At 72.2% G+C, this 53,751-nt stretch carries 59 protein-coding genes and 3 tRNA genes (1 of these 62 only partly in view); 33 read left to right on the top strand and 29 right to left on the bottom strand.

Annotated features, from left to right (window positions below; all coding sequences use genetic code 11):
* The 4 genes in view from K6T13_RS00305 to K6T13_RS00290 are tightly spaced (at most 11 nt apart) and all read right to left on the bottom strand, a layout consistent with a single transcriptional unit that may run on beyond the window.
* Positions 1-620, bottom strand: partial view of a 5-oxoprolinase subunit C family protein gene (locus K6T13_RS00305; protein WP_222895812.1) — the 5' portion only. The gene continues 229 nt to the left of window position 1, outside the view; the window shows 620 of its 849 coding nt (coding positions 1-620); its start codon is at positions 618-620; its stop codon lies off the left edge, out of view.
* On the bottom strand, positions 617-1,249 hold the full coding sequence (locus K6T13_RS00300) for a 5-oxoprolinase subunit B family protein (protein ID WP_222895810.1): 633 nt from the start codon (positions 1,247-1,249) through the stop codon (positions 617-619). The genes K6T13_RS00305 and K6T13_RS00300 overlap by 4 nt, the downstream gene beginning before the upstream one ends.
* 11 nt (positions 1,250-1,260) lie before the next feature.
* Positions 1,261-2,022: a LamB/YcsF family protein gene (locus tag K6T13_RS00295; protein ID WP_222895809.1), complete on the bottom strand. Its 762-nt coding sequence runs from the start codon at positions 2,020-2,022 to the stop codon at positions 1,261-1,263.
* Positions 2,023-2,031: 9 nt separating this feature from the next.
* Positions 2,032-3,291, bottom strand: a complete 1,260-nt coding sequence (locus K6T13_RS00290) for an NRAMP family divalent metal transporter (RefSeq protein ID WP_222895808.1) — start codon at positions 3,289-3,291, stop codon at positions 2,032-2,034.
* 79 nt (positions 3,292-3,370) lie between these two features.
* Here K6T13_RS00290 and K6T13_RS00285 point away from each other — a divergent pair, with 79 nt between their 5' ends.
* Complete coding sequence (locus K6T13_RS00285; RefSeq protein WP_222895807.1) at positions 3,371-4,093, top strand: GntR family transcriptional regulator; 723 nt, start codon at positions 3,371-3,373, stop codon at positions 4,091-4,093.
* Positions 4,094-4,133: 40 nt separating this feature from the next.
* Positions 4,134-4,913: a putative hydro-lyase gene (locus tag K6T13_RS00280; protein WP_222895805.1), complete on the top strand. Its 780-nt coding sequence runs from the start codon at positions 4,134-4,136 to the stop codon at positions 4,911-4,913.
* On the opposite strand, the gene K6T13_RS00275 is transcribed toward K6T13_RS00280, so the two are convergent.
* Entirely contained in the window at positions 4,907-6,295 is a 1,389-nt protein-coding gene (locus K6T13_RS00275) for an NAD-dependent malic enzyme (protein WP_222895804.1), read from the bottom strand. The two genes, K6T13_RS00280 and K6T13_RS00275, sit on opposite strands and share 7 nt — an antisense overlap.
* Before the next feature lie 54 nt (positions 6,296-6,349).
* Here K6T13_RS00275 and K6T13_RS00270 point away from each other — a divergent pair, with 54 nt between their 5' ends.
* Entirely contained in the window at positions 6,350-6,655 is a 306-nt protein-coding gene (locus K6T13_RS00270) for a GNAT family N-acetyltransferase (RefSeq protein ID WP_222895803.1), read from the top strand.
* Positions 6,656-6,721: 66 nt separating this feature from the next.
* Here the strand turns inward: K6T13_RS00270 and K6T13_RS00265 are convergent, their stop codons facing one another.
* The gene (locus tag K6T13_RS00265) at positions 6,722-7,207 is read right to left on the bottom strand and encodes a glutathione peroxidase (protein ID WP_222895801.1); all 486 of its coding nucleotides are present in this window, start codon (positions 7,205-7,207) and stop codon (positions 6,722-6,724) included.
* A gap of 100 nt (positions 7,208-7,307) precedes the next feature.
* Between K6T13_RS00265 and K6T13_RS00260 the strand changes: the two genes are divergently transcribed.
* The gene (locus tag K6T13_RS00260) at positions 7,308-8,639 is read left to right on the top strand and encodes an MFS transporter (protein WP_222895800.1); all 1,332 of its coding nucleotides are present in this window, start codon (positions 7,308-7,310) and stop codon (positions 8,637-8,639) included.
* Here the strand turns inward: K6T13_RS00260 and galK are convergent.
* From galK to K6T13_RS00235, 5 genes are all read right to left on the bottom strand, one after another.
* A complete protein-coding gene (gene galK, locus K6T13_RS00255; protein ID WP_222895799.1) occupies positions 8,632-9,753 on the bottom strand; it encodes a galactokinase in 1,122 nt (373 codons plus the stop codon). The two genes, K6T13_RS00260 and galK, sit on opposite strands and share 8 nt — an antisense overlap.
* 105 nt (positions 9,754-9,858) lie before the next feature.
* On the bottom strand, positions 9,859-12,012 hold the full coding sequence (locus K6T13_RS00250; RefSeq protein WP_222898064.1) for a heavy metal translocating P-type ATPase: 2,154 nt from the start codon (positions 12,010-12,012) through the stop codon (positions 9,859-9,861).
* Positions 12,013-12,038: 26 nt separating this feature from the next.
* Positions 12,039-12,182, bottom strand: coding sequence for a hypothetical protein (locus K6T13_RS00245; RefSeq protein WP_222895798.1), 144 nt, complete (start codon positions 12,180-12,182; stop codon positions 12,039-12,041).
* Positions 12,179-12,385: a heavy-metal-associated domain-containing protein gene (locus K6T13_RS00240; protein ID WP_222895797.1), complete on the bottom strand. Its 207-nt coding sequence runs from the start codon at positions 12,383-12,385 to the stop codon at positions 12,179-12,181. The genes K6T13_RS00245 and K6T13_RS00240 overlap by 4 nt, the downstream gene beginning before the upstream one ends.
* Before the next feature lie 26 nt (positions 12,386-12,411).
* Positions 12,412-12,726: a metal-sensitive transcriptional regulator gene (locus K6T13_RS00235; RefSeq protein WP_222895796.1), complete on the bottom strand. Its 315-nt coding sequence runs from the start codon at positions 12,724-12,726 to the stop codon at positions 12,412-12,414.
* A gap of 37 nt (positions 12,727-12,763) precedes the next feature.
* Here K6T13_RS00235 and K6T13_RS00230 point away from each other — a divergent pair, with 37 nt between their 5' ends.
* The 4 genes from K6T13_RS00230 (at position 12,764) to K6T13_RS00215 (ending at position 14,413) form a co-directional block, all read left to right on the top strand.
* The gene (locus tag K6T13_RS00230; protein ID WP_222895795.1) at positions 12,764-13,243 is read left to right on the top strand and encodes a DUF4396 domain-containing protein; all 480 of its coding nucleotides are present in this window, start codon (positions 12,764-12,766) and stop codon (positions 13,241-13,243) included.
* Complete coding sequence (locus K6T13_RS00225; protein ID WP_222895794.1) at positions 13,240-13,386, top strand: hypothetical protein; 147 nt, start codon at positions 13,240-13,242, stop codon at positions 13,384-13,386. Before K6T13_RS00230 ends, K6T13_RS00225 begins: the two co-directional genes overlap by 4 nt.
* A gap of 92 nt (positions 13,387-13,478) precedes the next feature.
* Positions 13,479-13,991, top strand: a complete 513-nt coding sequence (locus K6T13_RS00220) for a LysM peptidoglycan-binding domain-containing protein (protein WP_222895793.1) — start codon at positions 13,479-13,481, stop codon at positions 13,989-13,991.
* A 56-nt stretch (positions 13,992-14,047) separates the two neighbouring features.
* Positions 14,048-14,413: a VOC family protein gene (locus K6T13_RS00215; protein ID WP_222895792.1), complete on the top strand. Its 366-nt coding sequence runs from the start codon at positions 14,048-14,050 to the stop codon at positions 14,411-14,413.
* Here the strand turns inward: K6T13_RS00215 and K6T13_RS00210 are convergent.
* Positions 14,405-15,256: an arylamine N-acetyltransferase family protein gene (locus tag K6T13_RS00210; RefSeq protein ID WP_249423860.1), complete on the bottom strand. Its 852-nt coding sequence runs from the start codon at positions 15,254-15,256 to the stop codon at positions 14,405-14,407. The genes K6T13_RS00215 and K6T13_RS00210 overlap by 9 nt on opposite strands.
* A 109-nt stretch (positions 15,257-15,365) precedes the next feature.
* Between K6T13_RS00210 and K6T13_RS00205 the strand changes: the two genes are divergently transcribed.
* The 4 genes from K6T13_RS00205 to K6T13_RS00190 are packed head-to-tail and all read left to right on the top strand — an operon-like array spanning position 15,366 to position 17,378.
* Complete coding sequence (locus K6T13_RS00205; RefSeq protein ID WP_222895790.1) at positions 15,366-15,677, top strand: ArsR/SmtB family transcription factor; 312 nt, start codon at positions 15,366-15,368, stop codon at positions 15,675-15,677.
* Positions 15,677-16,666, top strand: a complete 990-nt coding sequence (locus tag K6T13_RS00200) for a TIGR03086 family metal-binding protein (protein WP_222895789.1) — start codon at positions 15,677-15,679, stop codon at positions 16,664-16,666. The genes K6T13_RS00205 and K6T13_RS00200 overlap by 1 nt, the downstream gene beginning before the upstream one ends.
* 30 nt (positions 16,667-16,696) lie before the next feature.
* Positions 16,697-17,032 (top strand): YciI family protein, encoded by a 336-nt coding sequence (locus K6T13_RS00195; RefSeq protein WP_222895788.1) that lies wholly within the window; start codon positions 16,697-16,699, stop codon positions 17,030-17,032.
* A 13-nt stretch (positions 17,033-17,045) separates the two neighbouring features.
* Positions 17,046-17,378 (top strand): TfoX/Sxy family protein, encoded by a 333-nt coding sequence (locus K6T13_RS00190; RefSeq protein ID WP_249424063.1) that lies wholly within the window; start codon positions 17,046-17,048, stop codon positions 17,376-17,378.
* A gap of 8 nt (positions 17,379-17,386) precedes the next feature.
* Here K6T13_RS00190 and K6T13_RS00185 read toward each other — a convergent pair whose 3' ends face one another.
* Entirely contained in the window at positions 17,387-19,684 is a 2,298-nt protein-coding gene (locus K6T13_RS00185) for an MMPL family transporter (RefSeq protein ID WP_222895786.1), read from the bottom strand.
* A 9-nt stretch (positions 19,685-19,693) separates the two neighbouring features.
* Entirely contained in the window at positions 19,694-20,245 is a 552-nt protein-coding gene (locus K6T13_RS00180) for a hypothetical protein (RefSeq protein ID WP_222895785.1), read from the bottom strand.
* Positions 20,246-20,386: 141 nt separating this feature from the next.
* On the opposite strand from K6T13_RS00180, the gene K6T13_RS00175 reads away from it, so the two are divergent.
* From K6T13_RS00175 to K6T13_RS00165, 4 genes are all read left to right on the top strand, one after another.
* Positions 20,387-20,821, top strand: a complete 435-nt coding sequence (locus tag K6T13_RS00175) for a hypothetical protein (RefSeq protein ID WP_222895784.1) — start codon at positions 20,387-20,389, stop codon at positions 20,819-20,821.
* Positions 20,822-20,905: 84 nt separating this feature from the next.
* The gene (locus K6T13_RS17335) at positions 20,906-21,112 is read left to right on the top strand and encodes a hypothetical protein (protein ID WP_249423859.1); all 207 of its coding nucleotides are present in this window, start codon (positions 20,906-20,908) and stop codon (positions 21,110-21,112) included.
* A 7-nt stretch (positions 21,113-21,119) separates the two neighbouring features.
* Complete coding sequence (locus K6T13_RS00170; RefSeq protein WP_249423858.1) at positions 21,120-22,175, top strand: LacI family DNA-binding transcriptional regulator; 1,056 nt, start codon at positions 21,120-21,122, stop codon at positions 22,173-22,175.
* An 86-nt stretch (positions 22,176-22,261) separates the two neighbouring features.
* The gene (locus tag K6T13_RS00165) at positions 22,262-22,690 is read left to right on the top strand and encodes a CBS domain-containing protein (RefSeq protein ID WP_222895781.1); all 429 of its coding nucleotides are present in this window, start codon (positions 22,262-22,264) and stop codon (positions 22,688-22,690) included.
* A gap of 98 nt (positions 22,691-22,788) precedes the next feature.
* Here K6T13_RS00165 and K6T13_RS00160 read toward each other — a convergent pair.
* Positions 22,789-22,872, bottom strand: a tRNA-Leu gene (locus K6T13_RS00160).
* Between the two features lie 156 nt (positions 22,873-23,028).
* On the opposite strand from K6T13_RS00160, the gene K6T13_RS00155 reads away from it, so the two are divergent.
* Genes K6T13_RS00155 through pknB form a run of 7 tightly spaced genes read left to right on the top strand, consistent with a single transcriptional unit; the run spans position 23,029 to position 31,540 of the window.
* Positions 23,029-23,742 carry an FHA domain-containing protein gene (locus K6T13_RS00155; RefSeq protein ID WP_222895780.1) on the top strand — a complete coding sequence of 238 codons (714 nt, stop codon included), beginning with the start codon at positions 23,029-23,031 and terminating at the stop codon, positions 23,740-23,742.
* A complete protein-coding gene (locus K6T13_RS00150; protein ID WP_222895779.1) occupies positions 23,735-24,217 on the top strand; it encodes an FHA domain-containing protein FhaB/FipA in 483 nt (160 codons plus the stop codon). The genes K6T13_RS00155 and K6T13_RS00150 overlap by 8 nt, the downstream gene beginning before the upstream one ends.
* A gap of 5 nt (positions 24,218-24,222) precedes the next feature.
* Positions 24,223-25,491, top strand: a complete 1,269-nt coding sequence (locus tag K6T13_RS00145) for a PP2C family protein-serine/threonine phosphatase (protein WP_222895778.1) — start codon at positions 24,223-24,225, stop codon at positions 25,489-25,491.
* A gap of 1 nt (position 25,492) precedes the next feature.
* Entirely contained in the window at positions 25,493-26,920 is a 1,428-nt protein-coding gene (locus K6T13_RS00140) for an FtsW/RodA/SpoVE family cell cycle protein (RefSeq protein WP_222895777.1), read from the top strand.
* Positions 26,917-28,392 carry a peptidoglycan D,D-transpeptidase FtsI family protein gene (locus tag K6T13_RS00135; RefSeq protein ID WP_222895776.1) on the top strand — a complete coding sequence of 492 codons (1,476 nt, stop codon included), beginning with the start codon at positions 26,917-26,919 and terminating at the stop codon, positions 28,390-28,392. Before K6T13_RS00140 ends, K6T13_RS00135 begins: the two co-directional genes overlap by 4 nt.
* Positions 28,389-29,783, top strand: coding sequence for a protein kinase domain-containing protein (locus K6T13_RS00130; RefSeq protein WP_222895774.1), 1,395 nt, complete (start codon positions 28,389-28,391; stop codon positions 29,781-29,783). Before K6T13_RS00135 ends, K6T13_RS00130 begins: the two co-directional genes overlap by 4 nt.
* A gap of 59 nt (positions 29,784-29,842) precedes the next feature.
* Complete coding sequence (pknB, locus tag K6T13_RS00125; protein ID WP_249424062.1) at positions 29,843-31,540, top strand: Stk1 family PASTA domain-containing Ser/Thr kinase; 1,698 nt, start codon at positions 29,843-29,845, stop codon at positions 31,538-31,540.
* Between the two features lie 35 nt (positions 31,541-31,575).
* On the opposite strand, the gene K6T13_RS00120 is transcribed toward pknB, so the two are convergent.
* The gene (locus tag K6T13_RS00120) at positions 31,576-32,337 is read right to left on the bottom strand and encodes a DUF881 domain-containing protein (RefSeq protein ID WP_222895772.1); all 762 of its coding nucleotides are present in this window, start codon (positions 32,335-32,337) and stop codon (positions 31,576-31,578) included.
* A 62-nt stretch (positions 32,338-32,399) separates the two neighbouring features.
* On the opposite strand from K6T13_RS00120, the gene K6T13_RS00115 reads away from it, so the two are divergent.
* Genes K6T13_RS00115 through K6T13_RS00095 form a run of 5 tightly spaced genes read left to right on the top strand, consistent with a single transcriptional unit; the run spans position 32,400 to position 35,781 of the window.
* Positions 32,400-32,855, top strand: a complete 456-nt coding sequence (locus tag K6T13_RS00115) for a cell division protein CrgA (RefSeq protein ID WP_249423857.1) — start codon at positions 32,400-32,402, stop codon at positions 32,853-32,855.
* Complete coding sequence (locus K6T13_RS00110; RefSeq protein ID WP_222895771.1) at positions 32,852-33,583, top strand: SURF1 family protein; 732 nt, start codon at positions 32,852-32,854, stop codon at positions 33,581-33,583. The genes K6T13_RS00115 and K6T13_RS00110 overlap by 4 nt, the downstream gene beginning before the upstream one ends.
* The gene (locus tag K6T13_RS00105) at positions 33,580-33,933 is read left to right on the top strand and encodes a DUF3817 domain-containing protein (protein WP_222895770.1); all 354 of its coding nucleotides are present in this window, start codon (positions 33,580-33,582) and stop codon (positions 33,931-33,933) included. The genes K6T13_RS00110 and K6T13_RS00105 overlap by 4 nt, the downstream gene beginning before the upstream one ends.
* A 7-nt stretch (positions 33,934-33,940) precedes the next feature.
* Positions 33,941-34,762, top strand: a complete 822-nt coding sequence (locus tag K6T13_RS00100; protein ID WP_222895769.1) for a patatin-like phospholipase family protein — start codon at positions 33,941-33,943, stop codon at positions 34,760-34,762.
* On the top strand, positions 34,759-35,781 hold the full coding sequence (locus tag K6T13_RS00095) for a 1-acyl-sn-glycerol-3-phosphate acyltransferase (protein WP_222895768.1): 1,023 nt from the start codon (positions 34,759-34,761) through the stop codon (positions 35,779-35,781). The genes K6T13_RS00100 and K6T13_RS00095 overlap by 4 nt, the downstream gene beginning before the upstream one ends.
* Positions 35,782-35,800: 19 nt before the next feature.
* Here K6T13_RS00095 and K6T13_RS00090 read toward each other — a convergent pair whose 3' ends face one another.
* A complete protein-coding gene (locus K6T13_RS00090; RefSeq protein WP_222895767.1) occupies positions 35,801-36,466 on the bottom strand; it encodes a hypothetical protein in 666 nt (221 codons plus the stop codon).
* Positions 36,467-36,611: 145 nt separating this feature from the next.
* Here K6T13_RS00090 and K6T13_RS00085 point away from each other — a divergent pair, with 145 nt between their 5' ends.
* The 5 genes from K6T13_RS00085 (at position 36,612) to K6T13_RS00065 (ending at position 40,603) form a co-directional block, all read left to right on the top strand.
* The gene (locus tag K6T13_RS00085) at positions 36,612-37,121 is read left to right on the top strand and encodes a peptidylprolyl isomerase (protein WP_222895766.1); all 510 of its coding nucleotides are present in this window, start codon (positions 36,612-36,614) and stop codon (positions 37,119-37,121) included.
* Positions 37,122-37,123: 2 nt separating this feature from the next.
* Complete coding sequence (locus K6T13_RS00080) at positions 37,124-38,050, top strand: rhomboid family intramembrane serine protease (RefSeq protein WP_249423856.1); 927 nt, start codon at positions 37,124-37,126, stop codon at positions 38,048-38,050.
* 237 nt (positions 38,051-38,287) lie between these two features.
* Complete coding sequence (locus K6T13_RS00075; protein ID WP_222895765.1) at positions 38,288-39,070, top strand: FadR/GntR family transcriptional regulator; 783 nt, start codon at positions 38,288-38,290, stop codon at positions 39,068-39,070.
* A complete protein-coding gene (locus K6T13_RS00070; RefSeq protein WP_222895764.1) occupies positions 39,067-39,795 on the top strand; it encodes a sterol desaturase family protein in 729 nt (242 codons plus the stop codon). The genes K6T13_RS00075 and K6T13_RS00070 overlap by 4 nt, the downstream gene beginning before the upstream one ends.
* A gap of 10 nt (positions 39,796-39,805) precedes the next feature.
* Entirely contained in the window at positions 39,806-40,603 is a 798-nt protein-coding gene (locus K6T13_RS00065) for an MBL fold metallo-hydrolase (RefSeq protein ID WP_222895763.1), read from the top strand.
* Here K6T13_RS00065 and K6T13_RS00060 read toward each other — a convergent pair.
* The 12 genes from K6T13_RS00060 to dnaA form a co-directional block, all read right to left on the bottom strand.
* Entirely contained in the window at positions 40,600-41,601 is a 1,002-nt protein-coding gene (locus K6T13_RS00060) for a hypothetical protein (RefSeq protein WP_222895762.1), read from the bottom strand. The two genes, K6T13_RS00065 and K6T13_RS00060, sit on opposite strands and share 4 nt — an antisense overlap.
* Before the next feature lie 17 nt (positions 41,602-41,618).
* Positions 41,619-41,691 (bottom strand) — tRNA-Ala (locus tag K6T13_RS00055).
* Between the two features lie 12 nt (positions 41,692-41,703).
* Positions 41,704-41,850 carry a DLW-39 family protein gene (locus K6T13_RS00050; RefSeq protein ID WP_222895761.1) on the bottom strand — a complete coding sequence of 49 codons (147 nt, stop codon included), beginning with the start codon at positions 41,848-41,850 and terminating at the stop codon, positions 41,704-41,706.
* Positions 41,851-41,877: 27 nt separating this feature from the next.
* A tRNA-Ile gene (locus K6T13_RS00045) sits at positions 41,878-41,954 on the bottom strand.
* A gap of 70 nt (positions 41,955-42,024) precedes the next feature.
* On the bottom strand, positions 42,025-42,579 hold the full coding sequence (locus K6T13_RS00040) for a DUF3566 domain-containing protein (protein WP_222895760.1): 555 nt from the start codon (positions 42,577-42,579) through the stop codon (positions 42,025-42,027).
* Positions 42,579-45,230: a DNA gyrase subunit A gene (gyrA, locus tag K6T13_RS00035; protein WP_222898060.1), complete on the bottom strand. Its 2,652-nt coding sequence runs from the start codon at positions 45,228-45,230 to the stop codon at positions 42,579-42,581. Before gyrA ends, K6T13_RS00040 begins: the two co-directional genes overlap by 1 nt.
* Before the next feature lie 78 nt (positions 45,231-45,308).
* Positions 45,309-47,417, bottom strand: a complete 2,109-nt coding sequence (gene gyrB / locus K6T13_RS00030) for a DNA topoisomerase (ATP-hydrolyzing) subunit B (protein ID WP_222895759.1) — start codon at positions 47,415-47,417, stop codon at positions 45,309-45,311.
* Between the two features lie 275 nt (positions 47,418-47,692).
* A complete protein-coding gene (locus K6T13_RS00025; RefSeq protein WP_222895758.1) occupies positions 47,693-48,286 on the bottom strand; it encodes a DciA family protein in 594 nt (197 codons plus the stop codon).
* Positions 48,279-49,421, bottom strand: coding sequence for a DNA replication/repair protein RecF (gene recF, locus K6T13_RS00020; protein ID WP_222895757.1), 1,143 nt, complete (start codon positions 49,419-49,421; stop codon positions 48,279-48,281). The genes K6T13_RS00025 and recF overlap by 8 nt, the downstream gene beginning before the upstream one ends.
* A 6-nt stretch (positions 49,422-49,427) precedes the next feature.
* On the bottom strand, positions 49,428-50,399 hold the full coding sequence (gene gnd / locus K6T13_RS00015) for a phosphogluconate dehydrogenase (NAD(+)-dependent, decarboxylating) (RefSeq protein ID WP_222895756.1): 972 nt from the start codon (positions 50,397-50,399) through the stop codon (positions 49,428-49,430).
* Positions 50,400-50,445: 46 nt separating this feature from the next.
* The gene (dnaN, locus tag K6T13_RS00010; RefSeq protein WP_222895755.1) at positions 50,446-51,588 is read right to left on the bottom strand and encodes a DNA polymerase III subunit beta; all 1,143 of its coding nucleotides are present in this window, start codon (positions 51,586-51,588) and stop codon (positions 50,446-50,448) included.
* A gap of 379 nt (positions 51,589-51,967) precedes the next feature.
* On the bottom strand, positions 51,968-53,497 hold the full coding sequence (dnaA, locus tag K6T13_RS00005) for a chromosomal replication initiator protein DnaA (RefSeq protein ID WP_222895754.1): 1,530 nt from the start codon (positions 53,495-53,497) through the stop codon (positions 51,968-51,970).
* Between the last annotated feature and the right edge of the window lie 254 nt (positions 53,498-53,751).

Below are 53,751 nucleotides of genomic sequence, written 5' to 3'. Positions count from 1 at the left end.
CGCACCCCCACGCGGTTGCTCTCCGCGCCCACGCCGTAGGACCCCGAGGTCAGCCGCGCCCATGCGTCGGGGGCGAACCAGTCGCGGCGGGGGCCGGGAACGACCCGGACCTCGAGCGCGCCACCGGTCGGCTCGGCCACCGCCGCCACGTCGACGGCCGGCGCTGCCGCGCGCGCATCACCCACCCGGAGCCGGTCGCCGGCCGTGAGGGCGGCGGGCCCCAGGTGACCGAGCACGTCGGTCGACCGGGAGCCGAGGACGGGGGGCACGTCGACCCCGCCCCGGACCGCGAGGTAGGTCCGCAGGCCCGTCTCCGGCACGCCGAGCCGCAGCACCTCGCCCGCGCGGAGCACAGTCGGCGCGTTGTGGGGGGCGCCCGGGCATCGGGCACCGGTGGTCACCACCTCGAGGTCGGCCTCCGCGCGCAGGACCAGCCCTCCGAACGTCACCTCCAGCGCCGCGGCCCCGTCCCGGTTGCCGACCAGCCGGTTGGCCAGGCGGTACGACGCGCGGTCGCAGGCCCCGGAGCGGCCCACCCCGATCCCGGCGAGCCCCGGCCGCCCCTCGTCCTGCACCGTGGTCAGCGGGCCGGGCTCCTCGACGAGCAGGTGGCGGCTCACGACGCCACCACGAAGCGGACCCGGCGTCGGGGCGCGAGGAGTGCGGGCGGGTCGCGGTCGAGGTCGAAGACGTCGAGGTCGGTCCGTCCGATCAGCTGCCAGCCACCCGGAGAGCTGCGCGGGTAGACCCCCGTGAACTCCCCGGCCAGCGCGACCGAGCCGCGCGGGACCTTGGTCCGCGGGCTCTCCCGGCGCGGGACGTCCCACGTGCCCTCGTCGGCGGTGAGGTAGCCGAAGCCCGGGGCGAACCCGCAGAAGGCCACGGTCCACAGCCCGTTCGTGTGACGCTCGACGACGTCGTCCGGACCGCAGCCCAGGATCCCGGCGACGTCGGCCAGGTCGTCCCCGTCGTAGTGGACCGGGACCTCGAGGACGTCCGCGTCCTCCTCATCTACGGCATCGGCGGTTCCCACGTCGAGCCGCTCCAGCGCACCCCCGACCTCCTCGGGTGTGCTGGTGCGGGGGTCGAGCACGACCAGCACGGTGCGGGCGGCCGGCACCACGTCCACCGCTCCCGGGACCAGGTCGCCGTCGACCGCCGCCCGCACGGCGGCGTACGTCGCCAGCACCCCGTCGAGGTCCTCGCACTCGACCAGCACCGCTGCGGTGCCGCTCGGTCGCAGGCGCATCCGCCCCTCCCTCAGCCCACGAACGGGGCGATCTCGACCCCCGCGTCGAGCAGGGCGGAACGGACGGCGCGGGCGATCTCGACCGCACCCGCGGTGTCGCCGTGGACGCAGATCGACTCCGCCAGCACGTGCAGGCTCCCGCCGGCCACGTCCTCGATCGGCTCGCCCGTGGCCATCGCGACGCAGCGGCGGGCCACGACGTCGGGGTCCTCGACCAGCGCGCCGGGCTCACGGCGGGGCACCAGCGTCCCCTCGGGTGTGTAGCCGCGGTCGGCGAAGGCCTCGCGCACGACCGTCAGGCCGGCCCCCTCGGCCAGACGCAGGAAGACCGACCCGGGCAGCCCGAGGACGGGCAGGGCGGGGTCATAGGCGCGGACCGCGTCCACGACCGCCGCCGCCTGCTCCTCGTGGTGGACGATCGCGTTGTAGAGGGCTCCGTGCGGCTTGACGTACCGCACGCGGGTGCCGGCGACGCGGGCCATCCCGTCGAGCGCCCCGAGCTGGTAGAGCACGTCGTCGGTCAGGGCCGCCGGCTCGACGTCGATGAAGCGGCGCCCGAAGCCCGCGAGGTCGCGGTAGCCCACCTGGGCGCCGATCGTCACGCCGTCCTCGGCGCACCGGGCTGTCACCCGGCGCATGATCACGGGGTCGCTCGCGTGGAAGCCGCAGGCCACGTTGGCGCTCGTGACGACCCCCAGCAGGGCGTCGTCGTCGCCGAGGGTCCAGCGCCCGAAGCCCTCCCCCAGGTCGGAGTTGAGGTCGATCCTGCTCATGCTCCCCCCTCAGCCGACCAGCTCGAGCACGGGCTCGATGGAGTTCACCGCGAGGTAGACCGTGAGCAGCCACGCCGCGGCACCCAGCCCCGCCAGCCAGCGCGGGTAGTCGTAGCCGTCGAGCAGGTCGCGCCGGAACCAAGCGACCCAGATCATCACGCCGATACCGATCGGGAGCAGCAGGCCGTTGAAGGCACCGGCGAAGATCAGCAGCGTCGTCGGCGCCGCCCCGACGACGACGAAGATCAGCGTCGTGAGGGCGATGAAGGCCACCACGAGCGCGGTGCGGGTCCGGTCGCTGGTGCCGGTGCGCGAGGTGACGAACGAGACGGTCGTGTAGGACGCCCCGATGACGCTGGTGATCGAGGCCGCCCACAGCACGATGCCGAAGACCCGCATGCCGACCTCGCCGGCCGCGGACTCGAAGGCGGCGGCGGCCTGGTTCTCGGGGTCGAGGTCGACGCCCTGGCTCACCACCCCGAGGATCGCCAGGAACAGGATCACCCGCATCACGCCGGTCACGAGGATCCCGGTCACCGAGCCGCGGGTGATCTCCCGGATCTTCTCCGGGCCGCTGACGCCGGAGTCCAGCAGCCGGTGCGCGCCGGCGTACACGATGTAGCCGCCGATGGTGCCGCCGATGAGGGTCGTGGTGGCGAGGAAGCTGATCTCCTCCGGCAGGACGACGTTGCGCAGCGCCTCGCCGACCGGTGGCCCCGAGGTGGCCGCGATGTAGGTCGTCAGCACGATCATCACGCCGCCGAGGACCAGGACCACCCGGTCCATGGCCAGCCCCGCCTTGTGGGACAGGAAGATGCCGATCGCGAGCGCGGCGGAGATCGGCGCACCGACCCGTGGGTCGAGGCCGAGCATCGCGTCGGTGCCGAGACCGGCCCCGCTGACGTTGCCGACGTTGAAGACGAAGCCCCCGAGCAGCAGCAGTCCCGCCATCGCCCAGCCGAGGCCGGGGAGGACGGCGTTGCCGAGCTCCTGGGCCCGCCGTCCGGAGACGCCGATGACCCGCCACACGTTCAGCTGGATCGCGATGTCGACCAGCACCGACACGGCGATGGCGAAGGCGAACGCCGCACCGAGCTCGACGGTGAAGCTGGTGGTCTGGGTGATGAAGCCGGGGCCGATGGCGGAGGTCGCCATCAGGAACACGGCGCCGATCAGGGTGCTGCGCGCACTCGAGCTCATCCGTCCCGGCTGCGGGCCGGTGGTCGTCGAGGTGTCGGCGGAGGGGCTGGACATGGGGGTGTCGGACATGGGGTCTCCCGAGGACGTGGGTGCCCTCACCCTGCGATTGTTCAACAATCTTGTCAAGGTTTCTGACAGCATGGGCCGTGTGACCGGCTCTTCCCGCGCGAACCGTGACGCGGCCCGCGATGAGGCGCTGCGGCGGCTCTCCGCCCGGTCCGGCATTCCCCGCCCCCCGGTCGTGAACGCCGCCGAGCACGTCTCCCACGTGCTGCGCCGGGCGATCATCGAGGGCCTGCTCGCCCCGGGCACCCAGCTCTCCGAGCAGCATCTCGGCGCCGCCCTCGGGGTCTCGCGCAACACCCTTCGTGAGGGCTTCCGCCTGCTCACCCACGACCGGTTGCTGGTCCACCACCGGAACCGTGGCGTCTTCGTGCCGCGACCCGACGCTGCCGACCTGGCCGACCTCTACCGCCTGCGCCAGGCCCTCGAGGGTGGCGCGCTGCGGGTGGCCGGTCCCGTGGCGCCGGAGCACCTGCGGACCCTCGCCGCTGACGTGGCGGCGGGCGATGCCGCGGCGTCGCGCCGCAGGTGGCGCCAGGTCGGCACCGCCAACATGGACTTCCACGAGCACCTGCTGATGCTCGCCGGCAGCCCGCGCATCGTGGAGATCGGTCGTCAGGTGCTCGCCGAGACCCGGCTGGCGTTCCTGCACCTGGACGCCCACGCGCTGCACGAGCCGTTCCTGGCCCGCAACAAGGGTCTGCTCGCACTGCTGCGGACCAACCGCCTGCAGCAGGCGGCCGAGGAGCTGCAGGCCTACCTGCGCGACTCCGAGCAGCAGGTCCTGGCCACGCTCACCGCCCGCTGACCCGGTTCCTCCCTGGTCGGCGACTGCCTAGGATCCGGCCATGTCCCGTGACCTGACCCCCGCCGAGGCGCGCGCGAAGTTCCGCGCCGGCCTCGTCTCGCCCACGGCGGGCTGGTGCGCCGGTCACACGCAGGTCAACCTCGTCGCCGTCCCGGTCGACTGGGCCTACGACATGCTGCTGTTCGGGCAGCGCAACCCCCGCCCTGTGCCCCTCCTCGACGTCACCGACCCGGGGTCGCGCAGCTCCCGGCTCGCACCCGACGCCGACCTCGCGACCGACCTCCCGCGCTACCGGGTCTGGCGCGGAGGAGAGCTGGTCGACGAGCCGTCCGACGCCTCAGAGGTGTGGCGCGAGGACCTCGTGTCCTTCCTGATCGGCTGCAGCTTCAGCTTCGAGACCGCCCTGCTGGAGGCGGGCGTCCCGTTGCGGCACGTCGAGCAGGGGCGCAACGTCTCCATGTACCTCACCGACGTGGCCTGCGAACCCGCGGGCCGGCTCGGCGGACCGCTCGTGGTCTCGATGCGTCCGGTTCCCGCTGCCCTGGTCCCCCTCGCGGTCCAGGTCACCGCACGCATGCCGCGGGTCCACGGCGCCCCCGTCCACGTCGGGGACCCGGGCCAGCTCGGCATCGGCGACCTCGACCGTCCGGACCACGGAGATGCCGTCGAGCACCACCCCGGCGACGTCCCCGTCTTCTGGGCGTGCGGCGTGACCCCGCAGGCCGCGCTGCTGTCCTCGCAGGTGCCGTTCGCGATCACGCACGCGCCGGGCCACATGCTCGTCACGGACGTCCCGGACCGGGCCTACCGCGACTACTGACCGTGGTGCTCCCTGCCGGAGATGGCGTCGGCCACCCGGCGCGGTACCTGCGTGTCGAAGACGCTCGGGATGATGAAGTTCGGGTTGAGCTCCTCGTCGGTGACGACCAAGGCGATCGCCTCGGCCGCGCGCAGCAGCATCTCCTCGGTGATCTCGGTCGCGCGCGCGTCGAGCAGGCCCCGGAAGACGCCGGGGAAGGCCAGGACGTTGTTGATCTGGTTCGGGTAGTCCGAGCGACCGCTGGCCACCACCGCGGCGTACTTCTCCGCCTCCGCGGGGTCGACCTCGGGGTCGGGGTTGGCGAGCGCGAAGACCACGGCGTCGTCGGCCATGTCGCGGATCCACTCGGGGTCGAGCACCTTCGGGGCGCTGACGCCGATGAACACGTCGGCGTCCCGTAGCCCGCTGTGGAGGTCACCGGTGAGCCCGCGCGGGTTGGTGCGTGCAGCCAGGTCGGCCTTGGCCGCCGAGAGGTCGTCCATCGACGCGGCGAGCAGGCCCTCGCGGTCCCAGACCACGACGTCACCGACGCCGGCGGCGAGGAGCAGCTGGACGATCGCGGACCCGGCGGCGCCGGCGCCGGCCACCACGACCCGTACCGCAGAAAGCTCCTTGCCGACCACCCGCAGGGCGTTGGTCAGGGCGGCGAGGACGACGATCGCGGTGCCGTGCTGGTCGTCGTGGAAGACGGGGATGTCGAGCGACTCCCGCAGTCGCCTCTCGATCTCGAAGCACCGGGGAGCCGCGATGTCCTCGAGGTTGATGCCGCCGAAGGTCGGGGCGATCATCTCGACGGCCCGGACGATCTCGTCGGTGTCCTGGCTCGCGAGGCAGATCGGCCAGGCGTCGATGCCGGCGAACCGCTTGAAGAGTGCCGCCTTGCCCTCCATCACCGGCAGCGCCGCACCCGGGCCGATGTTGCCCAGGCCCAGCACGGCCGAGCCGTCGGTCACGACGGCAACGCTGTTGCCCTTCACCGTCAGCCGTCGTACGTCCTCGGGGTTGCGGTGGAGCGCCATGCTCACCCGCCCCACGCCCGGCGTGTAGGCCATCGAGAGGTCGTCGCGCGTCTTCAGCGGCACCTTCGAGCCGACCTCGATCTTGCCGCCGATGTGGAGGAGGAACGTGCGGTCGCTGACCTTGTGCACCTCGACACCGTCGACCTCGCCGACGGCAGCGACCAGCTGGTCGGCGTGGTCGGCGTCGGCGGCGGAGCAGGTGACGTCGACCACGAGCCGGTCGTGCCGCGACTCGGCGACGTCGATGCCGGTCACGATGCCACCGCGCTCGGAGATCCGGGTCGCGACGTGGCCGACCACGCCGTGGTCGGGCGCGGTGTGCAGGCGCATGGTGATGGAGTACGACGACGCGGTGGCGGCCATGCCGCAACCCTCCTCTGCCCGGCGCGTTACCGGCAAGTCGCTAGCGTGGCCGGCATGGCTGCCGTCGTGACCGACAACCGTGACCGCGACCGTTTCGAGATCCACCTCGGCGACGAGCTGGTCGGCATCGCGCAGTACCGGCTGCGCGACGACACCATCGCCTTCACCCACGCCGAGGTCAGCGACGAGCACGAGGGGCAGGGGCTCGGCTCCACGCTGGCGGGAGAATCGCTGGCCGCGGCCCGGAAGGCCGGACTGGCCGTGCTCCCGGCCTGCCCCTTCTTCGCCGACTACCTGCAGCGCCACCCCGAGCACGTCGACCTCGTGCCGGCCGAGCGTCGCGAGGAGTTCGGCCTCTGACGGCACGCGCCGGGTCGCACCCGGTGCGCTCGGGACCCCGGCGGGATCATCGGGCGCACAGGATGACTAGGCGGCCAGCGCCTCCTCGATCTGGTCGGCCAACGAGGCCGGCTCGGCCGTCGGGGAGAACCGCTTGACCACCCGGCCGTCACGGCCGACCAGGAACTTGGTGAAGTTCCACTTGATCGCGGCCCCGAGCAGGCCCGACTTCTCCTGCTTGAGCCAGTCGAACAGTGGGTGGGCGTCGTCGCCGTTGACGTCGACCTTCGCGAACATCGGGAAGGTGACCCCGAAGCTGCGGTCGCAGAACGAGGCGATCTCGGCCTCGTCGCCGGGCTCCTGGCCGCCGAACTGGTTGCACGGGAACCCCAGCACACTGAAGCCGTGCTCGGTGAAGCTGTCGTGGAGCTCCTGCAGTCCGGCGTACTGGCTGGTGAACCCACAGTCCGAAGCGGTGTTGACCACCAGGACCACCTGTCCCTCGTAGGCGGAGAGGTCGGTCTCGGTGCCGTCGATCGCGGTGGCCGTGAAGTCGTGGAGGGTCGCCGTCATGCCCCAGAGTCTGGCAAGACGGGTGAAACCCGCTGGCACCGCGGGTCCCCCGCCCCGAGACTGAGGTCGCACACACGCCGGTGACCGAGGAGGGCGAGCGATGAGCGACCCGGTGGCCGACAACGTCGTCGACACCATCGGCGACCAGGCGACCGGTCGGGCGCTGCCGCGGGCACTGCGACCGTTCCGGGCGCCCGCCTACCGCCGACTCGCGGTGTCGCTCGTCGCGACCACCTTCGGGCAGGGCGTGTGGGTCGTGGCGCTGGTGTGGGAGGTGATCCGGCTCGGCGGCGGACCCACGCAGCTGTCGGTGGTCACGACCGCCAACGCGATCGGGGTGCTCCTGCCCGCCCTGCTCGCGGGCGTCCTCGCGGACCGGGTGCCGCAGAAGACGATCCTGCTCGGCGTCTGCGCCGTCGAGCTGTCGGCGATCTCCGCGGTGACCCTGCTCTCGCTCACCGGCACCACCGAGCTGTGGCACCTGACCGTGATCGCGTTCGTCATCGGCAGCGCCATGTCGTTCTACTACCCGGCGTACTCCGCCTGGCTCCCGGCTCTCGTCGCGGAGGCCGACCTGATGGCGGTCAACGGCTTCGAGGGGATGGTGCGCCCGGCGGTCGGCCAGGCGATCGGACCCGCCGTCGCCGGCGTCGTCGTCGGCGCCGCCTCACCCGGGGCAGCGTTGTCGATCGCCGCCGGCTCCTACGTCGTCGGTTTCCTGGTGCTGCTGGTGGTGCCCCGCACGCCCGTACGCCGCGACCTCACCGGGGCTGCCGCTGGCCACCCGGTGCGGACCGCGCTGGCCGACATGGCCGAGGGCTACCGCTACATGGTGCGGACGCCGTGGCTGCTGGCCACGCTGCTGTTCGCCTCGATCATGGTGCTCGCGGTGATCGGACCGCTGGAGGTGCTGATCCCGTTCCTCGTCAAGGACGTCCTCGACGGCGGGGCCGGCGACCACGCCCTCGTGCTGGCCGGCTTCGGCGTGGGGAGCGCCGTGGGGTCCTTCGCGATGGGCTCGCTGCGGATGCCCCGGCGCTACCTCACGGTGATGAACCTGACCTGGGGCGTCAGCTGCCTGCCCTTCCTGGTGATCGGAGCGGCGGGGCACATCTGGGTCGTCGTGGCCGCGGCCGTGGTCATCGGCGCCGGGTTCGCCGCACCGATGGTCATCTGGGGCACGCTGCTGCAGCGCCGAGTCCCGCCGGCGCTGCTGGGCCGGGTGGCGTCGCTGGACTTCTTCGTCTCCCTGGCGCTGATGCCCGTGTCGATGGCGCTCGCCGGGCCCCTGGCGGCCCTGGTCGGCCTGCGTGCTGCCTTCGTCGTCGCGGGGGTCGTGCCGGTGGTGGTCGCCGTCGTCGCGATCTGGTGGGCTCGCCTGCCGGACGACGAGCTGGCCCACCCGCTGCGCGACGACGAGCCCGTCAGCTGAGCCGACGCGCGCCAGCCGAGGCGGGGGCGTCGAGGACGTGCGGGGTGGGCCAACCCTTCGCGTCGAAGGCGGCCCGCACCCGGTCACCGACCTCGTCCGCCTCGGCCTCGCGGACCAGCGCGATGGCCGAGCCACCGAAGCCGCCGCCGGTCATCCGCGCCCCCAGCGCGCCCGCGGTGACTGCGGCGTCGACGGCCACGTCGAGCTCGGGGCAGGACACCTCGAAGTCGTCGCGGAGCGAGGCGTGCGACGCGGCGAGCAGCGCGCCCACCCGGAACCAGTCGCGGTCGGCCAGCGCCGCGACGGTCTCCACGACGCGGTCGATCTCGGTCACCACGTGCCGAGCCCGCCGCCGGAGCACCTCGTCGGTCAGGCCCTCGACGTCGTCGCGCGTCGCGAGCCGCAGGACATCGACGCCGAGCCGCTCGGCGGCCTCCTCGCACGCCGCCCGGCGCTCACCGTAGGCGCCGTCGCTGAGCTCGTGCGCGGCCCGGGTGTCGATGACCAGCAGCCGCAGACCGTCCGCCCCGGGATCCCACGGCACGTGTCGCGTGGTGTGGTCGGCGACGTCGATGAGGAGCGCGTGTCCGGGCCGGGCCAGCAGCGAGACGGTCTGGTCCATCCCCCCGGTGGGAGCACCGACCACCTCCGACTCCGCGCGCATCGTCGGCGCGACAAGGTCGGCCGGGGCCACCTCGATCCCCGAGACGGCACACAGCGCGAGCGCGCTCGAGCAGACGAGGGCGGCCGAGCTCGAGAGCCCGGCGCCCACCGGCACCTGGCTGTCGATCACGAGGTCGGCGCCCCGCAGGGCGTGGCCCTCCTGCCGAAGCGCCCAGGCCACCCCGGCGACGTACGCCGACCAGCCGGTGACCCGGCCGGGAGCGATGTCGTCGAGGTCGATCTCGAGGCGGCCGTCCTGCTGGCGACTGGTCGCGGTCAGCCGCCCGTCGTCGCGACCCGTGGCCGCGGCAGTGGTGACGTGGGGCAGCGCAATCGGCAGGCAGGTGCCGCCGTTGTAGTCGGTGTGCTCGCCGATCAGGTTCACCCGCCCGGGAGCCGCGAAGACGTGCTGGCCTTGCGGGGTGCGCGGGGTGTGCCGGTCGTCGACCACCCGGCGAAACTACCGGGGTCGGTCTGACGGGTGGTCCGGCACGGGCGGGTAGTCCCTCACGAAACGGCTCGCATCCGGCCCATTTCCGAACCGTTTCGTGAGGGACTATCCGGTCCCGGCAGCCTGGAACCCCCGCAGCCGCAGGCTGTTGGTCACCACGAACACCGAGCTGGCCGCCATCGCGGCCCCGGCGATCATCGGGTTGAGCAGCCCGGCTGCGGCCACCGGGATCGCGGCCACGTTGTAGGCGAAGGCCCAGAACAGGTTGCCGCGGATGGTGGCCAGCGTGCGACGGGCGAGCCGGATCGCGTCGGCGGCCACCCGGAGGTCACCCCGGACCAGGGTCAGGTCGCTCGCCTGGATGGCGACGTCGGTGCCGGTCCCCATGGCCAGCCCGAGGTCGGCCTGGGCGAGGGCGGCGGCGTCGTTGACGCCGTCGCCGACCATCGCGACCACCCGACCCTCGGCCTGCAGCCGCCTCACCACCTCGACCTTGTCGGCCGGGAGCACCTCGGCCACGACCGCCTCCGGCTCGATCCCCACCTCCGCCGCGACCGCGCGGGCGACCTCGGGGTGGTCGCCGGTCAGGAGCAACGGCCGGAGGCCGAGCTCGCGGAAGCGGCGTACGGCCTCGGCGGAGGTGTCCTTGACGCTGTCGGCCACGGAGAGCCAGCCGCGGACCTCGCCGTCCCAGGCGACCTCGACGACCGTGACGCCGGGCGCCGGCGCCTGCGTCGCGGTCGGGCGGCCGACGGTGGCGGCGCGACCCTCGACGGTCCCCCGCACCCCGTGGCCGGGATCGGCCACGAAGTCTTCGACGGGAGGCGGCTCCCCCAGCCGGTCCCGGGCGGCGGTCGCCACCGCGCGGGCGATGGGGTGCTCGCTCGCCGACTCGAGGGATCCGGCCACGCGGAGCACCTCGTCGGCGTCGGCCCCTGGCGCCGCCGCCACGTCCACCAACGTCATGACCCCGGTCGTGACGGTGCCGGTCTTGTCGAGGACGACGGTGTCGACGCGACGGGTCGACTCCAGCACCTCGGGCCCCTTGACCAGGATGCCGAGCTGCGCCCCCCGACCGGTGCCCACCATGAGGGCGGTCGGGGTGGCCAGTCCCAGGGCGCACGGGCAGGCGATGATCAGGACCGCGACGGCGGCGGTGACGGCCAGCGACAGCCCGGCGCCGGTGCCGACCCAGAAGCCGAGCGCTGCCGCGGCGACGCCGATCACCACCGGCACGAAGACGCCCGAGACGCGGTCGGCGAGCCGCTGCACCTCGGCCTTGCCGTGCTGCGCCTCCTCGACCAGCCGCGCCATCTGGGCCAGCTGCGTCTCGGCGCCCACCCCGGTCGCCCGCACCACCAGCCGGCCGCCGGCGTTGACGGTCGCACCCACCACCCGGTCACCCGGCCCCACCTCGACCGGGACCGGCTCGCCCGTGAGCATCGACTGGTCCACGGCGGACGCTCCCTGCTCCACCTCGCCGTCGGTGGCGATCTTCTCGCCGGGGCGTACGACGAACCGGTCGCCGACCACGAGGCGGTCGGTCGGGATGCGCACCTCGCTGCCGTCACGGAGCACGGCGACCTCGCGCGCACCCAGCTCCAGGAGCGCCCGGAGTGCAGCACCCGCCCGGCGCTTGGCCCGTGCCTCCAGCCAGCGACCGGCGAGGATGAACGTCGTGATGCCGGCGGCCGCCTCGAGGTAGATGTCGCCGCTGCCGTCGGTGCGGGCGACCGTGAAGGTGAAGGCGTGCGTCATCCCGGGCTCGCCCGCGGTGCCCCAGAACAGTGCGTAGAGCGACCACCCGAACGCGGCGAGCACGCCCATCGAGACCAGGGTGTCCATGGTCGAGGTGCCGTGGCGGAGGTTCTGCCAGGCGGCCCGGTGGAAGGGCCAGGCCCCCCAGACCACGACCGGCGTGGCCAGGGCGAGCGAGAGCCATTGCCAGCGGTCGACCTGGAGCGCGGGGACCATCGCCATCGCGACGACGGGGACGGTGAGCAGGGCCGAGACCACCAGCCGCCCGGCGCTGGGGTCGGTGACCTCGAGCCCTGCGGTCGGCTCGTCCGGCTCGCCGGCCCCGGCGGCGGGGACCACGCCGTACCCGGCCTCCTCGATGGTCGCGACCAGCAGCTCGCGCGTCACCGAGGAGGGGTGGCTGACCCGCGCCTTCTCGGTGGCGTAGTTGACCGTCGCCGCCACGCCCTCGAGCTTGTTCAGCTTGCGCTCGACGCGGTGGGCGCACGAGGCGCAGGTCATGCCGGTGATCGTCAGCTCGGCGTCGGTCACGAGGGCTGCTCCTGGTGTGCTGGCGGGGGTACGGCGGGGTCCTCGCCCACCGGACCCACCACCGAACCCAGGGCGCGCGCGGCGAGGAACACGATGACCAACGTCATCGCGAAGACGGCCATGCGCACCGGTGCGGTCATGCGAGCTGGTAGCCCGCCTCCTCGACGGCCGCCCGGACGTCGGCCTCGTCGAGGGACTGGCGGCTCGTGACGGTCAGGGCGCCGGTCTCGAGGGAGACGTCGACGTGCTCCACGCCGGCGATCTCCGAGACCTCCTCGGTGACCGAGGCGACGCAGTGGCCGCAGGTCATGCCGGTGACGGCGAAGGTGGCGGTCTGGCTCATGGACAGGTCCTCTCCGGGGAACGTGGTCAGGAACGGACGAGGCGGGCGATGGCGTCGGAGGCCTCGCGCACCTTGGCGTCGGCCTCGGCGCCACCCTCACGGGCTGCGTCGACGACGCAGTGGGTGAGGTGGTCGTGGAGCAGGGTCAGGGCCACCGACTCCAGCGCCTTCGTCGCGGCCGAGACCTGGGTGAGGACGTCGATGCAGTACTGCTCGTCCTCCACCATCCGCTGCAGGCCACGCACCTGGCCCTCGATCCGACGGAGCCGCTGGAGCACCCGCTCCTTGTCGCCGTGGGCGAGGTAGCCGTGGACGTGCGCACCGGTCTGGGTCTCGGTCATGGGAATACCATACCCCCCTACCGTATGTTGGGACACCATGGACGCACGCAACAGCATGGCCGCCAACGCGACCCTCCACTGCCTGACCGGCTGTGCCCTCGGCGAGATCACCGGACTGATGATCGGGACGGCGCTCGGCCTCGGCACCGCCGTCACGATCGCCCTCGCGGTCGGCCTGGCCTTCCTCTTCGGCTACAGCCTGTCCACCCTGCCGCTGGTGCAGGCGGGGCTGGGCTTCTTCGCCGCGCTCAGTGTCGTGCTGGCGGCCGACACTCTCTCGATCGTCACCATGGAGGTCGTCGACAACCTGGTGATGGCCGTCATCCCCGGGGCCATGGACGGCGGTCTGGTCAACCCCATCTTCTGGGTCGCCATGATCATTGCCCTCGCCGCGGCCTTCGCCGCCGCCTTCCCCGTCAACCGCTACCTCATCGACAAGGGCAAGGGCCACGCCCTCACCATGCAGTTCCACGAGGGCCACGACCACACCTCGCACGGAAAGGAGCACGACGCATGAGCACGACCACGCTCGCCGCCGCCATCATCGGCTTCCTGCTGGGCGGCCTCACCGTCTCGGTGGCCGCCGAGCTCGAGTCCGACGACGCCCCCCGCCACGGGTCGGGGCACGAGTCGAGCAGCCTGGTCGACGACCGGGACTGAGCCGGTGGACGGCGTCGACAACCGTCGTACGCCGGGAGCACCATGGAGAGGTGGCCACGACGCGTGGCGACCATCGCATCGGGGGGGTGCTCATGGGAATCATCACGGACGTGCGGGTGCGTCAGCCCCGCACCAACGACGTCGTCGGGGACCGGTTCGTGGTCGCCGGCATCGGCGCCGGGTTCGAGGGGACGATCGGGATCCGGGTGCTCGGGCCGCGGGGCCGGGTGCTGGCCCGCGACTCCGCTCAGTCCAGTGCCGGGGGCATCGGCATCGGCGACTTCTCGACCCGCGTGCGGGTACCGGACCCGCCGCGCGCCGGGACCCGGCTGACGGTGCAGGTCTTCGGGGACAACCCGGGGCTGCCGGACGAGGGTCCCCGGCCGGGCTTCAACACCCGCGAGGTGGAGGTGATCTGCTTCCCGAAGTCGCGTGGCTTCCTGCTCTACCGCGTGCAGCGTGGCGACACGCTGACCGGCATCGTCCGATCGGTGCGCGACTTCACGCGGGTGACGGTCAACCAGGTCGTGCGCGCCAACCCCCGGATCGAGGACCCGGACCTGATCCACGTCGGGTGGCGGCTCCGGATCCCGATCCAGGGCTGACCCGACGGCTCTCGGAGCGGTCAGGACCTGACCGCAATCACTCCTAGCGTCGTGTCATGGACATGAGGCTGGAGCTGGTGATGGTGCCCGTCGTCGACGTCGACCGGGCCAAGGAGTTCTACCGCGCGGTCGGGTTCGTCGAGGACCACGACCACACCGTCAGCGACGAGGTGCGATTCGTGCAGATGACGCCGCCGGGGTCGGCGTGCTCCATCGCCTTCGGCCGCGGCCTGACCACCCTGCCGCCGGGCTCGCTGGACAACCTGCAGCTGGTCGTGGCCGACGCCGACGCCGTGCACGCCGAGCTCGTCGCGCGCGGGATCGAGGTCAGCGAGGTCGACGACCAGCCGTGGGGACGCTTCGTCCACCTGGCCGACCCCGACGGCAACACCTGGGCGATCCAGCAGCTGACCTCACGCTGAGAGCTCCCGCAACCTGCCGACGAGCCCCCGCAGCTCCTCGCGGGAGAGGCGGACGCCGAGGTCCTCGAGCAACGCAGGAAGCTCGGCCAGGTCGAGCGGCCGGTGCGTGGACGGCGTACCCGCGCGACGCTCGGTGACGCCCTCGAGCGTGACCGTCGTCTGGGTGGGGGTGCCGTCCGGGGCGACGCCGTGCCGGCCGACCAGGAAGGTACGCCGGAAGTGGGACGTCGGGGCGGTGCTGGTCCAGTGGTGCCCCATGGCTACGTCGACCGCGCGCACCGGCAGCTCGTCGGTGGTGTGCATGAGCTCCCACCCGGCCGCCCGCTCGCGCCACAGCTGCCAGCCCGGGCCGCTCGGCCCCTCGGCCACGCGCTGCACGCGGTGGGCCCAGATCCCGCCGTCGAGGCGGGCGCCGTCGGCGAGCGGGACGGGCGCCAGCGGCGGGATGCCGATGCCGGGGTCGGAGAGGTGCCGGACCCCGTCCACGGTCACGACGACGCCGAGGTGCGTGCGGGGCGCGACCGACGGGTCGCCCACCCGGGCCAGCCGCAGCTCCGCGTCGTACCCCAGCTCACGGACCACGGCGTGGAACAGCGTGGCGTGCTCGAAGCAGTAGCCGCCGCGCCCGCGGCGCAGGAACTTCTCCTGGATCGCCGCCAGGGTGACGCCCGGGTGCTGGTCGAGCAGCACGTCGACGTGCTCGAACGGGAAGGTGCGGACGTGGGCGGCCTGCAACCGCCCGAGGGCCGCGAGCGACGGCGGTTCCGCGGTCGCTCCGGTCCGCTCGAGGTAGCCGTGCAGGTCGAGCCCGGAGGTCGTGGTGGTGGTCATGGAGATCGTCACCCGAGCAGGGTGCCTGTTCAAGTTCACTTGAGGTCAAGGGACTTTCCAGGCGCCAATTCGGCCGGCCCGCGCTTGCCAGAATGCGTTAGTGACGACTAACGTATCTGGCATGACCGACGCGCTGTCCGCTGCCGCCGAGCCGAGTCGGCGACGCATGCTGCAGCTGCTCGCGTCGCGACCACGCACCGTCAGCGAGATCGCTGCGGAGTTCACCTCGACCCGGTCGGCCGTCTCGCAGCACCTCCTGCTGCTGGCATCGGTGGGCCTCGTCGAGGCGGAGAAGGTCGGCCGCAACCGGATCTACCGGGTGGTGCCCACCGGTCTCCAGGAGCTCCAGGCCGAGATCGACCGGTTCTGGACCAGCGAGCTCGACCAGCTCGTGGCCGACGCACACGCCCTCAACGCCCGCAAGGAAGCCTGATGTCACCCACCTTCACCAAGACCGTGACCCTGCCCGTCACCCCCGAGGAGGCCTTCGCCCTCGTCACCGAGCCCGAGCGGCTCCGGCGCTGGCACGCCATCTCCGCCCGCGTCGACCTCCGGGTGGGGGGCGACTACCGCTGGACGATCGTCCCCGGCCACACCGCCGTCGGCACCTTCCGTGAGATCGAGCCCGGCCAGCGGGTGGTCCTCGGCTGGGGCTGGGACGGCTCGGACGACCTGCCCGCCGACACCTCCACGGTGACGATCACCCTGACCCCCACCGACGGGGGCACCGAGCTGACCCTGAGCCACACCGGCTTCCTCACCGACGAGCAGGCGACCGCCCACGCCGAGGGCTGGCACCACTACCTCGGCCGCCTCGAGCAGGTCGCCGCCGACGGCGACGCCGGCGCCGACGAGTGGGCCGCAACCCCGCGCGAGTTCACCGAGGTCACGGCCGCCGACGCTGCGCTCGCGACGCTGCAGGGCGTGGCCGGCCGCCTCACCACGGACGACCGCGACAAGCAGACGCCCTGCGCCGACTTCACCTGCCACGACCTCGTGGAGCACCTCGCCGCCTCGCTGCAGCAGCTCGGCGCGATGGCCGGCGCCGAGCTCTCCGACACTCCCGACCGGGCCCCGGAACCGCGGCTCGCCGACCTCGGCATGCAGGCCGTCGACGCGTGGAAGGCCCGCGGCACCGAGGGGAGCGTGACCCTGCCCTCCGGCACGGAGCTGCCGGCGTCCTTCGCGGCCTCGATCCTCCCCGTGGAGCTGCTGCTCCACGCCTGGGACCTGGCCCAGGGCAGCGGCAAGGAGATCCACGCCTCCGACGAGCTGGTGGCCTACGTCGCCGGGCTCGCCGAGGGCGTCGTCCCGGGCGGTCGCGGCTCCTCGTTCGCCGACGAGGTGCTGCCCGACCACGACGCCGGTGCCCTCGACCGGCTGGCGGCGTACGCCGGCCGGACCCCGACCCCCGCCACCTGACGGAACCACACCGAGAGAAGGAGCAGCACCATGACGAAGTACGTGTTCATCTACCACGCCCCGATGACCCCTGCCGACGCGACGCCACCGAGCGAGGAGGAGATGCAGGCGGTGATGAAGGAGTGGAGCGACTGGGGCGACAAGGTCGGCAGCGGCATGGTCGACTTCGGGACCCCGCTGGCCCAGGGCACCCGCGTGACCCCCGACGGGACCTCGGCCAGCGACCGCGAGGTCGCGGGCTACACCATCATCGAGGCCGACGACCTCGAGGCCGCGGTCGAGCTGGCCAAGATCCACCCCCACCTGACCATGCCGGGCGGGTGCGAGATCGAGGTCCACGAGGCCCAGGCCGTGCCGGGGATGTGAGCGACCGGTGAAGATGCCGAAGGCGAGCGACGCCGACAAGGACCGGTTCCGGTCGCTGGTGACCCCGGTGCCGGGCGTCGAGGTCAAGCCGATGTTCGGCCAGCTCGGCGCGTTCGTCCACGGCAACATGTTCGCCGGCCTCTTCGGGTCGGCGGTGGGCGTCAAGCTCGACGAGACCGGAGCGGCGGAGCTCTCCGCCGTCCCCGGCACCGGGCCGTTCGGACCCGAGGAGCGACCGATGGGCGGCTACCTCTCGCTGCCCGAGGGCATGGCCGACACCGACGCCGTCGCCTGGGTCGACCGCGCGCGCGACCACGTGGCGACGTTCCCGCCCAAGGAGAAGTAGCCGGGACCTCAGGACGCCGCTGGTCGCGGCTCCGGGCCGTGCTCGCGCTGGCGTGACCCGAAGCGACCGCCCGGCCAGGCCGCCCACGGACCCAGCAGCGTCAGGAGCGCCGGCAGCACGAGCAGCCGGACGACGAGGATCTCGATCACGATCCCCAGACCGACGGCGAAGGCGAGCTGCCGGAACGGGGTCAAGGGCACCAGCGACAGCAGCGCGAAGCTGCCACCCAGGGCCAGGCCCGCCGTGAAGACGGCCCCGACCGCCGGCGGCAGCACCGTCCGGATCGCGGCGCGCATCGTGCGGCCACGGGCTCCGTTCCAGACGTGCCCGACGGTGAAGATGTTGTAGTCGGAGCCGAACGCCAGCAGCAGGACCGCCGCCGCGAAGGGCACGTAGAAGGTCAGCCCCTGGTCGGGAGCCACCCGCTCGAAGAGCGCGCCGGTGAGCCCCAGCGTCGCCCCGAGCGAGAGCAGCGTCGTGGCCAGCAGGCACACCGACGCCACGAGCGCGCGCAGGAACACCAGCAGCATCAGGAGGTTGGCCACCACGGCCGCCACCGCGATGCGCACCAGGTCGTCCTGGGTCTGCTCGACGACGAACGCCGCGGTGCCGCTGTCGCCGGCCAGGCTGGCCGAGACGCCACCGACCCCCGCCTGCGCCGTCAGCTCCGGGAGCTGGTCGCGGATCCGGTTGACCGTCCGGATCGAGGCCGCCCCGAGGGGGTCGTCGTCGAGGATGACCAGGTAGCGGGCTGCATCCCCGTCCGCCGTCGTCAGCACCCGGCGCTCGACCGGCCGCGGCTGCGAGCCCGGGCCGAGGACCCCGGCCACCCCCGGCACGGCCGACAGCGACTCGCCGAGCCGACGCAGGGCCCGACGCTCGTCGGCCACGTCCTCGCCCTCGAGGAGAAGCACGGTCGGCGACAGGATCCCGTCGGCGAAGCCCGCCTGGGCGCTGGCCGCCGTCGCGCGCACGGGCTCCTCGGGCGGCAGGGCGCCGACGAAGGAGACCCCCAGGTCGAGCCGCAGCACCAGGCTCGCCGCCGACGCGAGGCCCGCGATGGTGACCACGAGCACCACGGCGGCACCGCGACGGCTGGCGGTCACCCGTTCCACCACCGGGCGCGGCCACGCGGAGGGGACCACGCGCAGCAGTGCGCGCCACCGCGGCGCGCGAGCCGGCACCTCGCGGCGGCTGGGCCAGAAGACACGGTCGCCGAGGACGGCGAGCACCGCGGGCACGAGCGTGACCGCCACGACGAGACCGACGAGGACGGTGAAGGCCAGCGCCGGTCCGAGCGCGCGGAAGAACGGCGACTCGGCGGCCAGGAGGGTGGCCGTCCCGGCCGCGACCGCGAGCCCGGCGACCGCGACGATCGGCCCGGACCGCGCGATGGCCGCGACGGTGGCAGCGGTGGCCACCCGGTGGCCCTCCGCGGCCACACCCCGCGAGGTGGTCGTCGCCAGCTCGCGCATGGAGCTGCAGAAGAAGATGACGTAGTCGGTCACCACACCCAGCAGCAGTGCGACGACCACAGGTTCCAGCTCGTCGGGGCTGGCGAGGTCGAAGCGGTCGGCGAGGTACGCCGACAGCCGCAGGGTGATCACGAGCGACACCCCCGCCGTGCCGAGCGCGAGCAGCGGGGCGACGACGGACCGGAAGGCGACGCCCACGATCACGGCGATCGCGATCACCGTGATCGTCTCCACCGTGGGCAGGGCGTCCCGGATGATCGCTCCTTGCGAGCTCCGGGCCGGGGCAGACCCGGTCACCCCGACGACGTGGTCGCGCTCGGGGTCGAAGAACCGTTCGGCGTACCGCTGGGCCGCCCGCGTCCGCGCCCAGAAGGGGGTCTCCGCCGGGAAGAGCAGGTAGGTCAGGGACGTGGTGTCGGCCTCGCGGGCGCCGGGGAACAGGCCGAGGGTGTTGGTGAGCGGGAGAGCCCCGACGACGGGAGCGACATCGCCGGCCTGGCCCCGGTCCACGGCCACCGCACGGACCACGGTGCGGGCCTGCGCGTAGGGAGAGATGCCGTCCTCGTCGCGCTGCACCACCACGGTGCGCGAGATGAGCGGGAACCCGAACAGCTCGACGGAGCGCAGCTCGGTCGCGACCGCGGGCGAGTCACCGGACAGGAGGCCACGGAGCCCGCCACCACCCCCGGTCGGGGAGGGCAGGAAGACCAGGCAGCCCACGGTGATGACCGCCCACAGACCGATCACCACCCACCGTCCCGACACCAGGGCGCGGGCGATCCGCAGGCTCGGCGGCGGCCGTCGTACCGGGGTGGCCGCCGGGTCACTCATGGGCGTCGGTCAGCGTCGGCGCGCGAGGCCGAGGCGCGCGAGCTCGGCGTCGGCGAGCGCCCGGTCGGAGTCGAGCCGGGCCACCTCGTCGTAGGTCAGCACCAGCCTCGCCCGGTCGGCCAGGTGGCGGTCGAAGCCCGGGTCGTCACCGTGCTCCTCCAGCTGACGCCGCACGAGGGCGACCTCGCGGGCGCGGCGTACGCGCAGGGGGAGGTACAACCCGAGGACCGGCGTGACGGGGATCCCGACCACCGCGACGCCGATGAAGATCCCGAGCAGTCGCAGCTGCCCCTGCACCTCGGCCCCGCGATCGGTGATCTCGGCGCCGGTGCCGGCCACCTCGGCACCCACCTCCCCCGGCCCCTCGCCGATGACCGGGATGTCGGACAGTCCCTGCAGCCCTTCGCCGACCTTGGTCAGGGAGCGGCCCGAGGAGCTGATCGTCTCGCCGACGTCGGCGGCCTGCCACAACGTGACCCCGGTCCACACGCCCAGGACGCACCACAGCACGCACCAGAACAGCACTGCTCCGTCGAGCGTGCGCGCCGTCGTCTGGTTCACCTGCAAACGAGGGCTGGCGGCCACTCCCCGTTCCTACCAGAGGTGGCCGACCCGCGGTCCACCCTCTCGGGGTCGCGCTGGCGCGGAAGATGGGATGGACTGGGAGGAGCCGGACGCTGGGCTCGACACGAGGGAGGCGGCATGTCTGATCAGGACCCGGACGTCAGCAGCACTCGCACGCAGGACGGCGCATGGCGCCGCTATGGGCCGGTGGTCCTCCCGGCCCTCACGTTCCTGATCGGTATCGCCCTCGGTGCGGGGGCGGTGCTGGCCCTCGACACGGGTGCGGATCCCGTCGCCGAGCCGGACGACTCGTCGAGCTCCCCCGCAGGTCCCGAGGACAGCGGCGGCGACACCGTCGTGACGGTGCCCGGGGCGTGTGAGCGAGCGGCGGAGACGCTGCAGGAGGCGACGCGACTGCTCGACGACGTCGCGGTCTCGCTGCGCGACTTCCGTCCCCGCGAGCTCGTCGACCTGCTCAACCAGCTCGAGGAGCTCGACCGGGAGACCCGCGAGCTGGCCTCGCAGTGCTCCGAGGACGTGGAGATCACCGAGGAGCCCTCCCCCACCAGCTGACGCGCGCGGGACCCGCCGCACGTGGCCAGTTGACCGGTAAACCCCACCCTGCTAGTTTACCGGTACACCAATCAGGAGGTACCCATGAACTTCGAGCCCGTCGCCCTCGACCTCGCCACCCGGCTGACCCTCGCCGAGGTGACCAGCGCCCGTCCCGATGCCCCCGTCATCACGCCGGCGTCACGCACCCGTCCGCTCGACCGGAGCCGGACCGCCCTCGCCGGTGCCCTCCAGCGGGTCGCCGCCTGGGTCGAGCCCACCCCGGTCCCCGACGCCGCCTGCCGGGCATGATCGGGGTGTGCGCACCCCGGTGACCCTGCAGTCGATCGCGGACCGCGTCGGCGTCAGCCGGATGACGGTGTCCAACGCCTTCTCGCGTCCGGAGAAGCTGTCCGCGGAGCTGCGCCAGCGGATCCTGGCCGTCGCCGAGGAGCTCGGGTACGTCGGCCCGGACCCCTCCGCCCGGGCGCTGGCCCGCGGTCGCACCGGCACCGTGGGCCTGCTGCTGACCGACCGGCTCGGCGAGGCGTTCCGCGACGTCACCGCGACCGGCTTCCTCGCCGCGGTGGCCGACGAGCTGTCGGCGCGCAGCCTGTCGATGACCCTCATCACCGCCGGTGGCGAGGGTGATCTCGTCCCGGCGCGCGACGTCCCGGTGGACGGCGCCTTGGTCTACGTGTGCCAGAAGGACTCCCCGGACGTCGCCTGGCTGGTCAAGCGCGGGCTGCCGCTGGTGACCGTGGACCAGGAGACGATGGCAGGCACGCCGAGCGTCAACGTCGACGACCGGGCTGGGGCTCGCGCGGCGGCCCAGCACCTGGTCGACCTCGGCCACCAGCGCGTCGGCATCGTCAACCTGCAGCCCGACGCCGCCCCGGCAGCCGACCCGGAGCACCTCGAGGCGGTCTCGAACCCACCCGCCGCCGAGCGCAACCGCGGCTGGCGCGACGCCCTGGTCGCCGCGGGGGTCGAGCCGGTGACCGCGCTGGCGGCGTTCCGACCCGACGGTGCGGCGTACCAGGCCGCCCTCGGCCTGCTGGACCGACCCGACCGGCCCACCGGCCTGGTCTGCTTCTCCGACGGCTTCGCGGTGCAGGCGATCAGGGCCGGCGAGTCCCTGGGGCTCCGCGTGCCCGAGGACCTCTCGGTGGTCGGCTTCGACGACAGCCCGCTCGCCACCAGCATGCGGCCCGCTCTCACCACCGTGCGCCAGCCGATCGCCGAGAAGGGCCGGCTCGCCGTCCGGGCCCTGCTGTCCCTGATGGCAGAGGAGGCACCGTCGGAGGACCGGGTGGTGCTCCCCACCGAGCTCGTCGTCCGCGACAGCACCGCTCCCGCCCCCGCCCGGGCCTGAACGCCCCGCGGCCGTCTGCCGGGGTGTGCGGTGCCCGTTGTCGGGTACGGACGAGGTCTCGCACCCGACGACGGAAGGAGCACGACATGACCACAGCACGCGACGTGATGACCAAGGGGACCGAGTGCGCCGACGTGGGTGACACCGTCACCGAGGCAGCGCGCAGGATGCGGGAGCTCGGGGTCGGGGCACTGCCCATCTGCGGGGACGACAACCGGCTCAAGGGCATGATCACCGACCGCGACATCGTGCTGAAGTGCGTCGCCGAGGGCATGGACACCACCGAGATGAAGGTCGCGGACTACGCCGGTGACGAGGTCGTGACCATCGGTGCCGACGACAGCATCGAGGAGGCACTGGCCACCATGAGCAATGCCGGCGTACGCCGGCTGCCCGTGATCGACGGGCACGACCTCGTCGGGATGATCAGCCAGGCAGACATCGCCCGCAACCTCCCCGAGGAGAAGGTCGGCGACCTGGTCGAGGCCATCTCCTCGGCACCCAACAGCGACTGAGCCTCGACTCGCCCCTCGCCGCGCCCGACGGCAGGCGAGGGGTACAGGACGACGAAGGCCGGACCCGCAGGGGTCCGGCCTTCGTCGTTGCTGGTCGGTGCGCGAGGGGGGAGTTGAACCCCCACGTCCGTTAGGACACACGGACCTGAACCGTGCGCGTCTGCCTATTCCGCCACTCGCGCGAGAAGCGGGCTCAGGCTATCCCAGCGCCGAGATCATCCCCAAACCGAGGCGAGCGGGCGTCGGAGCGCGGGCGCGGCACCGATAGCATCACTTCCCGACAGGCTCGTCCGGCGTGGGGGTCCGGCGGCGACGGCACGCGGCGGAAGGAGGCATCCGTGGGCGCACTGCAGAACTTCGAGCGACGCCTCGAGCAGGCCATCTCCGGTGCCTTCGCCAAGGCGTTCCGCAGCGCGGTGCAGCCCGTGGAGATCGCGGCCGCGCTCCAGCGCGAGTGCGACAACAACGCCCAGATCCTCTCCCGCAACCGGCGGATGGTCCCCAACCGGTTCCACGTGGAGCTCTCCGAGCCCGACCTGCAGCGGCTGGCGCCGTACGACTCCGCGATGGAGGCCGAGCTGCGCACCCAGCTCCAGGAGCACGCCGACAACCAGGGCTACGTCTTCCCCGGCGAGATCAGCATCGGCTTCGAGTCCGCCGAGGACCTCACGACCGGCCGGTTCCGGATCCGCAGCGAGGCGCAGGCGCGGGTGCGGAGCAACGCCACCCACACCCAGGTACGCCGGGCCACGGCCCTCGTCGAGGTCAACGGCACCGAGCAGCCGCTCCACCCCGGCACCACCGTGGTCGGCCGCGGCACCGAGGCCGACATCCGCATCAACGACCCGGGTGTCAGCCGTCGTCACATCGAGTTCGAGGTCACCGGTACCGGCGAGCACCTGCAGCTGCGCGTCAGCGACCTCGGCTCCACCAACGGGATGCTGGTCGACGGCCACCGGATCACCACCACCGGCCTGCGGCACGGCTCCCAGGTCAAGATCGGCAACACCACCCTGACCGTCCGGATCGTCACCGAGGACGCCGATGTCTGAGCTGACCCTGTTCCTCATCCGCCTCGCCTACCTGGCGATCCTGTGGATCTTCGTGCTCTCCGCGATCTCCGTGGTGCGCTCGGACATGTTCGGTGCGCGGGTCCCCGACACGGGGCGCGGCGGTGGCGGCGGGCGGGCCCGCAAGCGCGCCAAGCCGGCCAAGGCGCCGCCCAAGCGCCGCGGCAGCCCCACCCACGTCCTGGTGGTGGAGGGCGCCAACGCCGGTGAGCGCGCCGACCTCGACCAGGCCCCGATCCTCATCGGCCGTGGCACCGATGCCGCCATCCGGCTCGACGACGACTACGTCTCGACCCGCCACGCCCGCATCGCCTCCTCCCACGACCAGTGGTTCGTCGAGGACCTCGGCTCCACCAACGGCACCTACGTCGGGAGCGCCCGCATCACCCAGCCGACCACGCTGACCCTCGGGACCCAGGTCCGGATCGGCAAGACCATCCTCGAGCTGAGGAAGTAACCGACGTGCGTCTCGACTACGCCGCGATCTCGGACGTCGGCAGGGTCCGCAAGGACAACCAGGACTCCGGGTACGCCGGACCCCACGTCCTGGCCGTCTGTGACGGCGTCGGCGGCGCCGCTCGCGGCGACATCGCCAGCAGCACCGCCATCAGCGCGCTGCGACGCCTCGACGACGGCCCCGCCGAGGGTGAGCACGAGGACGACCTGCTCGGCCAGGTCTCCGGTGCCCTCCACCGCGCCCACGTGCGGATCGGTGAGCTCGTCGACGACGAGCCCGCGCTCGCGGGCACCAGCACCACCGCCACGGTCGCGCTCTTCGACGGCAGCCGGTTGGCCATGGGCCACGTCGGCGACAGTCGTGCCTACCTGCTGCGGGACGGCGAGCTGTCCCAGCTCACCAAGGACCACACCTTCGTCCAGACCCTCATCGACGACGGCCAGATCACCGAGGAGGAGTCGCGGGTCCACCCCCACCGCAACCTCATCCTCAAGGCGATCGACGGCATCCACGACCTCGAGCCCGACCTCTTCCAGCTCGACGTGCAGCCCGGCGACCGGCTGCTGTTCTGCAGCGACGGCGCGAGCGGCGTCCTCGACGCGGACCGGCTGACCGACATCCTCGGCACCGGCAACGCCGACTTCGCGGCCGTCGAGCTCGTGCGCGCCAGCCTCGACGCCGGCAGCAACGACAACGTCACCTGCATCGTCGCCGACGTCTCCGACGGGGAGGTCGACCCCGCCGTCGAGCCGATGCTCGTCGGCGCCGCCGCCGAGCTGCCGCGCCGCGGGCGTGGCGGCGTGGTCGGCCTGTTCCGGGGTCACCGCTCCGGCGACACCGGCGAGATGGAGCCGGTGAAGGCGGAGATCCCCGACGACATCGGGTTCGCGATCCCCTCCGACCCCATCGACCCCGAGGAGGCGCGCTACGCGCCGCAGGCGCCGCGCCGCTTCGGGTGGGTCCGCCGGATCCTCGTGCTGATGGTGGTGGTCGGCCTGCTGTGGATGGCCGGTGCCGCCGCCTGGGCGTGGAGCCAGCGCCAGTACTACGTGAGCGAGTACGACGGCAAGGTCACCATCTTCCGCGGCCTCGACGCCGACCTCCCCGGGATCGAGCTGTCCTCGCCCTACGAGGTGACAGACCTGGAGATGGCTCGACTGAGCGAGTACGACCGCGGCCAGGTCGAGGAGGGCATCGGTGCCTCCGGCCTGGGCGCTGCCCGGCGTACGGTCGACAACCTGGTCTCCACCGACGACGGATCGGCCGGGGGCTGACATGTCGCAGCCCACCGGCACCATCCTGGGGTTCGTGCACCGCCGCCGGCGCGGTGCCGAGCTCTACCTGCTGGTGCTCGCCCTCGCGGTCGGGCTGGGGGCCTACGCGGCCGTCGGGCTGGGCGTCGAAGGCACCATCCCGGCCAACATGGTCGGCTACGGCGTCTGGCTGGCCGCGCTCACCGTCGCCGCCCACGTCACGGTCCGCTTCACCGCTCCCTACGCCGACCCGGTGCTGCTGCCGGTCGTCGCCGCCCTCAACGGGCTGGGGCTGGCCATGATCCACCGGCTCGACCTCGCCTACGAGGCAGCCGGCCGCGAGGCGGGGTTCGCCCCCCGACAGCTGACCTGGATGACCATCGGCGTCGTCCTGTTCGTCCTCACGCTCATCTTCCTGCGCGACCACCGGGTGCTGCAGCGCTTCACCTACACCTCGGGCCTGGTCGCGATCCTGCTGCTGCTGCTGCCGCTGGTGCCCGGGCTGGGCGCCACCATCAACGGCGCCCAGATCTGGATCCGGCTCTTCGGCTTCAGCTTCCAGCCCGGTGAGGTCGCCAAGGTGCTGCTGGTGATCACCTTCGCCGGCTACCTGGTGCTCCACCGCGACGCCCTCGCCCTCGCCGGCCGGCGGCTGCTCTTCGTCGACCTGCCGCGGGGCCGCGACCTCGGTCCGATCCTCGCCATGTGGCTGGTCAGCCTCGGCATCCTGGTCTTCCAGCGCGACCTCGGCTCCAGCCTGCTCTTCTTCGGGCTGTTCCTCGCGATGCTCTACGTCGCCACGGAGCGCCCGGGGTGGCTGGTCGTCGGCGGCACCATCTTCTTCGGCGGCGCCGGCATCCTCTACTGGGTCTCCTCCACCACCGGCAGGCTCAGCCACGTCGCCGACCGGGTCGACATCTGGCTCGACCCGTTCCGCTACTACGGCGAGGGCACCAGCGACCAGGCCTTCCAGCCGGTCGAGGCGATGTTCGGGATGGCCTGGGGAGGCCTGCTCGGCCGCGGTTTCGGCAACGGCAGCCCCGAACGCGTGCCGTTCGCGGAGTCCGACTTCATCGTGGCCTCGATCGGCGAGGAGCTGGGGCTCACGGGCATCATCGCGGTGGTGCTGCTCTACGGCTTCATCGTCGAGCGCGCGCTCCGGGCTGCCCTGGTGTGCCGCGACGGCTTCGGCAAGCTGGTGTGCGTCGGCCTCGCCGGCGTCATCGCCCTGCAGGTGTTCGTGGTCATCGGAGGCGTGACGGGCCTGATCCCGCTCACCGGCCTGACCACCCCGTTCCTCTCCTACGGCGGCTCGAGCCTGGTCGCCAACTGGGTGATCGTCGCGCTGCTGCTGCGGATCAGCGACCAGGCCCGGCGTCCCGTCCCGCAGCTCGGTGGCGAGGACGACGACGACGAGGCGACCCAGGTGGTCAAGGCGGTGCGCCCGTGAACAAGCCGATCCGCACCATCGCCGTCTTCTGCCTGCTGCTCTTCCTGGCGCTGATGCTCAACGCCACCTGGGTGCAGTACTGGCGCGCCGGGTCCCTCGAGGACGACCCCCGCAACCGTCGCGTGCAGATCGCCGCGTTCTCCAGCGAGCGCGGCTCGATCATCCTCGGCGACCGCACCCCCGTCGCCGAGAGCGACCCGTCCGACGACCGGTTCAAGTTCCAGCGGAAGTACCCCCAGCCCCTCAAGTACGCCCACACCACGGGCTGGTTCAACTTCTTCGGCGCGACCGGGGTCGAGCAGAGCCAGAACGGCGTCCTGTCCGGCGACGACTCCCGGCTCTTCGTCACCCGGCTCGTCGACCTGTTCAGCAACGCTTCCAGCAAGGGCGGCAGCGTCCAGCTGACGCTCGACCCGCGGGCCCAGACCGCCGCCTTCGAGGGGCTCTCCGCCCTCGGGGAGGGCATCGAGGGCTCCGTGGTGGCGATCGAGCCGAGCACCGGCAAGATCCTGGCGATGGTCTCGCTCCCGACCTTCGACCCCAACGACCTCGCGGGCCACGACCTCGAGACCGTCCAGCGCCGCTTCCAGGAGCTCGACCAGCGTGAGGACGAGCCCCTGCTCAACCGCGCGATCCAGAAGCGGCTCGCGCCCGGCTCGACGTTCAAGCTGGTGACGGCGGCCGCGGCGCTGGAGGAGCTCGACTACGACGCCAGCTCCCAGGTCCCCGGCGGTGACACCTACCAGCTGCCACTCACGAGGGACGACTCCGGTCTGATCGACAACGAGGGCCGCGACTGCGGGACCGACCGGATCCCGTTCGCCCAGGCGATGGCGCAGTCGTGCAACACCACCTTCGCGCGGCTCGCCGTCGACGTGGGCGCCGACGCCATGCTCGACCAGGCCGAGGCCTTCGGCTTCAACAGCGACTACCTCGAGGACATCGGCCCGCAGGCCGAGTCGAGCTTCCCCCGCGGCATGGACCAAGCCCAGCTCGGCCAGACCGGCATCGGCCAGTTCGAGGTGCAGGCCACCCCGCTGCAGATGGCGATGGTCTCGGCCGGCATCGCCAACGGCGGCACCGTGATGCGGCCCTACGTCGTCGACGCCGTGCTGACGCCCGAGCTCGAGGTGCTCCCGCGGACCGAGCCCACAGAGCTCTCGCGGGCGGTGTCCGCGCAGACCGCGGATGCCTTGACCGAGCTGATGGTCGCCACCGTCTCCGAGGGGACCGCGTTCGCCGCGGCCATCCCCGGCTATGACGTCGCCGGCAAGACCGGCACGGCGCAGAGCGGGCAGCCCGACGTCCCGCCGTTCGCCTGGTTCACCTCCTTCGCGCCGGCGCAGGACCCCCAGGTCGCGGTCGCGGTGATGATCGAGAGCGCACCCGGCACCGATCGCGGCGAGATCGCCGGTGGAGCCCTCGGCGGGCCGATCGCCAAGGCCGTCATGGAGGCGGTGATCAGGCCGTGAGCCAGCAGCAGGAGCCCCGCTTCGCCGACGACGCCCAGCGCTACCGGCTCGACTCCCGGATCGCCACCGGCGGCATGGGCGAGGTCTGGCGCGCCACCGACACCCGGCTGGGCCGCGACGTCGCCGTCAAGCTCCTCAAGACCGAGTACGCCGACGACGCCACCTTCCGCTCGCGCTTCTCCTCCGAGGCCCAGCACGCCGCGGCGCTCCACCACCCCGGGGTGGCCGCCGTCTACGACTTCGGCGAGGCGACCGCAGCGAGCGACGCGACCCCGCGCCCCTACCTCGTGATGGAGCTCGTCGACGGACAGCCGCTGTCCGCCCTGATCAGCCCGGGCCAGCCGCTCGACCCCGAGGTGACGCGCGACCTGATGGCGCAGGCGGCCGACGCGATCGGTGCCGCCCACGCCGCCGGGATCGTCCACCGCGACGTCAAGCCGGCCAACCTGCTGATCACCCGCGACCGGCGCGTGAAGATCACCGACTTCGGGATCGCACGGGCGACCGAGGGGATGGCGCTGACCCAGACCGGTCAGGTGATGGGCACCCCCCAGTACCTCTCCCCGGAACAGGCCTCCGGCGGCGCCGCGACGCCCGCCTCCGACGTCTACTCCCTGGGCGTCGTGGCCTTCGAGTGCCTCACCTCCCGGCGGCCGTTCGTCGGCGAGACCCCGGTCGCCACGGCCCTGGCACACCTGAGGGAGCCGGTGCCGCCGCTCCCCGACGACATCCCCGGCGACCTCGCCGCGGTGGTGACGCGGGCGATGGCCAAGGAACCGGGGGACCGCTACGTCGACGCCACCGCGTTCGCCGGTGCCCTGCGCGACCCGGCGACCGCGGTGATGCTGCCGCCCGCGGCGTCCTCCACGCAGGTCCTCCCGCCGCTGCCGCCCCCGCCCGCCACGCTCGGGACTCCCACCGACCCGCCGGGTCGGCGCCGCGACGTCCCGTGGGCCTGGATCGCCCTGGGCCTCGCCGCGCTCATCGCGGTCATCGCCCTCGTCGCCGTGGCGCTGGCGGCCGGGGACGACGAGGAGCCCGGCCAGGAGCCGCGGCAGCCACGCCGCACCCAGACCACCGAGCCCACCGAGGCGACGGAGCCCACCAGCGAGGCACCGCCGACCGAGACGGCGACCGAGCCCGAGACCTTCGACATCGACGAGTCCGACTACGTCGGACGTGACGTCAAGGACGTCGAGCAGGAGCTGAAGGACCTCGGGCTGAAGGTGGAGAAGGAGAAGCTGGACAACGACGGGTCGCAGGAGGATGACACCGTCGAGTCGGTGGACCCGACGAGCGGCCTGCAGGAGGGTGACACCGTCACGGTGAGGTACTGGGACAAGGCCGGTCCTATCGAGGAGCTGACCGGCGACGAGGAGGGGGACGACTAGTGACCAGCGGCCTGATCGGTGGGCGCTACGAGCTGGGCGAGCTGCTCGGCCGGGGCGGCATGGCCGAGGTCCGCAAGGGCACCGACACCCGGCTCGGCCGGGTCGTCGCGGTCAAGCGACTCCGTACCGACCTCGCCAGCGACGCGACGTTCCAGGCGCGGTTCCGACGCGAGGCGCAGTCCTCGGCCTCCCTCAACCACCCGGCGATCGTCGCCGTCTACGACACCGGCGAGGAGCCCGCGACCGAGGGACCCGGTGGCGAGCGCATCGACCAGCCCTACATCGTGATGGAGTACGTCGCCGGGCGGACGCTCCGCGACATCCTCCGCGAGGGCCGCAAGATCCTCCCCGAGCGTGCGCTCGAGATCAGCAGCGGCGTGCTGTCGGCCCTCGACTACTCCCACCGCGCGGGGATCATCCACCGCGACATCAAGCCCGGCAACGTGATGCTGACCCCGTCCGGCGACGTCAAGGTGATGGACTTCGGCATCGCCCGGGCGATCTCCGACGCCTCCTCCACCATGACGCAGACGGCCGCTGTCGTCGGCACCGCCCAGTACCTCTCCCCGGAGCAGGCGCGCGGCGAGACCGTCGACTCCCGCTCCGACGTCTACTCCGCGGGCTGCCTGCTCTACGAGCTGCTCACCGGACGGCCGCCGTTCGTCGGTGACAGCCCGGTGGCCGTCGCCTACCAGCACGTCCGCGAGCCGGCCACGCCGCCCTCCCACCTCGACAGCGAGCTGCCCGAGGCGGTCGACGCCATCGTGATGAAGGCGCTGGCCAAGCGGGTCGAGGACCGCTACCAGTCCGCGGCCGCCATGCGCAGCGACATCGAGCGCTACCTGGCGGGCCGCCCGGTGCACGCCGCGCCGCCGCCCCCGCCACCGCCCGACGACCCCACCACGGTCGCGGGTGTCGTCCCGCTCGGGCCGCCCGAGCGACCCGAGGAGGACGAGGACGACCAGCGCCGCTCCCGGACCGGGCTGCTCTTCCTGGTCGGGCTGCTGGTGCTGCTGCTCATCGCGGGCGCGGCCTACCTGCTGCCACGGCTCTTCGAGTCACCGCCCGAGCAGGAACGCGTCCCCGACGTGATCGGCCTCAGCGAGCGGCAGGCGCGCAACGCCATCGGCGAGGCCGGTCTGCAGGTGGGCGACGTCAGCTTCCGCGCCGACGAGCAGGTACGACGCAACCGGGTGCTGGAGCAGGACCCCAACCCCGATCAGTTCGTCGACCCCGACACCTCGGTCGACCTGGTGATCTCGACGGGCAAGCCGCTGACCGAGGTGCCCTTCGTGCTCGGCCAGCAGCGTCAGCAGGCGCGGCAGACCCTGGTGGCCGCGGACCTCGAGGTGATCGTCGAGGAACGGCCGTCTGACGAACCCGCGGGCCAGGTGGTCGAGACCGATCCGGCCCCGGGCACCAGCGTCCCCGTCGGGAGCACCGTCACGGTCTACTACTCCGACGGTCCCGAGGAGGTGCCCGACGTGGTCGGCCTGCGGCAGCAGAAGGCCGAGCGCCGGCTCGAGCGGGCCGGCTTCCAGGTCGACGTCGTCGAGTCCACCGACACCTCCGAGCCACGGGGCACCGTGATCCGGCAGAGCCCGCGCGGCGGCCAGACCGCGCCGGAGGGCTCGACGGTCACGATCGTGGTGTCGGCGTTCGAGGAGCCGACCGAGAGTCCCTCACCGACCGAGACCGACAGCCCGACGGAGTCACCCACCGACCCCACCTCGCCGGCGACGCCGACCAGCCCCTGAGCGGGCCCTGAGCCGGCCCGGCGCACGCGGGCGGCTCAGCGGATGGGCTGGGCGTGGGAGAGGTTGGTGAGGCCGTCGTAGGCCGGCATCGCGAGCTCGGACTCGGCCTGCATCTCCCACCCGACCGAGACCTCCGGGGTCGCGGCGTCCTCGCGGTAGGCCTCGAGGTAGTCGTCCTGGAGCACGGCCGCCTCCAGCGCGGCGGGGTTGCCGATCGCGGAGATGGTGTAGGGCTGGGGGTAGGCGCGGCCCTGCAGCAGCACCGCGTTGCCCTCGCACTTGATGCCGGTGGTGGTGACCACGCGACGGCCCTGGATCGTCATCGCCTCCGCACCGCCCTTCCACAGCGCGTTCGCGACGGCCTGGAGGTCCTGCTGGTGCACCACGAGCAGGTTGAGGTCGCCGGTGCTGGCGTTGATGACGTCCTCGGGTGCGTCAGAGAGCGTGATGGTGAGGCCCGGCCCGGAGACCGCCCGCAGGCCGGCGGGCTGCTGCAGCCGCTCGACCTGCCGCCGCAGCTGCTGCACCTGGGGGTCGCCGACCTGGGCGGTCAACCGCTCCACGTCGCGGGAGACCTCCTGCACGCGGGCCTCGAGCCGTTGGTACTCGCGGTTCTCCGCGGCGACGAGGGACGCCAGGTCGGCGTAGCGCCCGGGACGCAGGTCCGTGCCACCGCTGTTGGCGGCGCTGGTGACGAAGAGGACCCCGCAGGCCAGCACCACCAGCGGCGTACCCACGCGCCAGGGGCCCCGGGACCGGCGCGTGGTCCCGGGGCTCGCGTGGGAGTCCTCGGTCATGGCGACTACGCTAGCCTCCGCGCCCACACGGCGTGACCGTGCAGTACGACCGAGGAGTTCTGGTGGCCAAGTCCAAGCCCGAGACGGAGCACGCCTCCCTCGACACCGGCGGGCCGGTGCTCAGCCCCCGCTTCGTGGTGTCGGTGGCGATGATGGTGCTGGGCATCGCCTGGATCGCCTTCTTCTACGTGGTGGTCCGCGCCGAGGCCGGGGCCGAGCCCGGTGGCCCCGCCTACCTCGGCGACCTCGGCGATTGGAACTACGTGATCGGCTTCGGCCTGCTGCTGCTCGGCCTGGGTGCGTCCGCCCACCCGAAGACCCCGCTGGGCCGTGGCCGCGGCGTCGTGGTCGGCATGCTGACCTGCTTCCTGGTCGGCCTGATCTGGATCTGCACCTACTACGTCATCAGCGACGACGTCTCGCGGGTTCCCGTCATGGACGACCTCGGCCAGTGGAACCTGGTGGTCGGCATCTCGTTCATGGCGGTCGGCTTCACCTTCGCGACCCGCTGGGAGTGACCTCACCGGGGCTGCGACCCGCCCCCTGGGCACTCCGCTGGTGGCCAGGCCACCTGGTGGTGCTGGCGCTGCTCGGCCTCGGGATCTGGCTCGGCGCGTGGCAGCTCGAGACCTGGTCGGGCAAGCGTCAGGCCGAGGCCCTCGACCTGACCCGGTCCGACCCCGTCGCCCTGCCCTCGGTGCTCGGCCCCGACGAGCCCTTCCCGGCCGCCTCGGTCGGCCAGCCCGTCACGGTGGCCGGGGAGTGGCTCTCCGACGCGACGGTCTACGTCGAGCGGGGCACCGGCTACTGGGTCGTGACGCCGTTGCTCACCGACGCCCGCGCCGGCGTTGCGCTGCCGGTGGTCCGGGGCGTGGCCGAGGAGCCCACCGCTCCTGAGGTCTCCGGGGCAGCCGAGCTGACCGGCTGGCTGCAGCCACCCGAGGGAACGGGTGCGGCCGACGACGACCCCGACGACGACGTGCTGCCGCAGCTGCGCGTCGCCGACCTGGTGCAACGGGTCGAGGGGGACCTCTACGGCGCCTACGCGGTCGCCGCCGAGCCCACCCCGGGGCTGGAGGCCGCCACCTTGGCCCAGCTCCCGGAGGTCGGCCGCTTCACCGGGCTGCGCAACTTCTTCTACGCCCTCGAGTGGTGGGTGTTCGGGGGGTTCGCGGTGTTCGTGTGGGTTCGCTACCTGATGGACGAGGCCCGGCGCCCCGAGCGATCAGTAGAGTCGAGCGCGTGAAGAAGCTGTTCACCACCTACCGGTGGCTCGCCCTGATCGTGGGCGTCCTGCTGGCCTTCTGCTCGCTGGTCGCGCTGCCGCTGAAGTACCTCCCCCAGCAGGGCACCGCGATGCAGGAGTTCGGCGAGACCGCCAGCGTGCTGTGGGTCGTCCACGGCTGGGTCTTCATGGTCTACGTGGTCGTCGCCTTCCTGCTCGCCCGCCGGGCCGGCTGGAGCCTGGCCTTCACCGGGCTGGCGCTGGTGGCCGGGCTCGTGCCGCTGCTGATCTTCTGGGTCGAGCGCCAGGTCGCCCAGCGGTTCCGGCAGGAGCACCCCGAGCTCGCCTCCTCGGTCACCTCGGGGGCCTGACCCCTCGATGACGACCGCGTTCGTGCTCGGCGGCGGAGGCGTGCTCGGCGCGGTGGAGGTCGGCATGCTGCGGGCCCTGTTCGAGCGCGACATCACCCCCGACCTGGTGCTCGGCACCAGCGTCGGCGCCCTCAACGGCGCGATGGTGGCGCGCGACCCCACGCCCGGCGTCACGGAGCGGCTCACCGAGCTCTGGCTGGAGGTCAGCCGCGCCCGGCGGCCGGTCTACGGCGACCGGCCCTTCCGCACGGTGCGCCGCGCCGTGGCCACCGGCACCCACCTCTACTCCCCCAAGCCGATGACCCAGCGGCTCGAGGAGGAGTTCGGCGACCAGCTCATCGAGGAGCTCCCGGTGCGCTTCCAGGCGTGTGCGGCGTCGATCGAGCGGGCCACCGAGCACTGGTTCTCCTCGGGACGCCTCGTCGACGCCGTCATGGCCAGCGCCGCTGTTCCCGGACTGATGCCGCCCGCCCGCGTCGGGGAGGAGCACTTCCTCGACGGCGGCATCGTCAACTCCGTGCCGGTCGGTCGCGCCGTCGCGCTGGGTGCCACCCGGGTCTTCGTGCTGCAGGTCGGGCGGGTCGACCGACCGCTGCGGGTGCCTCGCCGTCCGTGGGACGTGGCGCGGGTGTCCTTCGAGATCGCCCGCCGCCACCGCTTCGTGCGTGAGATGGCCGAGCTCCCCGACGGGATCGAGGCCCACGTGCTCCCCGCGCGCGGGACCTCCGGACGCGACGACTCGCTGCTCGGCACCCGCGACTTCAGCGGGGTCGAGGAGCGCATCGAGGCGACGTACGCCGCCAGCCTGGCCTACCTGGAGGACGTGTGAGCACGGGGGCGGCGCACGTCCTGCGCCGGGTGGTGCTGGCTCCGCTGGTCGTGGTCGTCACCGCGCTGGTGTGGGTGAGCCTCCCGGTCTGGCTGATCGTCGCCGCACTCCTCTCCCCGGTGCTGCCCGGCCGCTGGCGGGCGCTGCGGCTGCTCTGGGTCGTGCTGCTCTACCTCACCTGCGAGACGGTGCTGCTGCTCGTGCTGTGGGGGCTGTGGTTCTCCTCCGCCCTCGGTCGCCGGATCCGGACGCCCTACTTCGAGGGGATCCACTACGACCTGGTGCAGGGCGTGATGTGGGTCTTCTTCAACGAGGCCCGCCGGGTGCTCGCGCTGCGCATCGAGACCGACGGCCCGACCCCGGACGCCCACCCCGGCGTACCGATCCTGGTCGCCTGCCGTCACGCCGGCCCCGGCGACTCCTTCACGCTGATCCACGCCCTCATGCACTGGTACCGACGAGAGCCGCGGGTGGTCCTCAAGGACACCCTCGCGTGGGACCCCGCGATCGACGTGATCCTCCGCCGGATCCCCGCCCGGTTCATCGATCCGCGCGAGGACGACGTCGAGCAGCACATCACGGAGCTCGCCCACGGACTGGACGAGAACGACGCGTTCGTGATCTTCCCCGAGGGCGGCAACTTCACCCCCGCCCGGCGCCAGCGGGCGATCGAGCGGCTGCACAAGCTGGGAATGGAGCGGATGGCGCGCCGGGCCGAGGCGATGACCCACGTGCTGGCGCCACGGCCGGGGGGATTCATCGCGGCGCTCGACGGCGCCCCGGACGCCGACGTGGTCCTGGTCGCCCACACCGGTCTCGACCACGTGCTGACCGTCGCCGACCTGTGGCGCGAGCTGCCCATGGACAAGCGGATCGTGATGCGCTGGTGGCAGGTTCCGCGCGAGGAGATACCCGCGGGCCGGGAGGAGCGGATCGAGTGGCTCTTCGGCTGGTGGGAACGGATCGACGAGTGGGTGGCGCACCACCGGCCGGAGGATCTCTCCTCCGGCCGGCGGTAGACGACGAGCGAGTGGCTGGTCAGCCCTTCTTGTGGGAGCCGCCGCTCTCCTCGACCACGACCTCGTCGGCCGGGTCGTCGGGGGTGGTGGCGGCGTGCGGCGACTCCGCGGCGTCGGCCAACGCCTCGTCGGGCGAGGAGCCGGCCGAGTCGTCGGCGGCGTCGCCCGCGGCCGAGCCCGGGGCGCTCTGGCTCGGCGGGGGCGGCGGCGGAGCGGGCGTGTAGGACGACTGCCAGTTGTCGGCGTCCTGCCGCGCCTTGAGCTTGCTGGCCGCGAAGGCCGCACCGGCGGCGAGGCCACTGAAGATCACGAACTTGCGGAACCGGTGCTTCTTGGGCTTCTCACCCTTGATCTCGGCGACCCGGGCCGCCGCGAGGTCACGGCTCTCGGCCGCCTTCTGCGAGGCTGCCTCCGCGACGAGGGCAGCCTTCCCCGCGGCGAGCGCGGCGCCGTCGGCGATGACGGGGCGGGCCCGGTCGCGGGCGTCGTTGATGACGGGCACGGCCCGGTCGCGGGCGTCCTGGATCAGCGGCACCGCCCGGTCGCGCGCGTCCTCGAGCAGCGGCTTGGCCTGGTCCCTCGCTGACTCGAGGGCCTGCTCGACGTGGGGCCGCATCTGGTCGACCGCCTGCTCGACATAGTCGGCAGCCTGCTCGATCAGCGTCTTCTTCCTTCGGATGCCCATGAGGCGATCTTCCTCTCGCGTCGGTATCCATCCCATTCGACCACGTTCGCCAGACCCGGACCAGCCACCGTCCGGGTGACTTGGCGGATCTGGGAGGATCGACGGGCACGAACGACCACGAGTCTTCCACGACGAGAGCGAGCACATGGCCGACCAGGCGATCCTCAAGACCAACCGGGGCGACATCACCCTGGACCTCTTCCCCAACCATGCTCCCGAGACCGTCGCGAACTTCACGGGTCTCGCCGAGGGCACCAAGGACTACGACGCCGGCACCGACCGGTCCGGCCCGTTCTACGACGGCCTGACCTTCCACCGGGTGATCTCCGGCTTCATGATCCAGGGCGGCTGCCCGCTGGGCACCGGTACCGGCGGTCCGGGCTACACCTTCAAGGACGAGCCCCACCCCGAGCTGGTCTTCGACAAGCCCTACCTGCTGGCGATGGCCAACGCCGGCCCGGGCACCAACGGGTCGCAGTTCTTCATCACCGTGGGTCAGACCCCGTGGCTGAACAACAAGCACACGATCTTCGGTGAGGTGGCCGACCAGGCCTCGCGCGACGTCGTCGACGCGATCGCCACCACCAGCACCGGCCCTGGCGACCGCCCGGTCGAGCCCGTGGTCATCGAGTCGGTCGAGGTCACCCGCTCCTGACCATGCCGCCCGCTCCGGACGAGACCGGGGTGCCGACCTGCTACCGGCACCCCGGTCGCGAGTCCTACATCCGGTGCCAGCGGTGCGAGCGCACCATCTGCCCGGACTGCATGAACGAGGCCGCCGTCGGCTACCAGTGCCCGTCCTGCGTCGCCGAGGGCGCACGCCAGACGCGTCAAGGGCGCACGGCGTACGGCGGTCGGCGCTCGGGCAACCCCGCGGCCACCTCGCTGGCGCTGATCGCCGCCAACGCCGCCGTGTGGGGCGCCATCTCCGCCACCGGTGGCAGCGCCAGCCGGCTCGTCGACTGGCTCGCCCTCCTGGTCGGGGGACGCTGCGACGCGGCTCGCGGTGGCTTCTTCCCCCAGATCGACAGCGAGCGCGTCTGCACCTCCGCCGTCAACGGCAGCTGGGTACCCGGCGTTCTCGACGGCGCCTGGTGGCAGCTGGTCACCTCGACCTTCACCCACGTCCAGGTGTGGCACATCGGCGTCAACATGTTGGTGCTGTGGTTCCTCGGGCCGCAGCTGGAGATGGCGATCGGTCGCGCCCGGTTCCTGGCGCTCTACCTGCTCTCCGGCGTCGCCGGGTCGGTGGCGGTGCTGTGGCTGGCGTCGGACCAGATCCAGACCCTCGGTGCCTCCGGTTCCATCTTCGGCCTGATGGGCGCGTTGTTCGTGGTCGCCCTCAAGGTCGGCGGCAACGTCTCGCAGATCGGCGTCTGGCTGCTGCTCAACGGCGTGATCACCTTCACCTTCCCCAACATCTCCTGGCAGGGCCACCTGGGTGGGCTGCTGGGCGGGGCGCTCATCGCGATGATCCTCGTGTACGCGCCCCGCGAGGGTCGTAGCCGCTGGCAGGTCGCCGGCCTCGTCGCCACCGCGCTGGTGCTCCTGGCCGGCATCGCTGCCCGCGTCGTTCTCGCCTGACGCCTCCCGCACCGCCCCGCCTGGCAGTTCCGCCGGCAGCCCGCCTGATCAGCCCGCCTGATCAGCCGCGCCCGACCACGCTCAGGCTCCCGACCGATTTCCCACAGCTGTGCACACAGCTGTGGAGAACTACACGCACGTAATTATCCCCATCTCATACACAGGTGTGGACAACTAGACCGGCGAAATTGGTCGGACCACTTGACCAACAGCCGGCACCCCTTCTATCGTCCCGGGATGCCGCTGCACCCCGTCGCCCGCCGCTCCGTCCCCGACGAGGTCTTCGACCAGATGCTCGCCGAGGTGGTCGACGGGGGCCTTGCCCCCGGGGAGGCACTGCCGAGCGAGCGTCGTCTCGCCGAGGTGCTCGGGGTGTCCCGGCCGGCGGTGCGCGAAGCACTGCAACGGATGGCGCAGACCCGGCTGGTCGAGGTCCGCCACGGCGGGGCCACCACCGTGCGCGACTTCCGCCGGGCCGCTGGTCTCGACCTGCTGCCGCAGCTGCTCGTACGCGGCGGCCACCTCGACCTGGCCGTCGCCCGGAGCGTCCTCGAGGCCCGGCTCGCCGTCGGCCCGGCGGTCGCGGCACTGGCCGCACGCCGCGGCGGGCCGGCGCTGGCAGCGGACCTCACCGACGCCGTCGACGCGCTGGCGGCCACCGACGACGACGTGGAGCGACAGCGTCACGCGCTGGCGTTCTGGGACCGGGTCGTGGAGGCGGCCGACTCCCTGGTGTTCCAGCTGATGTTCAACAGCCTGCGTGCCGCCTACGAGCCCGCCCTGACCGCGCTCGCCCCCCTGATGGGCGAGGAGGTCGGTCAGCCGGGCGCCTACCGGATGCTCACCACCGCGATCGGCGAGGGCGACCCCGAGACCGCGCGCGCAGCGGCGGAGCGCGTGCTGCGCCCGGCGACCGAGAGCCTGCTCGCCGCGCTGGCCGCCGCGGGCCAGGAGCCCGGTCCGGACGAGGAGCCAGCCGATCAGCCGGGCGCGCAGCAGGACGGGGGTCCGGAGCGGTGACCCGCCCCGGACCGGAGGTCGAGGAGCTCGCGAACCGCCGGCTCGCGGCCGACGAGGCCCGTCTCGCGGCCGCCGGCCGGCGTACGTCGCTGCCGCTGGGTGCGGCCTGGCGCCACTTCTGGGGGGCACCCTCGCCGTGGCTGATCGGTGGCTTCCTGGTCGCCGCGGTCACCGGTCGCGTCCTGGCCGGGGCCGGCGCGTGGTGGGAGCTGGTGATCCCCGCCGCCCTGCTGGCCGCGTTCCCGGCGATCGAGTGGGTGGTCCACGTGGCGGTGCTCCACTGGCGGCCGCGGGCTCTCGGCCCGGTGCGCCTCGACCCGCTCCTGGCGCGCAAGCACCGTGCCCACCACGCCGACCCACGCGACCTGCCGCTGGTGTTCATCCCGACCCCGGTGCTGGCCTGGCTGCTGCCGGCCTACGTCGTCCTGGCCTGGCTGGTGCTGCCGACCGTCACGAGCGGGCTGACGCTGCTGGTCAGCGTCTACGCGATCAAGCTCGGCTACGAGTGGACCCACTACCTGGTGCACAGCGACTACCGTCCACGCAGTCGCTGGTTCCGGCACGTGTGGCGCAACCACCGGCTCCACCACTACAAGAACGAGCACTACTGGTTCGGGGTCGCCACCGCGGGCACCGTCGACCGCGTGCTCGGCACCTACCCCCAGCCGTCCGCGGTGACCACCTCGCCCACCGTGCGGGCGCTGCACGACCGCGAGCGTCCCTAGGATCGCGCACGTGATCCACCACCTCTCCTGTGCGACGCTGCGGCCCGTCGGCACCGTCGGCGGATGTTTCGCACCCCGTGCCCTCGTCGCCCACTGCCTGCTCCTCGAGCGGCCCGGGGGGCTGGTCCTCGTCGACACCGGCTTCGGTCGCGACGACCTCACCGAGCCGCACCGGTTGGGACGGCCGTTCGTGCTGGCGTTGCGCCCCGACATCGACCTCGCCGGCACGGCGGCTGCCCGGGTCGCGGCGCTCGGCCACCACCCCGACGACGTCACCGACATCGTGCTGACCCACCTCGACCTCGACCACGCCGGCGGCCTCGCCGACTTCCCGGGTGCCCGGGTGCACGTGCTGGCGGCCGAGCTCGACGCCGCTAGGAACCCGACGCTGCGGGAGCGCAGCCGCTACGTCCCGGCCCAGTGGGCCCACGGCCCGCAGTGGGTCGAGCACCCGGACGCGGGTGACGACTGGTTCGGCTTCGGGGCGGTGACCGCCCTCGCCGACGACGTGCTGCTCGTCCCGCTGCTGGGCCACACCCGCGGCCATGCCGGTGTCGCCGTGCGGCGTCCCGGGGGCGGCTGGCTATTGCACGCGGGGGACGCCTACTTCGACGCCGGGGAGCTGGCCACGCTACCTCACGCCAAGCCGTTGATCCGCGTGTTCGAGCGGGTGATGGCGGTCGACAACGCGCAGCGGCTGGCCAACCAGCAGCGGCTGCGCGAGCTCCACGCCCGGCACGGCGACCAGGTGACCGTCTTCAGCGCCCACGACCCCGACGAGCTCGCCAGGCTCGCCGCGGGGAGCTAGAGGCCAGTGGGCTCCGCCAGCGGGACGACCTCGTTGCAGACCCCGAACGGCAGCTCGTCCAGCAGCGCCAGCGCGGCCGCCGTCCGCGGGTTCGTGAGCGCGTAGCCGATCCGACCGCTCGAGGGATCGGCCGCACCGTTGACGTAGGTCTGGGGGAACCCGTCGACCGGCCACGCCTCACCGATCCGCATCCGCTCGAAGAGGTCGCCGCGGCCGGGCTCGGTCCGGACCGTGGCGGCCCGGTCACCGAAGGTGACCGCGAAACCGGACAGGTCCTCCAGGGTGGTCACCGGGTGCTCCGCCAGCAACGCCTCCTGGTCCTCGACGTCGGCATCGGGTCCGAGGGCGTCGTTGAGCGGGATGCAGCCACGACGCAGGTAGGTCGCGGCAGCCGGGTCGTCCAGTGCCAGCTCCCACGACGCGTCGCTGGCCCACACGTCGGTGTCGGCGGTGCCCGAGACGACCAGGTGGTCGCGGGCGCGCAGCTCGGCGTCGGCGAGCGGGCCGGCGCCGTCGGCGATGGCGCGCCGCACCCCGGCCAGGTCGAGGTCGGGCCGCAGCGCGATCACGAAGCCCGGTCCCTCGTCGCCGGTGAAGCGGGCCTCCCAGTCGACGTCGTCCTGGGTGAATCCGTAGTCGAGCTCGAGGAGCGAGTTGTCCTCGCGCAGCAGTCCCTCGGTGAGGACCACCGCCTCCTGCTCGGCCCTGGTCCAGAAGGCGATCCGGTCGGTCCTCAGGTCCTCGCTGGTGAGGTCAGGCTGGCCGAGCTGCACCCGCACCTGGTCCCAGTCGGTGACGGTGATGGTCCCCGCCGTCTGCGGGACCAGGGAGAGCACCGCCTCGGCGGGCTCGAGCGAGGCGTCGTACGGCGGTGCCGGCTCGGCCGTGGGACGCTCGAGCAGCGGCCGCGGCTCCTCGACCGCGGGCTGGCTGCACCCCACGAGCAGTCCCGCAACGACCACCGATCCCGCGGCCGCGATGCGGCGCGTGGCCCGCACGGGACGATCCGGGGGAGTGGAGCCTAGGGGACTCGAACCCCTAACCCCCTGCTTGCAAAGCAGGTGCGCTACCAATTGCGCCAAGGCCCCTGACGGCCTGGGTCAGGCCGGCTGGTCGGGCTGCTGGGAGCCCGAGACCGAGTCGGTGGCCTCGGCCCAGAGCGCCTGCTCGGTCCGACCCTCCTCGAGCTTCTTCTTCGCGAAGGCGGCGCCGGCGGCGGCGATCAGGACGAACAGGATCTTCCTCATGCGATCTCCTCGGTCCGAGAGTCGTGGTGGTGGGCCTAACTGGACTTGAACCAGTGACCTCTTCCTTATCAGGGAAGCGCTCTAACCGTCTGAGCTATAGGCCCGCAGGGCGACGCCGGGCGTCGGCCGCCGGGCGAGACTACCCCACCGGCGAACGGCCCGACAAAACGGCCGTCAGTGGTCCTCGGCGAGCGTCACCTCGACGCCACCGAGCAGGGCTGCGGCCATGTTGTAGAGGAACGCGCCGAGCGTCGCGACGGCGGTCAGGAGCACCACGTCGACCACGGCGACCAGCATGGTGAAGCCCATGACCCGCGACATCCCGACGTAGGCGGTCACGTCGAAGCCGCCGGCCTCCTCGCCGAGGATGTCCTGCGCCGTGGCGTTGATCGACTCCCAGACACCGGCGGCGCCCAGGACGCTCCAGACGATGAACACCGAGACCACGGTGACGATCCCGAGGGCCACCGAGAGCAGGAACGCCGTCTTCATGACCGACCACGGGTCGACCCGGGTCAGCCGGAGCCGTGCGCGGCGCGGCCCCTTCTTCGGCGCCGCACCCTGCTGGCCCTCGCGGTCGGGGGTGGCGGACCTGGCCGGCCGCTGGGCGTTGGCCTTGTGCTCCTGTGCCGCCTGGGCGAGCTTCGCCTGGATCCGCTCGGCCAGCGGAGGGCGGGTGGCGGTGTCGTCGTTGCGGACGGCGGTCCGCTCGACGCTGCGCTCCGGCATCAGTCCTCCTGGGTGCCCGGTTCCTCCGGCGCCACGGCGGTGCCAGATTCCTCGATTGTTGCATCCGTGACCCCATCGGGCGATTCCTCGACCTCCTGGGCCTCGACCGACCGGGCGACGACCGCGACCGCGTCGTTCTCCTTGGGCGAGACGAAGATGACGCCCTTCGTGGACCGGCCCATCGGGCGGAGCGAACCGTCGACGGGGCTGCGCACGACCTGGCCGGCCTGGGTGATCGAGAGGATCTCGTCGCCCTCCTCCACGATGAACGCCCCGACCAGCACCCCCCGCGTCTCGTCGTCCAGGGACATGGTCTTGATGCCGAGCCCACCGCGCGACTGGAGCCGGTAGTCGGAGATCCGCGACCGCTTGGCGAAGCCGCCGTCGGTGATGGTGAAGACGTACTGCGGCTTCACACCCGTCTGCTCCGCGGCCTCGAGCGGCTCGACCTCCGTCGTGTCCCCCGCCTCGGTCAGCCCGACCGCTTCCTCCGCCGCCACCTGCTCGGCACGGATGACCGACAGGGAGAGCATGGCGTCGCCCTCGCGGAACTTCATGCCCGTCACGCCCGAGGTGGCCCGGCCCATCGGCCGGAGCTGGGCGTCGTCGGCCTTGAACCGGATCGCCTGGCCCTTGCGGGAGACGAGCAGGATGTCGTCGTCGGGGGTCACGAGCTCGGCGCCGATCAGCTCGTCGTCGTCCTCGCGGAAGTTGATCGCGATGACGCCGGCCTGACGCGGGCTGTTGTAGTCGGCCAGCCGGGTCTTCTTCACCAGGCCGTTCCGCGTCGCCAGCACCAGGTAGGGCGCCTGGTCGTAGTCGCGGATGGCCAGCACCTGCGCGATCTTCTCCTCGGGCTGGAAGGACAGCAGCCCGGCGACGTGGCCGCCCTTCGCGTCGCGTGACGCCTCGGGCAGGTTGTAGGCCTTGGTGCGGTAGACGCGTCCCTCGGTCGTGAAGAACAGCAGCCAGTGGTGGTTGGTCGTGGCGATGAAGTGCTCGACGACGTCGTCGCCCCGCAGGCTCGCCCCACGGACGCCCTTGCCGCCCCGCTTCTGGCTGCGGTAGGCCGCACGCTGGGTGCGCTTGGCGTAGCCACCCCGCGTGATCGAGACGACCAGCTCCTCGTCGGGGATCAGGTCCTCCATGGAGAGGTCGCCGTCTGCCGCGATGATCTGGGTACGCCGCTCGTCGCCGTACTTGCCGACGATCTCGTCGAGCTCCTCGGACACGATCCGCCGCTGCCGGGACTCGGTGGCGAGGATGTCCTTGAGGTCGGCGATCGTCAGCTCGATCTCGGCCAGGTCGTCGATGATCTTCTGTCGCTCGAGGGCGGCGAGGCGACGCAGCTGCATGTCGAGGATCGCGTTGGCCTGCAGCTCGTCGATGTCGAGCAGCTCGATCAACCCACGACGGGCGTCGTCCACCTCGGGGGAGCGCCGGATCAGCGCGATGACCTCGTCGAGCATGTCGAGGGCCTTCACCAGGCCACGCAGGATGTGGGCCCGCTCCTCGGCGCGCTTGAGCCGGAACTCGGTGCGGCGGCGGATGACCTCGATCTGGTGGGCGACCCAGTTGCTGACGAACTGGTCGATCGTCAGCGTGCGCGGCACACCGTCGACGAGGGCGAGCATGTTGGCGCTGAAGTTGGTCTGCAGCTCGGTGTGCTTCAACAGGTTGTTGAGGACCACCCGCGCCACGGCGTCCCGCTTCAGCACGACGACCAGCCGCTGCCCGGTTCGCGAGGAGGTGTCGTCGCGGACGTCGGCGATCCCCTGCACCCGGCCGGAGTCGGCGAGCTCGGCGATCTTCAGGGCGAGGTTGTCGGGGTTGACCATGTAGGGGAGGGCCCCGATGACCAGCGTGGTGCGCCCCTTGGCGTCCTCGTCGATCTCGATCAGGGCGCGCTGCGTGATCGACCCCCGCCCGGTGCGGTAGGTCTGCTCGATGCCCTGCCGACCCACGATGAGCGCGCCGTTCGGGAAGTCGGGGCCCTGGATCCGCTCGATGAGGGCGTCCTGCAGCTCCTCCCGGGAGGCGTCGGGGTTCTCGAGTGCCCACTTGGCGCCCTCGGCCACCTCGCGGAGGTTGTGCGGCGGGATGCTGGTGGCCATGCCGACCGCGATCCCGGCCGAGCCGTTGACCAGCAGGTTCGGGAAGCGCGCAGGCAGGATCGACGGCTCCTGGGAGCGGCCGTCGTAGTTGGGGACGAAGTCGACGGTCTCCTCGTCGATGTCGCGCACCATCTCCATCGCCAGCGGCGCCATCCGGCACTCGGTGTAGCGCATGGCCGCGGCGGGGTCGTTGCCCGGCGAGCCGAAGTTGCCCTGGCCGTTGATGAGCGGTGCCCGCATCACCCACGGCTGGGCCAGCCGCACCAGGGTGTCGTAGATCGCGGTGTCGCCGTGGGGGTGGTACTGACCCATGACGTCGCCGACGACCCGGCTGCACTTGGAGAAGCCCCGGTCGGGACGGTAGCCGCCGTCGAACATCGCGTAGAGCACCCGCCGGTGCACCGGCTTGAGGCCGTCGCGCACGTCGGGCAGGGCCCGGCCGACGATGACCGCCATCGCGTAGTCGATGTAGCTGCGCTGCATCGACACCTGCAGGTCGATGGGCTCGATGCGGCCTCCCGTGCCGCCGTCACCCATCAGGTTCCCGGTCTGCTCCGTCACGTCTCTTCGTCTCTCTGGTCGCGTCTACTCGAATCTAGGGGTGGTGCTAGAGGGCTAGATATCGAGGAATCGGACGTCCTTGGCGTTGCGCTGGATGAAGGAGCGCCGCTGCTCGACGTCCTCCCCCATGAGGATGGAGAAGACCTCGTCGGCCCGGGCGGCGTCCTCGAGGGTCACCTGCAGCAGGATCCGGGCCGAGGGGTCCATGGTCGTCTCCCACAGCTCGTCGGCGTTCATCTCACCGAGCCCCTTGTAGCGCTGGACCGGGTTCTCCTTGGGCAGCTTCTTGCCCTGGGCGACCCCGTCCCTGAGCAGTGCGTCGCGCTCGGCGTCGGAGTAGACGAACTCGTGCTCGTGGGGCTTGTTCCAGCGCAGCCGGTAGAGCGGGGGCTGGGCCATGTAGACGTAGCCGTGCTCGATCAGGGGCTTCATGAACCGGAACAGCAGCGTCAGCAGGAGCGTGTTGATGTGGTGGCCGTCGACGTCGGCGTCGGCCATCAGCACGATCTTGTGGTAGCGCAGCTTGGCGAGGTCGAACTCCTCGTGGATGCCGGTACCGAGGGCGGAGATGATCGCCTGCACCTCGGTGTTGGCCAGCACCTTGTCGATGCGGGCCTTCTCGACGTTGAGGATCTTGCCGCGGATCGGGAGGATCGCCTGGACCCGCGGGTCACGACCCTGCTTGGCCGAGCCCCCGGCCGAGTCGCCCTCGACGATGAAGACCTCGCACTCCTCGGGGTTGGTCGACTGGCAGTCGGCCAGCTTGCCGGGGAGCCCGCCGCCACCCAGCAGGCCCTTGCGGGACCGCGCCAGGTTGCGGGCGTTGCGCGCGGCGATGCGTGCGCTGGCCGCCGCCTGCGCCTTGCGGACGATGTCCTTGCCCTCGGCAGGGTTCTGCTCGAGCCAGGCGCCGAGCTGGTCGTTGACGACCCGCTGAACGAATCCCTTGGCCTCGGTGTTGCCGAGCTTGGTCTTGGTCTGTCCCTCGAACTGCGGCTCGCCCATCTTGATCGACACGATGGCGGTGAGGCCCTCGCGGATGTCGTCGCCGGTGACGCGGTCCTCCTTCTTCTTCACCAGGCCCCACTCCTCGCCCCAGTTGTTGATGAGCGAGGTGAGTGCAGCGCGGAAGCCCTCCTCGTGGGTGCCGCCCTCATGGGTGTTGATGGTGTTGGCGAAGGTGTGGACCGACTCGGTGAACGAGGCGTTCCACTGCATGGCGACCTCGAGGCTCATGTGCTGGTCGGTCTCGCCCGGCGTCTCGGCCTCGAAGTTGATGATCGTGGGGTTCGCCTTGTCCTTGCGCCGGTTGAGGTGCTCGACGTAGTCGACCAGACCGCGGTCGTAGCGGAAGACCTGCTCGATGCCTCCGTGCTCGCCGCGCTTGATGGCGTCGGCACCGGCCTGGTCGACGTTGTCGGCGACCGTCTCGTCCTCGACGGCCTCGGCGACCTGGTCGGCCGAGGGCCGCTCGTCCCGGACCACGATCTCGAGGCCCTTGTTGAGGAAGGCGTACTCGCGGACCCGGGACGTGATGGTCTCCAGCGAGTAGTGCGTGGTCTCGAAGATGTCGGGGGAGGCCCAGAAGGTGATGGTGGTGCCGGTCCGCTCCCCGACCTCGAGCGGTCGCACCTGCTCGAGCTCGGCGTCGGGCACGCCGACGCTGAAGGACTGCCGCCAGAGGTGGCCACGGTTCTTCGCCTCCGCGACGACCCGGGAGGACAGCGCGTTGACGACGGAGACGCCCACACCGTGGAGGCCACCGGACACCTTGTAGCCCCCGCCCCCGAACTTGCCACCGGCGTGCAGCACGGTGAGCGCGAGCGTGAGCGCCGGGAGCTCCTGGCCGGGAGCGGTGTCGGTGGGGATGCCGCGGCCGTTGTCCTCGACCCGGACGCCACCGTCCTCGAGCAGGGTGAGCACGATCCGGTCGCAGTGGCCGGCCAGCGCCTCGTCGACGGCGTTGTCGACGATCTCCCAGATCAGGTGGTGGAGGCCGCGCTCGCCGGTCGAGCCGATGTACATGCCCGGCCGCTTCCGGACGGCCTCGAGCCCCTCGAGCACCTGGATCGCCGACGCGTCGTAGGCGACCTCGTCGGAGCGGGGGAGGGAGGCCTGCTGATCAGCCTGCTGGTTGCTCTCGACGGCGGGTTCGTCGCTCACGCGCACCTCTTCGCGATGGGTCGGCTCCGGTGGTGGCCGGACCGTTTTCGACAGACAACAGGTCGCGCCTGATGCGGTCGCGACCTGGTCGTCATGATACCCCGTGAGGGCCGGGAATCCATGGCAGTGCCCGCGCCCCGGGGGGATCTGGGGACGAAACAGGCCGCTCCTGCGCCCGTAACGGGCGCTCGCAGCGCCGAGCAGGGGGTGGGGCAGGCTCCGGTACGGGCATCCGGCTGCCCGAGACGCACCGGCGGCGTCCCTCCCCGGCCGCCTCAGCCGTAGGTGTCGCGCGGGCCGCGCCCGTCCCGTGTGCCGCGCCGCCCCTTCTTCCACGAGGGCGCCTGTGGACCCTGCACGTCGATCAGGGTGACGGTGCCGTGCCCCAGCTCCTCGTTGAGCCGGCGCACCACGGTCGGGGCCAGCAGCCGGAGCTGCGTCGCCCAGGCCGTGGAGTCGGTGCGCACCACCAGGGTTCCGTCGGTGAAGCTCTCCGGGGTGCTGTGGTCGCCCACCTCCGGACCGACGAGCTCGGCCCAGCGGCCGAAGACGGCGTGCACCCGGAGGTCGAGGTCCCAACCGTGGTCGTCCACGAGCCGGTTCACCGTCGTGTCGAGCAGCTGCGGGTCCCGCTCGTCGGGGTGGGCACCGGACACCCGCGAGCGGGAGGGAGGCTGGCTGCGGGCCCGGCGCTGCGCCCGTTTGGCCGGGGTGGACCGCGAGGAGGCGCGGGTCATCGCCCGTGCCAGGTCGAGGCCGTCGGCCCGGTGTCCGGGGTCGGGCTCGGCGGCGGCATCGGCCCCGGGAGCCGCGGCCGCCTCGGGCAGGTCGGGCTCGTCGGGCCGGTCCGGCGCGGTGTCCTCACCCATCGCGGGTGACCGTCCCGTCCGCCACGGAGAACCGGGACCCGGCGAGGGCCTGCGGCACGTCGGCGGCGACCGCCGCCGTGACGAGCACCTGCTCGGCCCCCGAGACGAGGTCGGCGAGCTGGCGCCGCCGCTCGGTGTCGAGCTCGGCGAAGACGTCGTCGAGCACCAGGATCGGGTCGTCCCCGTCGGCACGGAGGAGGTCGTAGGACGCCAGCCTCAGGGCGAGGGCGAAGGACCACGACTCGCCGTGCGAGGCGTACCCCTTCACCGGGAGCCGCGCGTCGGCCGCGCCGAGGGTGAGGCGCAGCTCGTCGCGGTGCGGACCGACCAGGGAGACGCCCCGGTCGAGCTCGTCGGGCTGCCGTCGCTGCAGCTCCTCGAGCAGCAGCTCGGTCAGCTCGTCGCGGGCCACCGCGCCGCCGAGGTCGAGGCTCGCGGCGTACCCGATCTCGGCGTCGTCGCGGGTCGCGCCGCGGGCGACCGTCTCGTAGGCCTTGCCCAGGTAGGGGCGCAGCTCCTCGACCAGGTGGAGCCGGGCGGCGAGCAGCTCAGCGCCCGTGCGTGCGAGGTGGGCGTCCCAGACGACCAGCGTCGACAACGCCGACTCGCGAGCACTGCCCCGGGCCAGGCCGGCCGTCTTGAGCAGGGAGTTGCGCTGCTTGAGCACGCGGTCGTAGTCGGACCGGACACCCGCCAGCCGTGGCGTGCGCAGAACGAGCAGGTCGTCCAGGAAGCGACGCCGCTCCGAGGGGTCTCCCTTGACGAGGGTCAGGTCCTCCGGGGAGAAGACGACCGTACGGACCAGTCCCAGCAGCTCCCGGGCCTTGGGCAGCGGCGCGCGGTTGACGCGCGCCCGGTTCGAGCGGCCGGGGTTGATCTCGACCTCGAGCGTGGCCGTACGCCCCTCGCGCACGACGGCTGCCCGCACGACGGCCTGCTCCGCGCCGGCGCGTACCAGCGGCGCATCCGAGGCGACGCGATGGGAGGAGAGCCGTGAGAGGTAGTCGACCGCCTCGACCAGGTTGGTCTTGCCCTGGCCGTTGCGCCCGATGAACGCGCTGGCACCGGGCCCGAGCTCGACGTCGAGGTCAGGGTAGGACCGGAAGTCGTGGAGGCTCAGGTGGGCGACGTGCACGGCGGGCTAGCTCTCGCCGGGCTCGTGACCCTGGCCGGCGCCGGCCCGCTCGGCCTCGCTGGACTGGTCGGGCGCACCAGAGGCGGCGTCGCCGCCCTTCGGGGCGTCGGTCCGCATCGCGTGCCCGCCGAACTGGTTGCGCATCGCCGCCACCGCCTTCATCGCGGGGGAGTCCTCCTGCTGGGACACGAAGCGCGCGAACAGCGCGGCCGTGATCGCCGGGGTCGCGACCCCGTGCTCGATGCCGGCCTCGACCGTCCAGCGGCCCTCACCCGAGTCGGCGGCGTAGCCGCGGATCCCCTCGAGGTCCGGGGCGTCGTCGAGGGCGGCGACCAACAGGTCCAGCAGCCAGGACCGGATCACGGTGCCCTCGCGCCAGGACCGGAACACCTCCGTCACGTTGTCGGTGACCTCGGCCTTCTCGAGCAGCTCCCACCCCTCGGCGTAGGCCTGCATGATGGCGTACTCGATGCCGTTGTGGACCATCTTCGAGAAGTGGCCCGCGCCTACCTTTCCGGCGTGGACCGAGCCGAACTCGCCCTCGGGCTTGAGGGCGTCGAAGGCCGGCTGGACCTTCGCGACGTCGTCCGCTGACCCGCCGTACATCAGGGCGTAGCCGTTCTCCAGACCCCACACCCCGCCGGAGACCCCGCAGTCGACGTAGCCGATGCCGTGCTCGGCGAGCAGGTCGGCGTTGACCTGGTCGTCGGTCCAGCGGGAGTTTCCGCCCTCGACCACGACGTCACCCTCGGCCAGCAGGTCGGCGAGCGCCCGGACGGTCTCGCGCGTGGGGTCGCCCGACGGGACCATCACCCAGACCACGGCGGGCTTGGGGAGGGCTTCGACGAGCTCCTCGAGGCTGCCGACGTCGGCCAGCTCCGGGTCGCGGTCGTAGCCGACGACGGTGTGCCCCGCCCGCTGCAGGCGGGTGCGCATGTTGCCGCCCATCTTGCCGAGTCCGATCAGCCCGATGTCCATACCCAGAACCTATGTGGTGCGTCGGTGGCCGACCAGCGTGGGCCGCTCAGGACAACAGCCGCCGGGGCATCAGCAGGTAGCGGAAGCCGGGCTCGCTGCCGTCCTCGCCGGCGGCCCCGCTCATGACCACGGGCTTGGACGCCTGGGTGAACGCCAGCTCCACCACCGGCTCGTCGATGGCGGTGAGCCCGTCGAGCAGGAACTGGGGGTTGAACCCGGTCGTGAGGTCCTCGCCGTCGATCTCGGCGTGGATCGACTCCGAGGCCTGGGCCTCGTCACCGGACCCGGCGTCCAGGGTCAGCTGTCCGTCGCCGAACGCGAGCTGGACCGCGGTGTTCCGCTCGGCGACCAGGGCGACCCGCTTGACGGAGTCGATGAGGTCGGCCTTGTCGATCCGGGCGGTGGTCTGGTGCTCCGGCGGGAAGAGGTTGCGGACCTTGGGGAACTCGCCGTCGAGCAGACGCGTGGTGGTCCGGCGTACGCCGCCCGGGCCGACGCCCTCGAAGCCGATGATCCCCTCGCCGGTGCCGGTGGCCGAGAGCGCGATCGTGACCTCGCCACCGGCCGTGAGCGACTTGGCGGTGTCGCCGAGCACCTTGGCGGGCACCAGCGCCGCCAGGCTGGCGTCGGGCGTGTTCGGCGACCACGCGAGCTCGACGTGGCTGAGGCGGAACCGGTCGGTGGCCAGCAGCGAGATCGTGGAGCCCTCGATCTCGATCCGCACCCCGGTGAGCACCGGGAGCATGTCGTCGCGGCCGGCGGCCGTGACCGCCTGGCCGACCGCGTGGGCGAAGCTCTCGCTCGGAACCGAGCCCGTGGCGGTCGGCATGTCGGGCAGTGAGGGGTAGTCCTCGACCGGCATCGTCTGCAGGCTGAACCGGGCCGAGCCACAGGTCAGTGACACCCGCGGACCCTCGAGCACCATGTCCACCGGCTTGGCGGGCAGGCTGCGACAGATGTCGGCGAGCAGTCGGCCGCTGACGAGGGCCTGGCCCTCGTCGGAGACCTGGGCCTCGGTCAGGGTGGCGCGGGCCGAGGTCTCGTAGTCGAAGGTCGAGAGCACGAGTCCCTCGTCGCTGGCCTGGACGAGGAGCCCGGCGAGCACCGGGACGCTGGGGCGGACCGGGAGACTGCGAGCAGCCCAGGCGACGGCATCGGCCAGCACGTCGCGTTCGACGCGGAACTTCACGGGGCGGGGTCCTTCGGTGTCGACATCGGATGAGGTGGGGCATCGAGCGTGGGGTCTGCATCCTGCCACGAGCGCGCAACCGGTGGGAGTTCTCCCCAGAAGGCCGAGGAATGGAATTCCACGAGCGATCGGTCCGGGTGAGTACTCGTGGGAGTCATAGCGTCGGTGGAAACTGTGGACGACGGGTGTCCGTGCAGGTCAGCACGGCGATTCGGCGCCCACAGGGGGTGTGGAGTGCATGTTCACGGGCCGGCTCGGCATGTGAACGACAGGTGTCCTCACCCGGAACACTCACGGGTTGTGCACACGGTGTGCAGAACATCGGGGTCCCGGACCACACCTTCTCCACAACCCCGGCCGTTCGCCGCGGCCCGCGGCGTCAGGCCTGGCGGGCCTGCAGCTTGACGCGGTTGGTGAGCTCGCTGACCTGGTTGAAGACGGCCCGCCGCTCCGCGAGCAGCGTGTTGATCTTGCGGTCGGCGTACATGACGGTGGTGTGGTCACGGTTGCCGAACTCGGCGCCGATCTTGGGCAGCGAGAGGTCGGTGAGCTCGCGGCACAGGTACATCGCGATCTGGCGGGCCATCACGAGGTGGCGCCCCCGGCTCGGCCCGGTGAGCTCCTCGATGGTGAGCCCGAAGTAGGCCGCGGTCTGGGCGATGATGAGCCCGGCCGTGATCTCCGGCTCCCCTCCCTCGGGGATCAGGTCCTTCAGGACGATCTCGGCCAGGGTCATGTCGACCTCCTGGCGGTTGAGGTTGGCGAAGGCGGTGACACGGATCAGCGCCCCCTCGAGCTCGCGGATGTTGGTCTGGATCTTGGAGGCGATGAACTCGAGAACGTCCGGCGGCGCGGTCAGTCGGTCCATGGCCGCCTTCTTGCGCAGGATCGCGATCCGGGTCTCGAGGTCGGGCGGCTGGACATCGGTGATGAGTCCCCACTCGAACCGGTTGCGCAGCCGGTCCTCGAGCGCCTCGAGCCGCTTGGGAGGACGGTCCGAGGTGAGGACGATCTGCTTGTTGGCGTTGTGGAGGGTGTTGAACGTGTGGAAGAACTCCTCCTGCGTCTGGGTCTTGCCCTCCAGGAACTGGATGTCGTCGATGAGCAGCACGTCGACGTCGCGGTAGCGGCGCTTGAAGCGGTCCTGCCGGTCGTCGCGGATCGCGTTGATGAACTCGTTGGTGAACTCCTCGCTGGAGACGTAGCGGACCTTCGCCCCGGAGTAGAGGCTGCGGACGTAGTGGCCGATCGCGTGGAGCAGGTGGGTCTTGCCCAGGCCGGAGTCGCCGTAGACGAGCAGCGGGTTGTAGGCCTTGCCCGGTGCCTCGGCCACGGCCACCGCGGCGGCGTGCGGGAACCGGTTGGAGGAGCCGATGACGAAGGTCTCGAAGGTGTACTTGGGGTTGAGGCGTGTCTCCAGGGGTGCGGAGCCCGGGGGAGCGGCGGGCGCCGGCGCGGTGACCGGCGCGCTGACATCGGGGTGCTGGTAGCTCTTTGTCGACATGTCGTCAGGCCGACTCATCGACTCGTGGTGGTGGGGTGGCGCCTCGGGCTCGACCACGGGCTCGGTGTCGAGAGCGGGGTTGACGGTGACGGCGATGCGGATCTCGCGCCCGAACGCGACGGTGAGCGCCTCCTCGAGCTGGGCGCGCAGCCGCCCCTCGAGCTGACCGCGGGTGAAGTCGTTGGGGACCGCGATGATGGCGGTGCTCTCGTGCAGGGTGACCGGCTCGCTGGAGCGCAGCCAGGCCCGCTGGTAGGCCTGCAGGTCCTCGAGCACCCCCCGCCAGGCGGCCGCGAGGTCGGTCGGGGACCCCGCCGGGGTCCCGTCGGGGCCACCGGGTGCGTCCGGGTCGCCCGAGCTGCCGGAGGGGTGGGGGGAGGACTGGTCAGCCTCGGGGTGGTTCACACGAACCCGCCTTCTGGTCGATTCTTCGTGGCTTTGGTCCACAGTCTTGTCCACAGTCTGTGAACGTGGGTCCACGGGTGTGGCGACTGCCTGCCGAAGACGCGGCCCGGCCAGCTGCCGAACGACATCGCCGCAGGTGAGAGGCGGTTTCCGGGGAATGTGACGCCCTTCACACGGTGCTGTCGCTGGCGGTTGTCCCGGGCCGGCGGGGAACCTCGGAGAGGGTGAACGTAACAAGGGGCGCGCGGCGGCGG

The sequence above is a fragment of the Nocardioides coralli genome (assembly GCF_019880385.1).
Lineage (GTDB): Bacteria > Actinomycetota > Actinomycetes > Propionibacteriales > Nocardioidaceae > Nocardioides > Nocardioides coralli.
Note: the sequence above shows the minus strand (reverse complement) of the source record. Positions and strands in the feature narration are given on the sequence as shown.

What these genes read in the sequence shown, in the direction of transcription:
- pknB (WP_249424062.1), top strand. Translation starts at nt 29,843, where the DNA reads ATGGCCGAGGTCCGCAAGGGCACCGACACCCGGCTCGGCCGGGTCGTC.
- K6T13_RS00085 (WP_222895766.1), top strand. Translation starts at nt 36,612, where the DNA reads ATGGCCGACCAGGCGATCCTCAAGACCAACCGGGGCGACATCACCCTG.
- K6T13_RS00165 (WP_222895781.1), top strand. Translation starts at nt 22,262, where the DNA reads ATGACCACAGCACGCGACGTGATGACCAAGGGGACCGAGTGCGCCGAC.
- K6T13_RS00205 (WP_222895790.1), top strand. Translation starts at nt 15,366, where the DNA reads ATGACCGACGCGCTGTCCGCTGCCGCCGAGCCGAGTCGGCGACGCATG.
- K6T13_RS00200 (WP_222895789.1), top strand. Translation starts at nt 15,677, where the DNA reads ATGTCACCCACCTTCACCAAGACCGTGACCCTGCCCGTCACCCCCGAG.
- K6T13_RS00225 (WP_222895794.1), top strand. Translation starts at nt 13,240, where the DNA reads ATGAGCACGACCACGCTCGCCGCCGCCATCATCGGCTTCCTGCTGGGC.
- K6T13_RS00300 (WP_222895810.1), bottom strand. Translation starts at nt 1,249, where the DNA reads ATGCGCCTGCGACCGAGCGGCACCGCAGCGGTGCTGGTCGAGTGCGAG.
- K6T13_RS00075 (WP_222895765.1), top strand. Translation starts at nt 38,288, where the DNA reads ATGCCGCTGCACCCCGTCGCCCGCCGCTCCGTCCCCGACGAGGTCTTC.
- K6T13_RS00290 (WP_222895808.1), bottom strand. Translation starts at nt 3,291, where the DNA reads ATGTCCGACACCCCCATGTCCAGCCCCTCCGCCGACACCTCGACGACC.
- K6T13_RS00230 (WP_222895795.1), top strand. Translation starts at nt 12,764, where the DNA reads ATGGACGCACGCAACAGCATGGCCGCCAACGCGACCCTCCACTGCCTG.
- K6T13_RS00270 (WP_222895803.1), top strand. Translation starts at nt 6,350, where the DNA reads ATGGCTGCCGTCGTGACCGACAACCGTGACCGCGACCGTTTCGAGATC.
- K6T13_RS00265 (WP_222895801.1), bottom strand. Translation starts at nt 7,207, where the DNA reads ATGACGGCGACCCTCCACGACTTCACGGCCACCGCGATCGACGGCACC.
- K6T13_RS00120 (WP_222895772.1), bottom strand. Translation starts at nt 32,337, where the DNA reads ATGACCGAGGACTCCCACGCGAGCCCCGGGACCACGCGCCGGTCCCGG.
- K6T13_RS00235 (WP_222895796.1), bottom strand. Translation starts at nt 12,726, where the DNA reads ATGACCGAGACCCAGACCGGTGCGCACGTCCACGGCTACCTCGCCCAC.
- K6T13_RS00150 (WP_222895779.1), top strand. Translation starts at nt 23,735, where the DNA reads ATGTCTGAGCTGACCCTGTTCCTCATCCGCCTCGCCTACCTGGCGATC.
- K6T13_RS00100 (WP_222895769.1), top strand. Translation starts at nt 33,941, where the DNA reads ATGACGACCGCGTTCGTGCTCGGCGGCGGAGGCGTGCTCGGCGCGGTG.
- K6T13_RS00190 (WP_249424063.1), top strand. Translation starts at nt 17,046, where the DNA reads ATGCCGAAGGCGAGCGACGCCGACAAGGACCGGTTCCGGTCGCTGGTG.
- K6T13_RS00080 (WP_249423856.1), top strand. Translation starts at nt 37,124, where the DNA reads ATGCCGCCCGCTCCGGACGAGACCGGGGTGCCGACCTGCTACCGGCAC.
- K6T13_RS00175 (WP_222895784.1), top strand. Translation starts at nt 20,387, where the DNA reads ATGTCTGATCAGGACCCGGACGTCAGCAGCACTCGCACGCAGGACGGC.
- K6T13_RS00250 (WP_222898064.1), bottom strand. Translation starts at nt 12,012, where the DNA reads ATGACCTGCGCCTCGTGCGCCCACCGCGTCGAGCGCAAGCTGAACAAG.
- K6T13_RS00280 (WP_222895805.1), top strand. Translation starts at nt 4,134, where the DNA reads ATGTCCCGTGACCTGACCCCCGCCGAGGCGCGCGCGAAGTTCCGCGCC.
- K6T13_RS00275 (WP_222895804.1), bottom strand. Translation starts at nt 6,295, where the DNA reads ATGGCCGCCACCGCGTCGTCGTACTCCATCACCATGCGCCTGCACACC.
- K6T13_RS17335 (WP_249423859.1), top strand. Translation starts at nt 20,906, where the DNA reads ATGAACTTCGAGCCCGTCGCCCTCGACCTCGCCACCCGGCTGACCCTC.
- K6T13_RS00240 (WP_222895797.1), bottom strand. Translation starts at nt 12,385, where the DNA reads ATGAGCCAGACCGCCACCTTCGCCGTCACCGGCATGACCTGCGGCCAC.
- K6T13_RS00140 (WP_222895777.1), top strand. Translation starts at nt 25,493, where the DNA reads ATGTCGCAGCCCACCGGCACCATCCTGGGGTTCGTGCACCGCCGCCGG.
- K6T13_RS00220 (WP_222895793.1), top strand. Translation starts at nt 13,479, where the DNA reads ATGGGAATCATCACGGACGTGCGGGTGCGTCAGCCCCGCACCAACGAC.
- K6T13_RS00050 (WP_222895761.1), bottom strand. Translation starts at nt 41,850, where the DNA reads ATGAGGAAGATCCTGTTCGTCCTGATCGCCGCCGCCGGCGCCGCCTTC.
- K6T13_RS00245 (WP_222895798.1), bottom strand. Translation starts at nt 12,182, where the DNA reads ATGACCGCACCGGTGCGCATGGCCGTCTTCGCGATGACGTTGGTCATC.
- K6T13_RS00040 (WP_222895760.1), bottom strand. Translation starts at nt 42,579, where the DNA reads ATGCCGGAGCGCAGCGTCGAGCGGACCGCCGTCCGCAACGACGACACC.
- K6T13_RS00260 (WP_222895800.1), top strand. Translation starts at nt 7,308, where the DNA reads ATGAGCGACCCGGTGGCCGACAACGTCGTCGACACCATCGGCGACCAG.
- K6T13_RS00090 (WP_222895767.1), bottom strand. Translation starts at nt 36,466, where the DNA reads ATGGGCATCCGAAGGAAGAAGACGCTGATCGAGCAGGCTGCCGACTAT.
- gyrA (WP_222898060.1), bottom strand. Translation starts at nt 45,230, where the DNA reads ATGGGTGACGGCGGCACGGGAGGCCGCATCGAGCCCATCGACCTGCAG.
- K6T13_RS00185 (WP_222895786.1), bottom strand. Translation starts at nt 19,684, where the DNA reads ATGAGTGACCCGGCGGCCACCCCGGTACGACGGCCGCCGCCGAGCCTG.
- gnd (WP_222895756.1), bottom strand. Translation starts at nt 50,399, where the DNA reads ATGGACATCGGGCTGATCGGACTCGGCAAGATGGGCGGCAACATGCGC.
- K6T13_RS00025 (WP_222895758.1), bottom strand. Translation starts at nt 48,286, where the DNA reads ATGGGTGAGGACACCGCGCCGGACCGGCCCGACGAGCCCGACCTGCCC.
- K6T13_RS00215 (WP_222895792.1), top strand. Translation starts at nt 14,048, where the DNA reads ATGGACATGAGGCTGGAGCTGGTGATGGTGCCCGTCGTCGACGTCGAC.
- K6T13_RS00195 (WP_222895788.1), top strand. Translation starts at nt 16,697, where the DNA reads ATGACGAAGTACGTGTTCATCTACCACGCCCCGATGACCCCTGCCGAC.
- K6T13_RS00295 (WP_222895809.1), bottom strand. Translation starts at nt 2,022, where the DNA reads ATGAGCAGGATCGACCTCAACTCCGACCTGGGGGAGGGCTTCGGGCGC.